We start from the raw sequence: 56,782 nt of genomic DNA on the forward strand, positions 1-56,782 counted from the left end.
GCAACTCCACCAGCGTGTCGACCAGGGACAGCACCACCGCCCGGGTCCGCTCCGGGCCCAGCGGGGCCAGCTGCTCCACGGTCCGGTACGGGGTGCCCGCCACCAGCTCCATCACGTAGAACGGCGCGCCGATGACGGACTCGTCCGCGCACAGCAGCAGTGCCTCCGGCACCGGCACCGCGGTGTCGTGCAGTGCGCTGATCACCCGGTGCTCGCGCCGCATGTCGTGCGCGGTGGCCAGTACGTGGCCGAGCGGCGGGCGGCGGACGACCCAGGAGGCGGTGCCGTCGGTGACCCGGTAGGTGAGGTTGGACCGCCCGCCCTCGATCAGCTGTGCGCGCAGCGGCCCGGAGACCAGGCCCGGCCGCTCCCGGTCCAGATGCTCCCGCAGGCGCTCCGGATCGAGGCCGGGCGGTGCCTCCCCGGCGGCCGGCGGGGGCGGGGTGCCGTTGCTCATCGTGCTTCCTCCGTACGGAGTGGACGGTTGGACGGTCCAGGGCCGGCGGGCCCGTCCCGCCTGATCATGCCGACTAGTCGGTATGGAGTCCAGTGTCCGCCCGTGGGGCGTCGGTCACCCGATGCGTTTCCGCCACCCCGCCCACCCGGCCGGGGCGCCCGCTCAGGCGTGGCAGGCCGGCGGCACCCCGCCGTTCAGCTCCGCCATCGCCCCGAAACCGGCCACCGCGTCCAGCGGCGCACCCGGCGCCGCGCCGTCCAACTCGGCGTAGGCGCGCAGCAGGTTGGCCACCAGCCGCTCGCGCTCCTTCAGCTCCGCGAAGGCGCCCAGCTCCGCCTCCCGGGCCACCTCCAGCGGCGTCCGCCCGGCCGCCCGCCCCTCGCGGGCCAGCTCCCCGACGAACCGCAGATACCGCTCGACCTGGTCGTAGACCTCCGGCCCGGCCACCGGGCCGTGCCCGGGCACGACCGTCTCCGCGTCCAGCGACCGCAGTACCTCGATCGCCCGCAGCGACCCGGCCAGCGAGCCCATGAGGAGGAACGGGGTGCCCCCGTTGAAGATCAGGTCCCCGGTGAAGACCACCCGCTGCCGCGGCAGCCAGACGATGGTGTCGCCGGGCGTGTGCGCCACCCCCGGGTGGATCAGCTGCACCTCGATCTCCCCGGCGTACACCGTCAGGCGGTCCTCGAAGGTGATCTCCGGCGGGGTGAGGACGATGTCGCCGTACGGCACCTCGGGCCACACCGCGTGCAGTTGGTGGCCGGCGGCCAGCAACTCCCGGCGGCAGGCGGCGTGTCCGATGATCGTCGCCTCGGGGGCGAACACGCCGTTGCCGTAGGTGTGGTCGCCGTGGTGGTGGGTGTTGACGAGGGTGCGGGGCGTGGGGGCGCCGCTCTCCGCGATCCGGCGGCGCAGCAGCCGTGCCCGGCGCTCGGTGGCGGCGGTGTCCACGACCAGGGTGGCGGTGCCGTCGGTGACGAAGCCCGCGTTGTTCAGGCACCAGCCGCCGTCCGGCTGGATGAACGCCCGGACACCGGGGGCGAGTTCGGTGAGGTAGGGCTCGGGGACGGCGTTGTCGGTGCTGGTGCTGGTGCTGGTGCTGGTGTCGGCGCCGGGGGTGGTGGCGGTGTCGGCACCGGCCTCCGGAACGTGCTGATGATCCGTCATGCTCCGCTTTCGGGTGGGGGGTCGCTCGGTCCCGCGCGGACGCCGTGGCCGCCGGCCGGACCGGCGCCGGCCCGGTGCCGCGCGGTACCCGTAACCGTACCGCCGGGTTCGCCTCACCGCCCCGGCAGCAGCAGCGCCGCACCGCACACCGCCAGTCCGATCGTGCAGCCGGCCACCAGCAGCGCCAGCCACCCGGGCATCGCGGCAGGCCGTCCGCCCGTCAGCGCGCGCATCCGGCGGTCCGCGGCGACCGCGAACACCACCCACGCCAGCACCACCAGCACCATCAGTGCCGCCTCGACCTGGCCCGGGGCCCCGCCGTGCAGCACCTGCCGTCCGGCCAGCGCCGCCACCGCCACCGCCGACAGCACGGTCCGCCGCCAGGCCAGCCGGGTCCGCTCCGGTTGCAGCCCGGGGTCCCGGTCCGCGGCCGGCCGCGGTGCCCCGCCGGCCTCCTTGGGTGCGCCCATCTGTCCGGCCCCCGCTAGTTGGTCCAGCCGATCAGCACCAGCACGACCACCGCCACCGCCAGCAGCCCGACGCAGAGCGCCAGCACCGCCGGGAAACGGGAGATCGGCAGGTCCTCACCGCGCCGCATCGCGCGCTCGCAGCGCACCCAGTGGTTGACCGCCCGCAGTGCGCACAGCGCCCCGCCGACCAGCAGGACGACGGTGAAGGCGAACCGCAGGTTGCCGTGCAGCCGCGGCAGGAACTGGTCCACCGCGAAGCCCCCGCCGATCAGCGCCAGCCCGGTGCGCAGCCAGGCGAGGAAGGTCCGCTCGTTGGCGAGCGAGAAACGGTAGTCGGGGGTGGTGCCTTCTTCGCGCACCCGCCCCGGGGAGAACCACAGCCGGATCCCCGGACCCATCGGATCAGACCTCCCCGGCCGCCCGCCGGGCCAGCAGTTCCCGGTACGCGGCCAGCCCGTCCGGGGTCCACTGCCACGTCTCCAGCCGCCGGGCCAGCTCCTCCTCCGGCAGGAAGGCGTGCCAGTCGATCTCCGCCTCCTGGGGCGCCACCGGAAGGGTGCAGCGCACCTGGTAGACCGCCGACCACCAGGCGTGCTCGGGCGTCTCGTACAGGAAGCGGAACAGCGGCTCCGGACGGCTCAGCCCGGACACCCCCAGCTCCTCCTCGGCCTCCCGCAGCGCCGCCTCGTCGTATGTCTCGCCGGTGCCCACCACACCGCCCACGAACATGTCGTAATGCGAGGGGAAGACCAGCTTCCGGGGGGTCCGCCGGTGCACGAAAACCCGGTCCTCGGCGTCCCGGACCAGGACGAACGCGCACCGCGTGCGCAGCCGGCGGGCGTACGCCACCGCCCGCGGGGCCTGCCCCACGACCCGGTCCTGCTCGTCGACGACATCGAGGACTTCGTCCGCGTTGAGCGGCCCCTCCGCGTCGAGCGGCTCCTGCGAGTTGAGCAGTCGATCATCGGTCATGGGGCCATCGAACCACCCGTGGCGGCGTGCGCACCTGTCGGGGCACGCCGCCACGGGTCTCCGGCTCACTGCCCCATGACGTACTTCACGGTCGGGCCGGTGGTCCAGCCGCCGTCCACCGCCAGCTCGGCGCCGGTGATGTACGAGGCGGCGTCGGAGAGCAGGAAGACCACGGCCCCGGCGATCTCGTGCGCCTCGCCGACCCGGCCCATCGGGGTGTTGGGGTACTTGCCCTCGCCGACCTCGATGCCGACCTGCGCGGTCATCGGGGTGTAGGTCATCCCGGGGTGTACGGAGTTCACCCGGACCCGGGAGGTGCCCCACTCCACCGCGCCGATCTTGGTCAGGCCGCGGACGCCCCACTTGGACGCGCCGTAGCCGCCGGTCATGGCCAGGCCCATCAGCCCGGCCGCCGAGGAGATGTTCACGATCGACCCCGCACCGCGCTCCTTCATGGCCGGCAGCACGGTCTTCATGCCGATGAAGACGCCGGTGAGGTTGACGTCGAGGACCTTGCGGAAGAAGTCGGCGGAGACCGTCTCCAGGGGCGCGCCGGTCGATATCCCGGCGTTGTTCACCAGTCCGTCGACCCCGCCGAACTCCGCCACCGCGAAGTCCACGACCCGCTGCCAGTCCTCCTCGGAGGTCACGTCGTGGGCCAGGAACCGGGCTCGCTCGCCGAGCCGGGCCGCGGTCGCCGCGCCCTCCTCCTGGAGGACGTCGGTGAGGACGACGTCGGCGCCGGCCGCGACGGCCTGCTCGGCGGCCGCGGCACCCAGCCCGCGGGCCGCGCCGGTGAGGACGACGGTCTTGCCGCTCAGGTCCGCGGCGGAGGCCGCCTGGATGGGCTCACTCATGGGGAACTCCTTCGGTACGAGGGGCGGCGGCGAGCAGGAACGCGGTCGTCGTCCCGGTGAGATCGGCGAGGAACAGCTCCTCGCCCGTCAGGGGTGCGGCACCGTCCAGGTAGTGCCGTGCCCGGTCGGCCAGCGCCGCACCGATCAGCGTCAGCGCGAGGTCCAGCCGCTCCAGCCGCACCGCCTCGGGCAGTCCGGCCGCGGCCAGTGCCTCCTCGACCCGGCAGATCAGCCGCCAGTACGCGGTCCCGGCGAGGGTCGGGTGCGGGACCCGGGTGCGGACCCCGCTCTCGTGGCTGAGCTGGGCGGAGATCCGCAGGCAGCGCCGCCCCCGGTCGGTCCGCAACTCGGTGGCCTCCGCCGCGAGCAGCAGCCGGATCAGCTCCCGGGGCGCCGGTTCGCCGGCCTCCGCCGCGGCCAGCAGCGGTGCCAGGGCCGCCTCCGTACGGGCCAGCCGGCCGGCCATCACGGCGTCCAGCAGCCCGGCCCGGGAGCCGAAGTGGTACTGCACCGCCGACGGGTTGCTCTGGCCGGCCAGCGCGACGATGTCGCGTATCTGGGCACCGTCCACGCCTTGCGCCGCGAAGACTTCCTCGGCGGCGCGGATCAGCTTTTCCCGGGTCTCGGGGCCTGATGTCCTGGGCATGCCCCGATTCTAATGCCGGACATTAATAAACGGGTAAGGGGGCGGCGGCGGGTCTTTTCGCGGGTCTTCGCACGGGCCTTGCCGTGGGCCTCCTCGGCTCAGGCCCTTGGATCTCCCGGGACCTGCCCGGATCCCCGGATCCCCGGATCCCCGGCCCTCGGATCCCCAGGTCTCCGGTGGATCAGCGCGGCTGGAGCTCCCGCGCGTCGTCGGCCGCCCCGGCCCCCGGCGGCATCGCCGGATGGCTGCCGATCAGCACGATCCCCGCCACCACCGCGACGATCCCGGCCGCCTGGAAGGCCAGCGCCCCGCTCGTCACCCGGAGCTGGTCGCCCAGGAAGCCCACCCCGCAGAGGATCCCGGCCAGCGGCTGCGCGGCGGTCAGTGCGGGCAGCGACATCCGCAGCGGCGCCGACTCGAAGGCGCTCTGCACCATCACCAGCGCCAGCACCCCCAGCACCACGATCGCGTACGGCTGCCAGCTCGTCAGCAGTTCGTGCCAGCCGCCCGCCGAGAACCGCAGGCCGCTGATCCGGGTCAGCGCGTCCTGGAGGCCGTAGAGCAGCCCGGCCGCCACGCCCAGCAGCGCGGCCTCCAGGCTGACGTGCACCCGCTCCCGTTTGGCGACCGCCGCCAGCACCAGGGCGGTGGACAGCACCCCGCCCATGATCAGCCACTGCGCGAGCTGCCCCACCTCGCTGTTGCGCCCGCCGTGCGGCTGCCCGGCCACGATGAACGCGGTCACTCCGCCCGCCAGCAGCCACAGGCCGGCCCAGCCGCTGCGGCCCAGTCGCTGCCGGGAGATCCGCCGCGCCAGCGCCATCGCGAACAGCAGGTTCGTCGCCATCAGCGGTTCGACGAGGGTGATGTCCCCCATCCCCAGCGCCACCGCGCCCAGCGCCATCCCCGTCACCATCAGCGCGATCCCGGCCACCCATCGGGGCATCCGGACCAGGTCGAGCAGCAGCCGGAAGGAGAGGAAGTCCTGCGGCGGAGCGTGCTGCGCCGCGATCTGCTGGAGGACGAACCCGGTGCCCAGACAGCATGCCGCGGCAAGGGCGAGCAGGATCACCGTCACGTCGCACACCTCGTATCGCGCGGGGCGGGGGATGCGCCCGAGGATAGTCAGCCACGGTGGCCGAAACGTGGCCCTCGACTCCGCCATTCTCGCGCGTACCCGTCTGCACTACCGGCCGCCCGGCCGTTACGGGCACCGCCCAACCTCCGGAAAGATGCAGAGACTTCTTTGCAGAGAAACCTGTGCAGAGAAACCTATGCAGAGAACTCTCTGCATCCCTAGAGTGCTCCTCATGACCCACGACGACGCTCCTCATGACGATGGACCTCAAGGCGATGCGCCCCACGACGATGCGCCCCCCGGAGATGCGCCTGACCGCGGCGCGCCTCAAGGCGACGCTGCCGACGCCGCCGCGTTCCCCGCGCCGCGCCCTATCCGCCGGATGGACGCCCGCAGCCTGCGCGGCCTCGCCCATCCGCTGCGGATGCGCATCCTGGAGCTGCTGACCCTCGACGGTCCGGACACCGCCACCGGCCTCGCCCACCGGCTCGGCGAGAACACCGGCACGGTCAGCTGGCATCTGCGTCAGCTCGCCGACCACGCGTTCATCGAGGAGGAGATCGGCCGCGGCACCAAGCGCGAACGCTGGTGGCGGGCGGTGGCGGCCTCCCGCCGGCTCAACACCACCGACTTCCGCGACGATCCGGACGCCCGCGGCCCGCTCTCGGTCTACGTCCACGAGCTCGTCCAGCAGCACTTCCACCAGGTCGCCGGCTACCTCGCCGAGGACTGGGGGCCGCAGTGGCGGGACGCCGGCACGATCGCGCAGTGGCACGACCTGACCATGACGCCCGATCAACTGGCGGCGATGAACTGGGAGTTGGAACAGGTGGTCAACCGGCACCGAACCGCCGCCGGGCAGTCCGGTCCGGCCGCCGGGGCGCCCGCGGCCCCCGATGCGGCCGCCGCGCGGCCCGTCATCGTCCAGCTCCAGTCCTTCCCCCGCAAGCCCCGACCGGACCGCGCCGCGCCCTCGGACGCCACCGCCGAGCGGACCGGGTCGTGAGCGGTCTGCTCCGTCGCCACCGCGACTTCCGGCTGCTCTGGTGCGGGGAGACCACGGGAAAGTTCGGCGCCGCGGTCACCGGGGTGGCGATGCCGCTGACCGCCGTCGCCACCCTGCACGCCGACACCTTCGCGGTCGGCGTGCTGAGCGCCTGCGCCTGGCTGCCCTGGCTGCTGATCGGGCTGCCGGTCGGCGTCTGGGTGGACCGGACGCGCCGCCGGCCCCTGATGCTGGGCGCCGCCGCGCTCTCGATGGCGGTGTTCACGGCGGTCCCCGTGATCGCCTGGTACGGCGGGCTGAGCCTCGGCCTGCTGACCGGCGCGGCCCTGCTGAGCGGCGCCGCCGCGGTCGTCTTCCAGACCGCGTACAGCGCCTACCTCCCCGGCCTCCTCGCCCCCGCCGACCAGCCCGAGGGCAACGCCAAGCTGCACGGCAGCGCCTCGGCGGCGCAGCTCGCCGGGCAGGGTGCGGGCGGCTTCCTGGTCCAACTCGCCGGCGCCGTCAACGGGTTGCTGGCCAACGCGGCCACCTTCCTGGTCTCCCTGCTCTGCCTGCTCGGTATCCGCCACCGCGAACCGCGCCCGGCCGGCGCCGGCGAGCGCGCCCCGCGGTCCCTGCGCGCCGAGGTCGCCGAGGGGCTGCGGCTGGTGTCCGGCGACGTCTGGCTGCGCACGCTGACGCTGTTCGGCGCCGCCTCCAACCTGGCGCTGATGGGGTACCAGTCGATCCTGCCGGTCTTCCTGGTCCGCGAGGCCGGGCTGCCGCCGGGCGCGGTCGGCACCCTGCTGGCGGCGGCCGGCACCGGCGGCATCGCGGGCGCCTTCGCGGTCCGCCGGGTCGCCGCCCGGATCGGCACCGCCCGCGCCACCCTGCTCTTCGAACTCGGCCTGCCCACCCTGGCGTTGCTCATCCCGCTCACCACCGCCGGGCCCGGCGCCGCCCTGTTCGTCGTCGGCAGCTTCGGGGTCTGCGCGGGAGTGGTCGGCGGCAACGTCCTCAAGTCGGGCTTCCAGCAGGCGTACTGCCCGCCCGCGCTGCTCGGCCGGGTCACCGCCAGCGCCGCCTTCCTCAACTACGGCACGCTGCCGCTGGGTGCCCTGCTCGGCGGTGCGCTCGGCGCCGCACTGGGCGTCCGCACGGCCATGTGGATCGCCACCGCCGGCGTCCCGCTCGCCGCCCTGATCCTCCTCGCCTCCCCGGTCCGCACCACCCGCGACCTACCGACCCGCCGCACGGCGACCGAAGCCGATCCGCACACCGACGATCCGCACGCCGGCGATCCGCACACCGACGACTCCGACGGCGACCTGCTCGCACGCCCCTGAACCGCACGCCCCTGAACCGCGCTGCCCCACCACACCCTCCCCAGGCCCCATGTCCATCGCCCACAGCCTGGTCGGAGCGCCGTCACGCGTCCTGCGGCCGCCCCCGCGGCACCTCCGACGGCGAGCCGACCGCCCCGCCTGCCGGGACCGCCCCGCCCATCGGGGCCACCCCGCCCACCGGGACCATCTCCTCGGCCGGCGCTACAGCCCCCACCACCGCGCCGCCCCCGGGGTCGAAGCGGTAGCCGGCGCCCCACACCTCCGTCAGCAGCCGCGGTGCGGCCGGATCCCGTTCCACCTCCGCCCGCAGCCGGGCCAACCGCGCCGCCACCGCCGACAGATCGCCGAAGTCCCGCCCCCAGACCCGTCTGAGCAGCTGCTCCCGCGAGAAGACCCGCCCGGGATGCCGCATCAGGAACACCAGCAGCGCGAACTCGTCCTCGGCGAGGTCGAGTTCCCGGCCGGCACGGAGCGCCCGTCCGGTCCCGGGATCGGCGGTCAGGTCCCCGCCCCGCAGGACCGGCGCGGACCCGGCGGCGCGGTCCGCACCCGCGGCCCGTCGCAGCGCCGCGGTCACCCGCGCCACCAGCTCCCGCGTCCCCCCGGGCTCCGCCCCCGTACGCTCCGCCGCTCCCGCCGTCCCGCCGCGCCCGGTCAACGACACCACGGGGACCGCCGCCCGGCCGCCGCTCCGCCGCAACCGGCGGCGCAGCGCCAGACCGTCGATGCCCGGCAGCGCCGGATCGAGCACCACGGCGTGCGGCTGGAAGTCCGCGGCCAGTTCGAGGGCGGTGAAGCCGTCGGTGGCGTACGCGGTGGTGTGGCCGGCGCGGGCGAGCCCGGCGGTGACGGCCGTGGCGACGGCCGGGTCGACCGCGACGACCAGGACGCGGTGCGGCGGTCCCGCCGCGGGCCCCGGGGAGCCGGGCGGGGGAGCGGGCGGCGCGGTGCGGCGCACGGCTCAGCCCGCCGCAGTCGGGAGGCGCCTTCGCGGGCGCGCCCTCGGTCCGGAGGTCATACCTCCAGCCAACACCCGCCCCGGCGCCTTCGCGCGCCGAGGCCGGGACCCCCTGCCCCGCGCCGCCCGCTACGTTTCCAGCTGTTCCCGCACCCGCCGGGACACCGTCAGCGCGTACAGGTCCAGGACGCCGGGCGGCTCCGCGAGGCCCGGCCCGCCGGCCCGTATCCAGGCGGCGATGTCGGCCAGCGCGTCATCGTCGTTGACCAGCCCCAGCCACACCGGGCGGCCCCCCGCGGCCCGCCCGGCCGGCGACGGCTGCACCACGACCACGTTCGCCTGGTCGCAGACGTCCAGGCAGTCCGAGGCCCGGACCGGTGCCGCCCCGTCCAGCGCCGCCCGCAGCCGGGGTATCTGCCCGGCGTGGTCGACCCCCGGGATCTTCGCCGCGTTCCCGCAGCAGCAGCCGCGGCAGACGGTGACCCGGCACTGCTGTGCGGTGGCGCGCCCCGCCCGTCCGGCCTGCTTTCCGATCATCCGGACATGCTACGTGGCCCCGCCGCGCCGACCGGCCGTCCCCGGCCACCCGCCGGACGCCGCCCGGTCCGTTGCCCACACCACACCACACCGTGCCGCGCCGCGACATTCCCCGGCCTGTTCGTGGATAGGAATCGGAGCATGTCCCTGACCAACCCCTCGCCCCGTTCCGGCGCCGGCGCCGGGCAGGCGCCCCGGCCCACCGCCGGCGGCGGCGCCCCGACCGCGATTCCCGGTCCCGCCGGCCTCCCCGTGATCGGCTCGCTGCTCGACCTCCGCCGCGACTCCCTCGGTGCCTTCTTGAGAGCCCAGCGCGAACACGGCGACGTGGTCCGGCTGGAGGCCGGCCCACCCGGACTCCGCAGCGTCTTCTACGCCGTCTTCGCGCCCGAGGGCGTCCAGCAGATCCTCGGCACCCAGGCCGCCAACTTCCGCAAGGACCACCCGCTCTACGAGGAGGTCCGCCAGGCGTTCGGCAACGGCCTGCTCACCAGCCAGGACGACGACTACCTCCGCCAACGCCGGCTGGTGCAACCGCTGTTCACCAAGCGCCGGGTCGACGGCTACGCCGCGGCCGTGACCACCGAGGCCGACGCGGTCACCGCCCGCTGGCGGTCCGCCGCCGACGGCGTGGTCGACCTCGTCCCCGAGATGAACCGGCTCGCCCTGCGCACCGTCGCCCGGATCCTCTTCGGCCTCGACGTGGAGGCCGCGGTGGCCGCCATCCACCGCTGCGCCCCCGTCATCAACGACTACGTCGTCCGCCGCGCCTACGCGCCCCTGAAGGTGCCCCGCGACTGGCCCACCCCCAGGAACCTCCGCACCCGCCGGGTCACCGCCGAACTCAACGCGCTGTGCGACCGGATCATCGCCGAACGCCGCGGCGCCACCGGCGACGGCGCCACCGGGGCCCCGGACCACAACGACCTGCTCTCGCTGCTCGCCGCGGCCGGCAACGAGGAGGACGGCACCCTCGATGCCACCGAGGTCCGCGAACAGGTCCTGATCTTCCTGCTGGCCGGCCACGAGACCACCGCCACCTCCATGGCCTTCACCCTCCACCTGCTCGCCCGGCACCCCGGCGAGCAGGCCCGGATCCGCGCCGAACTCACCCGCGTCCTCGGCGACCGCACCCCCACCGCCGCCGACCTGGACCGGCTGCCCCGGCTCACCCGGGCGTTCAAGGAGTCCATGCGGCTCTACCCGGCGGCCCCGGTCGTCAGCCGCCGGGCCGTGGAGGCCACCGAGATCGCCGGCTTCCGCCTCCCGGCCGGTGCCGACGTGGTCGTCGCCCCCTGGGTCACCCACCGCCACCCGGACCTCTGGGAGGACCCCGAGCGGTTCGACCCGGACCGCTTCGCCCCCGAACGCGAGGCGGATCGGCACCGCTACGCCTGGTTCCCGTTCGGTGGCGGCCCGCGCGCCTGCATCGGCCAGCACTTCTCGATGCTGGAATCCGTCCTGGCCCTGGCGATCCTGCTGCGCTCCCACGAGCTGGAGGCCATCGACCAGGACGTGCCGGTAGCGGCCGGCATCACCCTCCAGGCGACCGGCCCGGCCCGGGTGCGCCTGCGCGCCCTCTAGGCCCCGTCGGCCACGGACGGGAACGCAAACGCAACAGAAATAGCGTTTGCATTCCCGTCCCGCACCCTCTACGGTCGTAGACGTCCAACCCGCCCGGGCGCCGTCCCGGCGGGTTTCCCTCCCGACAGGAGAAGGCCGTTGCTCGTCTGAGGTCCGGAAGACACCGCGCCCGCGATCGGCGATCCGCTCCGCGATCCCCGCCCCGCGTGGCCCGTCCGCGACCTCGGCGTACGCACGGCGTACCCGAACCCCGGCACTGCCGCGGTGTCTCCCTGCGCAGCTCGTTCCCCACCCCGCGCACACCTCTCCGGAGACCCGTATGTCAAAGCCCCCCGCCGCCCCCTCCGCGGCCGTCGTCTGCGCCCACACCTCCTTCAGCTGGCCCGACGGCACCCCCGTCCTCGACGGCTTCCAGTTCTCCGTCGGCCCCGGCCGCACCGGCCTGATCGGCCTCAACGGGTCGGGGAAGTCCACCCTGCTGAAGCTGATCGCCGGTGAACTGACCCCCACCGACGGCAGCGTCAAGGCCGTCGGCGAGGTCGGCTACCTCCCGCAGTACGCCTCCCTCGACACCCACCTCCGGGTCGACGAGGCGCTCGGCATCGCCGCCGCCCGCGCCGCCCTGCACGCCATCGAGGACGGCGACGCGAGCGAGGAGCACTTCACCGCCATCGGCGACGACTGGGACGTGGAGGAGCGCGCCCGCGCCACCCTCGACCAACTCGGCCTGCCCGACCTCGACCTCGACCGCACCATCGGCGAGGTCTCCGGCGGCGAGTCCGTCCTGCTCCGCCTGGCCGCCCTCCTGCTCCGCCGCCCGGACGTGCTCCTGCTCGACGAGCCCACCAACAACCTCGACCTGGCCGCCCGCAGCCGCCTCTACGACGCGGTCACCGCCTGGTCCGGGGTGCTCCTCGTGGTCAGCCACGACCGCGAACTCCTCGACCGCGTCGACCGGATCGCCGACCTCCGCGGCGGCGAGGTGCACTGGTACGGCGGCAACTTCACCGCCTACGAACAGGCCCTGGCCGTCGAGCAGGACGCGGCCGAGCGGATGGTCCGGGCCGCCGAGTCCGACGTCGCCCGCCAGAAGCGCGAACTGTCCGACGCCCGGGTCAAACTCGCCCGCCGGGTCCGCTACGGCAACAAGATGTACGCCCAGAAGCGCGAACCCAAGATCGTCATGAACACCCGCAAGCAGGAGGCCCAGGTCTCCGCGGGCAAACACCGCGCCCTGCACACCGAACGCCTCCAAGAGGCCAAGGACCGCCTCGACGAGGCCGCCGAAGCCGTCCGCGACGACGACGAGATCCGCATCGACCTCCCGTACACCGCGGTCCCGCCGGGCCGCACCGTCCTCACCGCCGGCGGCCTGCGCACCCGCCACGGCACCCGCGCCGACCTGGAGGTGCGCGGCCCCGAACGGATCGCCCTCACCGGCCGCAACGGCTCCGGCAAGACCACCCTGCTCCGCACCCTCACCGGCGAACTCCCGCCGGCCACCGGCACCGCGGAGCTCCACGTCCCGCACCGCTTCCTCCCGCAGCGCCTCGACGAGGTCCTGGACAACGACCGCACCGTCGTCGAGAACGTCGCCCGCTACGCCCCGGACGCCACCAACAACCGCATCCGCGCCCGCCTCGCCCGCTTCCTCTTCAAGGGCGCCCGCGCCGACCAGCAGGCCGGCACCCTCTCCGGCGGCGAACGCTTCCGGGCCGCCCTGGCCGCCCTGATGCTCGCCGAACCGGCCCCCCAGCTCCTCCTCCTCGACGAACCGACCAACAACCTCGACATGTCCTCCGTCCGCAGCCTGGTCACCGCCCTCCACTCCTACGAGGGCGCCCTCCTCGTGGTCAGCCACGACCCCCGCTTCCTCCGCGAGCTCGCGATCACCCGCTGGCTGACCCTCGCCTCCGGCGAACTCGCCCCCACCGACCCGCTCTGACCCCCGACCGCCCCGACACGAGCCCGCGGCCGACCCCACCAGGGGCCGTCCGCGGGCTTCCAGCACCCCTCCCTCAGAAGTGGTGCACCAACTCCCCGAACGCCGCCAGCCGCAGCACCTTCGCGTCCCCCGGATCCAACTCCTCGTGCTCCAGCACCCACGTGTGGACGTGCGGGATGAACACCGCGTTCAGCCCCGCCGACCGGGCCGGCAGGATGTCCGACTTCGGGGAGTTCCCGACCATCCACGTCCGCTCCGGCACAAGCCCGTAGGCCCGCGTCAGCTCCTCGTACGCGGCCACGTTCTTCTCCGGCACGATGTGCACCCCGCGGAAGTGCCCGGTCAGCCCCGACGCGACCACCTTCCGCCGCTGCTCCTCCTCGTCCCCCTTGGTCAGCAGCAGCAACTCGTGCCGCCCCGCCAGCTCCGCCAGCGTCTCGGCCACCCCCGGGATCAGCTCCACCCGATCCCCCGCGAAGGCCGCCCCCCACCCGGAGATCCGCTCCCGTTCCGCCGCGGTGGCCGCCCGCCCCCGCACCCGCTCCACACACTCCCCGAGGCTCCGCAGGAACACCTTGCTCCCGTACCCCAGCGTCACCGCGTTCGCCGCCTCGATCCCGTCGAGCACGGCCCGCACCGCCGCCCGGTCCCACCTCGGCCCCGCCAGCCACCCCGTGAACTCGTCGATCACCCGCTCGAAGATCACGTTGTTCTCCCACAACGTGTCGTCCGCATCAAAGATCAACACCGCCCGCACCCCTCTCCGCGACCATGAACGGGGGCACCCTACGCAGGGGACCGCACCCCCGCACCGCAAATTCCGAGCCGCCCCCGCCCGCCACGACGCACACCCGGAAGCGCCACGGGAGCGGCCTGGGAACAGCCCGGGAACAGCCCGGGAACAGCAAAAGGCCCCAGATCTTCCGATCTGGGGCCTTGATTGCCTCATGGTGTCCGAGGGGGGACTTGAACCCCCACGCCCGATAAAGGGCACTAGCACCTCAAGCTAGCGCGTCTGCCATTCCGCCACCCGGACAAGGTGTCTGTCGTTTCGGCCTCCGGGCCGTTCCGACGAGGAAAACAATAGCAAACGTTCGGGGGTGGTCGATCACCCCCGGTCCGGGGCCGCCGCGCGGCTGTGACCAGGGCATGTCGGGGGTATTGCGGCCTTGGGCGGAGCGGGTGCGGGGTGGAGGATGGCGGTGGACCCCGCCGTGGAGCGCTCTCGGGTGTTGCCGCGGCCGTGAACCAAGAGGAGGCAGTGTGAGCGAGCTGCGCGAGCGAGCCATGGAAAGGTGCGAGCCCCGCGAATGCGGGGCCGAGCGAAGCGAGGTTTCGGCATGAGCGAGTCGCAGCCGGCCCGTACGGTCACCGGTGAGGACGAGGTGGTCGACCTGTGCCGGGATCTGATCAGGATGGACACCAGTAATTACGGCGACCACTCGGGGCCGGGGGAGCGCGTCGCCGCCGAGTACGTCGCGGAGAAGCTCGCCGAGGTCGGTCTGCAGCCGCAGATCTTCGAGTCCCACAAGGGGCGGGCGTCGACCGTCGCACGGATCGAGGGGGAGGACCGGTCGCGGCCGGCCCTGCTGATCCACGGGCACACCGACGTGGTACCGGCCAACGCCGACGACTGGACCCACCACCCGTTCTCCGGAGAGATCGCGGACGGGTGCGTGTGGGGCCGCGGCGCGGTCGACATGAAGGACATGGACGCGATGACGCTGGCCGTGGTGCGCGACCGGCTGCGCACGGGGCGTAAGCCGCCGCGGGACATCGTGCTGGCGTTCCTGGCGGACGAGGAGGCCGGTGGCACCTACGGCGCGCGGTATCTCGTCGACAACCACCCGGAGCTGTTCGAGGGGGTGACCGAGGCGATCAGCGAGGTCGGCGGGTTCTCGTTCACCGTCAACGAGAACCTGCGGCTGTATCTGGTGGAGACGGCCCAGAAGGGCATGCACTGGATGAAGCTGACCGTGGCCGGGTCGGCCGGGCACGGATCGATGATCCACCGGGACAACGCCATCACCGAACTGTCCGAGGCGGTCGGGCGGTTGGGGCGGCACGACTTCCCGGTGCGGGTGACCAAGACGCTGCGGGCCTTCCTGGACGAGCTCGGGGACGCGCTGGGCACCGAACTGGACCCGGAGAACATGGACGCGACGCTGGCCAAGCTCGGCGGCATCGCCAAGCTGATCGGCGCGTCGCTGCGGAACACCGCCAACCCCACGCAGCTGGGCGCCGGTTACAAGATCAACGTGATTCCGGGCGAGGCCACCGCCCACGTCGACGGCCGCTTCCTGCCCGGGTACGAGGAGGAGTTCCTGGCGGACCTGGACCGGATCCTGGGGCCGCGGGTCAAGCGCGAGGACGTCCACGCGGACAAGGCGCTGGAGACCACCTTCGACGGCGCCCTGGTGGACGCGATGCAGTCGGCGCTGCAGGCCGAGGACCCGATCGCACGGGCCGTGCCGTACATGCTCTCCGCAGGGACGGACGCCAAGTCCTTCGACGATCTGGGGATCCGCGGGTTCGGGTTCGCGCCCCTGAAGCTGCCGCCGGAGCTGGACTTCGCCGGGATGTTCCACGGCGTCGACGAGCGGGTGCCGGTGGACGGCCTGAAGTTCGGGGTGCGGGTGCTTGACCGATTCATCGACCAGAGCTGAGCCGAGCCGAACGGGGCTGATCCGGCCTGGGCCGACCTGAGCCGGCCTGGGCCGAACTGGCCTGGAAGGGGCTTCGGTTGGTGGAGGCGAGGGTCGGGAAACCGGGGGCCTCAAGAGGAAAGGCGAAGGTGAAACGGTTCTTTCGTCGGCGGGGGGCGGGGTTCCGGCACGCGGCCGGAGCGGGTGGGTGCCTTTCCTGCGACCTTGCGGGCGGCGGGTGTTGGCCTGTGAGGCGGCGTGTGGAGAGGGCGGAGTCGGCGTGAACTTCCTGCCTTTCGCGTTGACTTCGCTGGAAAGAGTGAATGCCGCGATGTGTTCGTAGCTTCAACGGCACGGTCTTCGTTGATCTGATTGCGGTCCGCGGCTGGGACCGCATTGCCTACAAGGAGGAACCATGATCAAGAAGGTCGTCGCCGCTGCTGCGATTGCCGGTGGTGTCGTTATGGCCGGCGCCGGGCTGGCCGTTGCCGACTCCGGTGCCCAGGGTGCCGCGGTGCACTCCCCGGGTGTGCTTTCCGGCAACGTCGTGCAGGCCCCGATCCACGTTCCGGTGAACGTCTGCGGCAACACGATCTCGGTGATCGGCCTGCTGAACCCGACCTTCGGCAACACCTGCGTGAACCGCTGACGTCTCCGGCCCGTTGAGGGCCGGCCCGTCCCGGCTCCGGAATGTCCTTCCGACATTCCGGAGCCTCTGGGCATTTTCGCGGGCGGGTGATTCCTCCCCATGAGGCAGTCCGCGGAGCGTGACGTTCACCTCCGCCGGCAGTCACCCGCCCGTATTCCCGTTAGGCACAAGGCAGAGGAAGACTCATGAGGCAGGTCGCACGAAAAGGCCTGATCACCATGGCGGCCGCCGGTGGCGTACTCGCCATGGCCGCCGGATACGCGCACGCGGACGCCAACGCCGCGGGCGGGACGGCGAATTCGCCGGGCATCGGATCGGGCAACACGATCCAGGCGCCGATCGACGTTCCGGTCAACGTGTGCGGTAACACCGTCGACGTGGTCGGTCTGCTCAACCCGGCGTTCGGCAACCACTGCGCGAACGGATCCGGCGGGCGGCACGGAGACGGCCGCGACACCGGGCACGGCCAGGGGGGCAAGCACCGGCGGACGTCCGGGGAACACGGCGGGGCCACCGCCGTGGGCGGGGCGAAGGGCTCGCCGGGCGTCGCGTCCGGCAACACCATCCAGGCACCCGTCGACGTGCCGATCAACGTCTGCGGCAACAGCGTTGACGTGGTCGGCGCGCTGAACCCGTCGTTCGGGAACGACTGCGACAACGCCTCGCCGACGGGCCCCGGCCGCCCGCACCACCCCGGCCACCCGTCGCAGCCCGGCCAACCGCCGGAGCATGGCCACCCCGGCCATCCCGGCAGCCCGCACCACCCGGGCACTCCGCACCAGCCGGGGCACCCGGGGAGCCCCGGCAACCCGCACGGGCCGGGGTCCGGCACCCCGCAGACGCCGGGCACCCCGGGTGTGCGGACGCAGACCGCGGGCGCACCGCACACCGGGGAGCGGCAGCTGGCGCACACCGGTGCCGGAGCGCTGGGCTACGCGATCCCGGGCAGCGCCGGACTGCTGCTCGGGGGAGCCGTCCTCTACCGGCGGGCGCGTACCGTCCGTAGCTGATCGGCAGCACCTGGTGTGACCGTACGACGGAGCGGGCCCCGGTCCTGGACCGGGGCCCGCTCTGCTGCGATCACGCCCTCCCGGCGCTCACCACGTCGCGCGGAGCTGTCGGATGATCCGACGGCGCAGCCGGACCCGGCGGCTACCGTCGGGATTGAGACGAAGTCGGTCCAACTCCCAGTGTCCGTACTCGGCATGGTCGGTCAGCAGGCGTGTGGTGGCCTTGCGGGACACGCCCCGAGGCACATACACATCGCAGAATTCGTATTCCGGCATCGCATCTATTGTGCGGGACCGGCCCCGGTACGGATAGCGTCTGCACTATGTCTGATGCTGCGCAGCCTTCCGCTGCCGAGGTACGTGCCGCCGCTGAGGCGGTCAAAGCCGCGCTGGACCGTCACCTCGACGCGGTCGAGCGCCGCTCGGGGCCGGACGACCCGGCCGTCTACGCCGCGTTCGACGAAGTCGCCGCGGCTGCTGAGGCCTATGACGAGCTGCTCTACGACGCCTACGACGAGGTCACCCCCTTCGAGATCCCGGGGAACGACACCCTGCCCGCCTACGCGGGGCCCGAGGAGCCGAGTGCGCTGAGCGTGCTCATCCGGCGCGACTACACCGTCGCCAAGCCGCAGCGCCTGCTGCATCAGGCACAGCGCATCGCGTCCCTGGACCCGGACGCCGCCGACGACGCGGCGGGCAGTGCCACCGATGCGGCCGCGGTGGTCGGCAGCAGCGTCTACGCCGCGCTCGGGGTGCTCTTCGGGGAGTACGAACCGGACGAGATCGCCTCCCGGCACAAGGAGTTCGGCCTGGAGGAGGGCGATTCCGCACTGTGGGTGGCGGCCGTCGACGAGCCGGCCGAGCCGGGCGAGTGGCTCGCCGCGCCGTTCGACCAGGTGGATCCGCAGCGGGTGGTGTGCCGCTTCGACGTCAGTTCGGTCTTCGACGAGGAACTCGACGACGACGATGACGACGAGCTGCTGGAGCCGGCCGACCGGAGGCGGTGAGGCGCGGCGCGACGGGCCCGCGGGACGGACGGCCGGTGTGCCGTCGTCCCGCGGGCCCACCGCTTCGGGCGGGGGCGGTCAGTCCGCCGCCGGGTCCGCCGACTGCTCCTCAGCCTGCAGGCGCAGCAGCGTCCGCAGCCGGGTGGTGCGCTCCTTGGCGGGCAGCTCGGCGACCGCGCGGGAGAGTGCCTGGTCCACGCCCTGGACCACCGACAGATGCCGTTCGCCGCGGCTGAAGGCGGTGTAGACCCAGGCGCGGGTCAGGCCGCCGGCGGCGTCGCCGGGGAGCACCACGACCACGGCGGGCCAGCGCGACCCGGCCGCCTGCTGGGCGGTGAGCGCCCAGCCGTGCCGGACGGCGCCGGAGTCGACCTGCTCGCGGGGGACGACCACGGCGGTGCCGTCGCAGTCGAGGTGCAGGCCGTCGGCGCCGGCACCGGTGACCGTGCCGGGAACGGTCCGGCCCGGCGCCGGGGCGTACGCCACGCGGTCGCCGGGGTCGAAGCCGCCGAACCGGCCGGGGCCGGGGTTGAGGCGCTCCTTGAGCGCGGAGTTCAGCGCGCGGGTGCCGGCGGCGCCGCCGTGGCCGACGGTGATGACCTGTGCCTGGTCGGCGGGGATGCCCAGCGCCCGGGGCACCGAGTCGGCGACCAGCTGGACCGTGCGGTGCACCGCCTCGCCGGCGTCCCGCACCGGGACGGTCACCACCTCCTTGCCGGGCGCCTCGACCGCGTCGAGTTCGCCGATGCCGATACCCGACACCAGCTCGCCGATCGGCCCGAAGTCCGGGGTGCGGGAGGCGACCTGGGGGCAGAACCGGGACTGCAGGACGTCCTGGAAGAGGCGTCCGGGGCCGGCGGACCACAGGACGCCGGGGTCGCCGCTGAGCACCAGGCGCGTCCCGTCGGACAGCGATTCGACGAGCAGGGCGGCGGTGTCCAGGTCCAGCTGCGGGGCGTCCAGCACGACGAGCAGGTCGAGGGCGAGCGCGCCGTCCGCGTCACGGCCCGGGCCCTCCTGCCCGGACAGCAGGCCGGCGACCGTCACCGCGGCGTCCGCCGAGGCCGGGCCGGCGGGCTCCCCGGCGGCACCGTCCGGTGCGGCCTCGGCGAGGTGCGCGGCCAGCCGTCGGCGGCCGTCCGCGGTGTGGGTGGCGCCGAACGCCCGCAGCCCGAGGGCGCGGGCCGCGGCGATCAGCGCGGCGGGTTCGGCGCGGGCCGCCTCGCCGCCGGTGTGGGCCGTCAGACCGCTGTCCGCCACGGTCCGGATGAGCTCGGCGGCGGAGGGCGAGGGGGCGGCCGTCGCGGCGGCGGCCCAGGCGTCGGGGGAGGGGCGGACCGGGGCGGCTTCGGCCCCGGGGGCCGGCGGGGCGTCCGGGCCGTCGGCGTCCGGGGACGCGTCCGCCGGGCCGTCCGGGGCGGCGGAGTCCCCGGCGGCGGAGTCCTCGCCGGTCGGTGCCTCGGCGTCCGATCCGGTGTCGTCGGCCGGTGCGTCGGCGGGCGGTTCGAAGGTGTTCAGCAGGCGGGCCAGTCCGTCGGCGACGCTCTCCTCGGCCATGGCGAGCCGGTCCAGGCCGAGCAGGACGCGGACCGGCTGCTCCTCGTCGTCCTCCGTGGCGGCCCGTGGGCGGCCCGGGGTGTCCAGCGCGTCCTGGAAGACCAGTACCGCGCCGTCCGCGATGGCGCTCTGGAGGGCCTCGTCCGGGTCGGGTACGGCGCGCTGGGCGAGGGCGGCGCGCAGTGCGGACGCCTCCAGGGCGGAGTGGCCGGCGACCGCGGCCTGCTCCAGCAGCCAGCCGATCAGTGCCTGGGCGCGCCGTTCGTCGCCCGGACCGCAGGCGGGGCCGAGCAGTGCCCGGGCGAAGCCGTCGGCCTGCTCGGGGCGGACGCCGGGCACCGCGAGCAGCTGCCAGGGGTCCTCGGTCAGCGTCTCGGCGGCCTGCTGGCCGAGCGCCTCCGCGGCCCGCTCCGCGAGCGCCTCGGGGGCGCCGCCGGCGGCGAGCACCTGTCGTACGCCCTCGATGCCGGGGGCCGGGGCGACGGCGGGGCGGGCCGCGGGGACCGCGGGGCCGGGCGCGGTGCCCTGGGCGGCGGGGGCCGGTGCGGTCGGCCGGGCCGGGGCGGGCTGCGGTCCGGCGGGGTGCGGGGCGGCCGCCTCGGGAGCCGGGCCCGCCGCTGCCGGCTGACCGGTCCGGTCCGGTCCGGCCGCGCCGTCGCGTGCGGGGCGGGCGGCGGGTGCGGTGGCCTTGCCGGCCCGCGGGGCCTCGGCGAAGAACGACGCGGCGGAGCGCTGACCGCTCTCCACGGCCCGCACCGCGGCCGCCAGCGCCGCCACGGACGCGGCGGGGGCGGGCTGTGGTGTGCCGCCGGCGTCGCCGCCGGCTCCGGCGCCGGCCTGGCCGACCGCCTCGTCACCGGGCGCGACAGCCTCCTGCTCGGGCGGGTTGTCGCCGGCGCGGTCGGTACTCACAGCGTGCTCCAGTTGTGGTCGGGATAGTGGTGCACCGGAGCCGACACATCGTCCAGCGCCCGGCGGATCTCGTCAGGAAGACTAAGCGCCTCCACTGACAACGAGGCTCTGAGCTGCTGCGCGGTGCGGGCGCCGAGGATCGGGGCGGTGACGCCGGGGCGGTCGCGGACCCAGGAGAGCGCGACCTGCAGGGGGGTGACGGCCAGTCCGTCGGCGGCGGTGGCGACCGCGTCGACGACCCGGCTCGCGGTGTCGTCCAGATAGGGCGCGACGAATGCCGCGAGGTGGTCCGAGGCGCCGCGGGAGTCGGCCGGGGTGGCGTGGCGGTACTTGCCGGTGAGCACCCCGCGGCCCAGGGGGGACGACGGGAGCAGCCCGACCCCCAGGTCCCGGGCGGCGGGCAGCACCTCCCGTTCGACGCCGCGCTGGAGGAGGGAGTACTCCATCTGCGTGCTCGCGAGGCGGTTGCGCACGTCGGGGGCGGCCAACTGCCAGGTGGCGGCCTTGGCGAGCTGCCAGCCGGAGAAGCCCGACAGGCCGACATAGCGCGCTCGGCCGGTCGCCACCGCCAGGTCGAGTGCCTGGAGGGTCTCCTCCAGCGGGGTGTGCGGGTCGAAGGCGTGCAGCTGCCAGAGGTCCACGTAGTCGGTGCGCAGGCGGGTGAGGGAGGCGTCCAGGGCGGTGAGCAGGTGGCGGCGCGAGCCGTCGACCCGACGGTCCGGTGCGAGGACGCTGCCGGCCTTGGTGGCGATGACCAGGTCGGAGCGGGGCACCAGCCCTTCGAGCAGCCGGCCGAGGAGGTATTCGGCGCCGCCGTCGGCGTAGATGTCGGCGGTGTCGACGAGCGTGCCGCCGGCCTCCCAGAACGTCTTGAGCTGCTCGGCGGCGTCCTGTTCGCCGGTGTCGCGTGCCCAGTTCAGGGTGCCCAGCCCGAGGCGGGACACGCGCAGGCCCGTGCGGCCGAGGTGCCTTTGCTCCATGGGCCCAGACACTACGCGCCGGGCCTTGCGATCAGGGGACCTGTGGACAACGGCCGGGCCGCCGCCGCGGACCGGGTCCGGCCCACCGATGACGACCGCCGCACCCGCACGCTAGAGTCCCCGGAACAGCGACGTTACTGATGGGTAAGGGGAGCGGCATGAGGCTTGGCATCAACCTCGGCTACTGGGGCGCCGGGATGGACTCCGACAATCTCGCGGTGGCCCAGGAGGCCGATCGCCTCGGCTACGCGGTCTGCTGGGCGGCCGAGGCGTACGGGTCCGACGCCCCCACGGTGCTCTCCTGGGTGGCCGCGCAGACCGAGCGGATCGACGTCGGCTCGGCGATCTTCCAGATCCCGGCCCGTACGCCCGCGATGACCGCGATGACCGCGGCGACCCTGGACTCGCTCTCCGGCGGCCGGTTCCGGCTCGGCCTGGGCGTCTCCGGGCCGCAGGTCTCCGAGGGCTGGTACGGCGTGAAGTTCGACAAGCCGCTGGCCCGCACCCGGGAGTACGTGGAGATCGTCCGCAAGGCGATGACCCGCGAGCGGCTGTCCTACGAGGGCGCGCACTGGACGCTGCCGCTGCCCGGCGGCCCCGGCAAGCCGCTGAAGCTCACCGTGCACCCGGAGCGCGAGCACATCCCGCTCTACATCGCGGCGATCGGCCCGAAGAACCTGCACCAGACCGGCGAGATCGCCGACGGCGCGCTGCTCATCTTCCCGTCCGCCGACCACCTGGAGGAGACCGCGGTCTCCCACCTCCGGGCGGGGCGCGAAGCGGCCGGCAAGACCATGGACGGGTTCGACGTCTGCCCCACCCTCCCGCTGTCCGTCGGTGAGGACAAGGACGTCAGCGCGCTCGCCGACCAGTTCCGCCCGTACACCGCGCTGTACGTCGGCGGCATGGGCAGCCGGAAGCAGAACTTCTACAACCAGCTGGCGCAGCGGATGGGGTACGAGAAGGAGGCCGCCGAGATCCAGGACAAGTACCTGGCCGGGGACAAGGCCGGCGCCGCCGCGGCGATCCCCGAGCGGCTGATCGACCAGACCACCCTCCTCGGCTCGGTCGACCGGATCGCCGAGCGGATGCAGGCGTACGCGGCGGCCGGCGTGACCACGCTGACGCTGGCGCCGGCCGGCTTCACCCTGGACGAGCGGGTGGCCTCGCTCCGTGCGGGCGTCGAGGCGCTGGAGCGCGCCGGGCTGGCGTAACCCCCGGCGGACCCCGGACGCGCGAAGGCCCGGCGCCTGGGCGCCGGGCCTTCGGAGGAGCGCTGCGGCCGTGGTGGGGGCTCGGGGGTCTTCCCCGCCACGGCCGTCACGGAACTCAACGCCTCAGCGGCGGGCGGGTTACGGGGCGCGCCCCGGGCCCCGTCACGCGAACGGGCGCACGGGTTCCGCCCCCGGTTGCCGGCGGCGGAAGACGGCGTTTGGCTTTCCCTTCACGGGCGTGTCCGTTCGGAGGTGACGCTGATGTTCTCGGCCAGGAGCCTGTTCCAGGAGATCGTCGACAACGACGCCTCCTACCGCCTCTTCTGCTCCATCGCGGCCAGCGGGGAGGCCCAGGGCGGCTGGGAGAACGGCCGGATCGCCGCGCTGCTCCCGACGTCCCAGCGCGACCTGGCGCCCAAGGTCGCCCGGCACGGCGCCGACGAGGACAAGCACGGCCGGATCTTCCACGCCCTGCTCCGCAAGCGCGGCCTGACGCCCGTCGACGTCCCCGCGGCCACCGACTACACCATGCTGCTGGAGCGGCGGGGCATCGGGCTGGCCCACGACCAGCTCCGCCGCGCGGAGCCGCTCGGCGAGCGGGACGTCATCACCTACCTCGCGCACAGCCGGGTCACCGAGCAGCGCGCGGCCGAGCAGATGCTGCTGCTGCGCACGTACTTCGGCGACCACCCCGAGGTCGGCAAGGCGGTCAGGATGATCTGCCGCGACGAGGAGAACCACCTCGCGTACTGCCACGAGGAACTGCTGCGGCTGGCCCGGGCCGGCCACGGGCGGACCATCCAGCGGATCCTGCGGGAGTGCGCGCTCGCCGAGATCGCCGTCCACCGGGACGTCAGCCTGGCCGTGATGGCGCACATGGGCCGCATCCTGCGGTGGCCGACGCTCAAGTCCGCGCTGCTCAAGGCCGGGATCATGGCGTTCTACGGCTACGAGCGGCTGGTCGGCTGGCGGCGGATGGTCAGCCTCACCATGCCCGAGCGGCGGAACGCGCTGGGTGGCCCGGCCCCCGCCGCGCCGGACTTCGCCTGACCGGCCCGCCGCTCCGGGCGCCTCACAGCCAGCCGCGGCGCTTGAACAGCCGGTAGAGCGAGACCTCGATGACGGCCATCACCACCAGGATCATCGGATACCCCAGCGACCACTTCAGCTCCGGCATGTCGCTGAAGTTCATGCCGTAGATGCCCGCGATCAGCGTCGGTACCGCGGCCAGCGCCGCCCACGCCGAGATCTTGCGCATGTCGTCGTTCTGGCGGACCCCCATCTGCGCCAGATGGGCGGCGAGGATGTCCGACAGCAGCCGGTCCAGGCCCTCCACCGACTCGTTGACGCGGGCGAGGTGATCGCCGACGTCCCGGAAGAACGGCCGGGCGTGGTCGTGGATGAACGGCACCCCGGTGCTGTGCAGACGGGTCACCGGATCGACCAACGGCACGGTGGCCCGGCGGAATTCGAGGACCTCGCGCTTGAACGCGTAGATCTGGGCGGCGGTGCTCCTGGTCTCCCGGCGGATCGGCGCGAACACCTCCGCCTCCAACTCCTCCATGTCCACCTGGAGTTCGCCGGCGACCTCCAGGTAGTGGTCCACCACCGCGTCACTGATCGCGTACAGCGCCGCCCCGGGGCCGTGCCGCAGGATCTCCGGGTGGCGCTCCAGCCGCCGCCGGACCGCCGCCAGCGGGCCGGCCGTACCGTGCCGGACGGTGACCACGAACGAGTCGCCGACGAAGACCATCAGCTCCGAGGCGGTCACGGTGTCGGCCGCGACGTCGTAGGTGATCGGCTTCAGCACCATGAACAGCGAGTCGTCGTAGACCTCCAGCTTGGGCCGCTGATGCGCCTTGAGGGCGTCCTCCACGGCCAGCGGGTGCAGCCCGAAATCGCTGCTGACCTGGTCGAACTCGTGCTGGGTCGGTTCGTACATGCCCAGCCACAGGAACGAGCGGCCCTCCGCCCGGGCCGTGTCCAGCGCGCGGGAGAAATCCGTCGCGCACTCATGGCGGCGGCCCTCGCGGTAGATGGCGCAGTCCACGATCACATCAGGCATTCTCGCCCGTCGCCGGGGCCCCTGCCAGGGAAGCGGGCCGGGTGCCCGCACCGGCCGCCGCCCGGCCCGCTCCACGGGCGGCGGCGGGCATTTGACGACAGGCTCTAGGGTTGCAGTCATGCCCACGCTGATCCTGGTGCGGCACGGCCGCTCCACCGCCAACACCTCCGGGGTGCTCGCCGGCCGGACCGCCGGAGTCGCCCTCGACGAGCGGGGCGCCGCCCAGGCCGCGGCGCTGCCCGCCCGGCTCGCGGGGATCCCGCTCGCCGCCGCCGTTACCAGCCCGTTGCAGCGCTGCCGGGAGACCCTGGCGCCGCTGCTGGCGGCCCGCCCCGGGCTGCGCCTCACGACCGACGAGCGGATCACCGAGTGCGACTACGGCGACTGGTCGGGCCGCAAGCTCGCCGAGCTGATCGACGAACCGCTGATGGAGATCGTCCAGCAGCACCCCTCAGCGGCCGCCTTCCCTGGCGGCGAGTCGATGCGCGACATGCAGGCCCGCGCGGTGGCCGCGGTCCGGGACTGGAACGCCCGGGTCGAGGAGACCTCCGGCGCCGAGGCGACCTACCTGATGTGCTCGCACGGTGACATCATCAAATCCCTGGTCGCCGACGCCCTCGGCATGCACCTGGACCTCTTCCAGCGGATCTCCGTGGAGCCGTGCTCGGTGACCGTGGTCCGCTACACCCGGCTGCGCCCCTACGTGGTGCGGCTCGGCGACACCGGCGACCTCGCCTCACTGGTGCCCCGTGAGGACGGCGGCGGGGCCGGGAGCGAGCGGGACGCGGCCATCGGAGGCGGTGCGGGCGCAGCGTGATCAGCGGGCGCAGTAGGGTGGTGCGACGGCGCTGCCCGCGACGCCCCTGTGATCCGCGCAGTACTCCCGCCGGGACACCGCGATCGCAGCGACCGCACTGACCCAGCAGTCGAGACAAACGGAGCAGGACGTTGTCCCGTCAGGTGTTCTTCTACGACCAACCGGACCGCTTCGTGGCCGGTACGGTCGGGCTGCCTGGTCGCCGTAGCTTCTTCCTCCAGGCCACCGCGGGCGGCCGGACCACCAGCGTCGCCCTGGAGAAGACCCAGGTGGCGGCCCTCGCCGAGCGGATCGACGAGCTCCTGGACGAGGTGGTGCGGCGCAGCGGCGGCAGTGCCCCGGTGCCCGCCGTCTCCCCGACCGAGATGTCCGACACCGCGCCCTTGGAGACGCCGGTGGAGGAGGAGTTCCGGGTCGGCACCATGGCGCTGGCCTGGGACGGCGAGGACGAGCGGATGATCGTCGAGGCCCAGGCGCTGGTCGAGCTGGAGGCCGACAGCGACGAGGACCTCGCCGACGCCGAGGAGCGGCTGCTCCAGGACGACGAGAACGGCCCGCCGATGCTGCGGGTGCGGCTGACCGGCACCATGGCCCGGGCGTTCGCCAAGCGGGCGCTGGACGTCGTCAACGCGGGCCGCCCGCCGTGCCCGCTGTGCAGCCTGCCGCTCGACCCGGAGGGACACGTATGCCCGCGCCAGAACGGATACCGGCGGGACGCCTGAGCGCCATGGAGCCCACCGCCGAACCGGCCGGCCCCCAGGCCGCCTCGCAGGCCCCGCCGGAGCCCGTCCGGGAGCCCGTCGGCAGTCTGGCGCCGGAGCTGCTCGCCGAGGGCGAGCTGACCGTCCGCGGCCAGATCCAGGACGCCTCCAACGCCGTGCTCTACTGCACCGTCGCGCTCGACGGGCGCAGCGCCGACTGCGTGTACAAGCCGGTCCGCGGCGAGCGCCCGCTGTGGGACTTCCCCGACGGCACGCTCGCCGAGCGCGAGGTCGCCGCGTACGAGGTCTCCCGGGCCTGCGGCTGGGACCTGATCCCCACCACGGTGCTGCGGGACGGCCCGTACGGGACCGGCATGGTCCAGGAGTGGATAGCCCCGCCCGGGGACGGCGACGAGGTGCCGGAGCTGCTGGCGCTGGTCGCCGAGGACGAGCCGGCGCCGGGCTGGAAGGCGGTCGGCCGGGCGGAGATCGGCGCGGGGCGCACCGCGCTGCTGGTCCACGCCGACCACCCGCGGCTGCGCCGGCTGGCCGTCCTGGACGCGGTGATCAACAACGGGGACCGCAAGGGCGGCCATCTGCTGCCCGGGGCCGGTGGCGCGTTCTTCGCGATCGATCACGGTGTGACGTTCAACTCGGCCGACAAGTTGCGCACGCTCCTGTGGGGCTGGGCGGGGGAGCCGCTGACCGACGAGGCGCTGAGGGTGCTGCGCGACCTGCGGGCGGCGCTGGCGGACGGTGCGCCGCTCGCCGTCCGGCTGGCCGAACTGATCACGAAAGCCGAGCTGGCGGCGGTGCGGGCGCGGGTGGAGGGGCTGCTGAGCAGTGGGCGGCACCCGGAGCCGAGCGGGGAGTGGCCGGCGATTCCCTGGCCGCCGGTCTGATCCCGGGCGCCGTCGTACGACTCAACCGGCCCTGGCCCCTGACACATCCGGCCGTGGAACACAAGACCGCCTTTCCGGCCAGAGAAGCCCCTCCGGTTCGTATGCGGAACATCCGTCCGGTTACGCTCAAGGCATGCATGCATGGCCCGCTTCTGAGGTCCCCGCCCTGCCTGGTCAGGGCCGCGACCTGAGGATCCACGACACCGCGACCGGCGGACGGGTAACCCTCGATCCCGGTCCCGTCGCCCGTATCTACGTCTGCGGCATCACGCCGTACGACGCCACCCACATGGGGCACGCGGCGACCTACAACGCGTTCGACCTCGTTCAGCGCGTGTGGCTCGACACGAAGCGTCAGGTGCACTACGTGCAGAACGTCACCGACGTCGACGACCCGCTGCTGGAACGGGCGGTGGCGACCGGTGACGACTGGACCGCGCTCGCCGAGCGCGAGACCGCCCTGTTCCGCGAGGACATGACGGCGCTGCGGATGCTGCCGCCGCGCCACTACATAGGCGCCGTCGAGGCGATACCCGGCATCGTCCCCCTGGTGGAGCGGCTGCGCGACGCCGGCGCCGCCTACGAGCTGGACGGCGACGTCTACTTCTCGGTCGCCTCCGACGCCCACTTCGGCGAGGTCTCCGGCCTCGACGCCGAGGCGATGCGGCTGCTGTCCGCGGAGCGCGGCGGCGACCCGGAGCGGGAGGGCAAGAAGAACCCGCTCGACCCGATGCTGTGGATGGCCGCCCGCGACGGCGAGCCGAGCTGGGACGGCGGCTCGCTGGGCCGCGGCCGGCCCGGCTGGCACATCGAGTGCGTGGCCATCGCCCTGGAGCACCTGGGCATGGGCTTCGACGTCCAGGGCGGCGGCTCCGACCTCGCCTTCCCGCACCACGAGATGGGCGCCTCGCACGCCCAGGCACTGACCGGCGAACACCCCTTCGCCAAGGCGTACGTGCACGCCGGCATGGTCGCCCTGGACGGCGCGAAGATGTCCAAGTCCAAGGGCAACCTGGTCTTCGTCTCCAAGCTGCGGCGGGACGGCATCGACCCGGCCGCGATCCGCCTGACGCTGCTGGCCCACCACTACCGCAGCGACTGGGAGTGGACCGACGAGGTGGTCCCGGAGGCCGAGGCCCGGCTGGCCCGCTGGCGGTCCGCGGTCTCCCGTCCCGACGGTCCGCCCGCCGAGGCCCTCCTGGCCGAGATCCGCGCCGCGCTCGCCGACGACCTGGACACGCCGGTCGCGCTGGCGGCGGTGGACCGTTGGGCCGCCGCGCAGGAGAACGGCGGCGGCACGGACGAGGGCGCGCCCGGGCTCGTCTCGCGTGCGGTGGACGCGCTGCTGGGCGTGGCGCTGTGAGGCGCGCCCGCGGCTGAGGCCGGATGTGTGAGGGGCGCCCCTGCCGGATGGCGGGGGCGCCCCTTCGTCGTTGCCCGGGTCCTTCCCGGCGCGGTGCGGTGCCGGGGCCGGGCGGCCGGTCAGCTTCCGGTGCCGGGGTCCTCCGGGCCGTCGCCGTCGGTGCGGCCGGCGTCCGGGCCGTCGTCCGGACCGCCCGCGCCCTCGGCTTCCGGGGCGCCGGGCGGCTTCGGGGGCCCGGACTCCTCCGGCGGCCGGGGCTCGCGCGGCTCCTTGGGCGTGGCGCGGGGGTGCCGGGTGCGGCCGCCGGCGGTGTCGCGGAGGTACGAGCCGTCCCGGCCGTCGGCGAGGCCGCCCTCGGTCGCCACGCCGGGGCCGGCCTGCGGGTCGCGGCGGCGCAGATAGCGTTCGAACTCGCGGGCGATGGCCTCGCCGGACGCCTCCGGGAGCTCGGCGGTGTCCCGGGCCTCCTCCAGCGACTGGACGTACTCGGCGACCTCGCTGTCCTCCGCGGCGAGTTGGTCCACGCCCAGCTGCCAGGCGCGGGCGTCCTCGGTCAGTTCGCCGAGCGGGATCCGCAGGTCGAGCAGGTCCTCCAGGCGGTTGAGGAGGGCGAGGGTGGCCTTGGGGTTGGGAGGCTGGGAGACGTAGTGCGGCACCGCGGCCCACAGGCTGACCGCCGGGACGCCGGCGTGCGTGCACGCCTCCTGGAGGATGCCGACGATGCCCGTCGGGCCCTCGTACCGGGACTCCTCCAGGTCCAGTCGGCGCGCCACGTCCGCGTCGGAGGTGACACCGCTGACCGGGACCGGCCGGGTGTGCGGGGTGTCGCCCAGCAGGGAGCCCAGCACCACGACCATCTCGACGCCCAATTCGTGGGCGAAGCCGAGGAGTTCGTTGCAGAACGAGCGCCAGCGCATGCTCGGCTCGATGCCGCGGACCAGGACCAGGTCGCGGGGGTTCCCCTTGCCGTCCGCGTCGCCGATCCGGACGACGGAGAGCCGCGTCGTGGGCCAGGTGACCTTGCGGACGCCGTTCTCCAGGAAGACCGTCGGGCGGTTGACCTGGAAGTCGTAGTAGTCCTCCGCGTCGAGCGCGGCGAAGACCTCGCCCTTCCATTCCCGGTCCAGGTGGGCGACCGCGGCGGAGGCGGCATCGCCGGCGTCGTTCCAGCCCTCGAACGCGGCCACCATGACCGGGTCGATCAGCTCGGGCACCCCCTCCAGCTCGATCACCCAGCCCCTCCTTCCGGCCGGCCCGGCCGCCTGGGGCGGCCCGCCGGCTGCAGTTCCGTTGCGTGCGCTCCCAAGACTACGGCTTCCGAGGTGCCGATCCGCAGCCCCTTTGCGAGCGCGTGTACGGATAGATCCGATCTGTAGTCGGCGAGGGGGTGGGTCGACCGGTCAACAACTCTGGCATTACCAGGGGATTCGGGTGCGCGGTCCGGGCGCGGTCTTCCAGGCGGGGCTATACATCGGAGGACCGAAAAAGGTCCGATGTTCTCCCGTGACATCCGCGCGACACGACATCCCAGGGGCGTGCCCACGGCCGCAACCGACACCGTCGCCGGGCCGGAGGTCCGGGCCCTGGCCCCGTACGTCGTCGGCCGCCCCGCCCTAGACGTCCGGATTCCGCCAGCGCCGCCCGCCGCGCTGCCGGAGGATCGAACCGTACCGCGGAGGAAGCGCCCGGAAGCATGGAAACCCTTCCGGATCCCCGCAACTCGGTACGTACGGCTCGAAGATGAACATGAGACAAAGGTGATGACGATGACGACGGCCATGGCGACCGCTACCCCCGCGCCCGGCGCCCGCCCGCTGACCGGCAAGGCGGCCCTGGTGACCGGCGGCAGCCGGGGCATCGGTGCGGCGATCGCGGTGCGGCTGGCGGCCGACGGGGCGGCGGTGGCGCTGACCTACCAGAACCGGGACGACCTGGCCGCCGAGGTCGTCCGGCGGATCGAGCGGACCGGCGGACGGGCCTGGGCGATCCGGGCCGACGGCGCGGACCCGGACGCGGTACGGTCCTCGGTCGCCGCCGCGGCCGACCGGTTCGGGCGGCTGGACATCCTGGTCAACAACGCGGGCGCGGGCGTCATTGGCCCCTTCGAGGGCATCGGGCTCGACGACGTGGACCGGGTGCTGGCGATCAATGTCCGGGCCCCGTTCCTGGCCGCCCAGGCCGCGGCCGCCCACCTCCCCGAGGGCGGCCGGATCATCTCGATCGGCAGCTGCATGGCCGAACGGGTGGCCTTCCCCGGCGGTTCCCTCTACGCCACCAGCAAGGCCGCGCTGGGCGGCCTGACCAAGGCGCTGGCCCGGGAGCTCGGCCCGCGCGGCATCACCGTCAACCTCGTCCACCCGGGTCCCATCGACACCGACATGAACCCGGCGGACGGCGAGAGCGCCGCGTTCCAGGCCCAGTTGACCTCGCTCGGCAGCTACGGGCAGCCGGCGGACGTGGCGGCGACGGTGGCCCATCTGGCGGGCGACGGCGGCCGCTACATCACCGGTGCCGCGCTCGCGGTCGACGGCGGCTTCGCGGCCTGACCGCCGGCCGCGGGCGGCCTCACAGCGATGCCCGCAGCCACTGCTCCACGCTGGCGATGTGCACCGTCGCCCACGCCCGCGCCGCCTCGGCGTCCCCGTCGCGCAGTGCGCCGAGGATCGCCCGGTGCTCGGCGAGGGTGCGGGCGACCGCGTCCTTCTGGGTCAGCCCGCGCCAGATCCTGGCGCGGGTGGTCGGCCCGGACAGGCCGTCCAGCAGCGAGCAGAGGACGGAGTTGCCCGACGCGGCGACGATCCGGCGGTGGAACTCCAGGTCGCCGGCGATCAGGTCCTCCACCGCCGGCGCGGGGCCCAATGCGTCCAACTGGGCCTGAAGAGCGTCCAGTTCGGCCGTGGAGAGCCGGCCGGCAGCCATCCCGGTGGCGGCCGGCTCCAGGATCCGGCGGACCGCGAGGAACTCCAGCACCGTGTCGTCGCGGTGGAAGTCCACCACGAAACTCATCGCATCCAGCAGGAGTTGCGGGTCCAGGCTGGTGACGTAGGTGCCGTCGCCCTGCCGGACGTCGAGGATCCGGATCAGCGACAGCGCCCGCACCGCCTCCCGCAGCGAGTTGCGCGACAGCCCCAGTTCGGTGGCGAGTTCGCTCTCCTTGGGCAGCCGGTCGCCCGGCCGCAGCGCACCGGAGACGATCATCCCCTTGATCTTCTCGATGGCCTCGTCGGTGACCGCCATGGCCGCCCTCCCCGTCCGGACCCGCCCGGACTCCGCGGGCACCGCCCGCAGACATCCGATGTCTGGGGCATTATGACCCGAGGGGCCCGCTCAGCGCCCGTCCCCGCCCGCCGGGTCCTCCCACAGCGTGCTGGGCGCCTCGCGGCGGACCACCGGGGCGATCTCCTCGGCGAACCGCTGGAGGGTCTCCACCTGTTCGCCGTGCTCCAGGCCGAAGCCGTCGACGGTGATCGACTGGAGGTCGTGCCCGTACACCGCGTGGTAGCCGAGGATCTTGTCGATGATCTGCTGCGGCGAACCGATCAGCTGCGGGCCGTCCGCGATGGCGTCCTCGATGGTGCGGAACGGGGTGTTGTAGCCGGCCTTGCCCGCCAGATGCGGTCGGAAGGTCTGCGCGACCTTCGCCTCGTAGAGGTCCTTGTAGCGGGCGATCGCCGCCCGTTCGGTGTCGGCGATCAGCAGCCCGCCGGAGCCGGCGGCCACCCGGGCCCGCGCCGGATCATGGCCGTGGGCGGCGAACCGCTCGCGGTAGTGCGCGATCAACTCGGCGTAGGCGGCCCGCGGTTGGATGGCGTTGGCGGTGAACAGCGGGTCGCCGTGCTTCGCGGCGAGCTCGGGGGAGTTGCGGCTGGTGGCCGAGCCGTGCCAGATCCGCGGCGGACCGCCGTACGGGCGCGGCAGGGTCGTCACGTCCTTCAGCGGCGGCCGGAACTCGCCCGCCCAGTCGACGTTCTCCTCGCTCCACAGCCGGCGCAGCAGCTCGTACTTCTCGGCCTGGAGGTCCCACTGCCGCTCCTCGTCGAGCCCGAACAGGTCGAAGTGCCCGGCCTCCGCGCCCTTGCCGATGACGAGTTCCAGCCGGCCGCGGGCGAGCTGGGTGAGGGTCGCGTAGTCCTCGGCGACCCGCACCGGGTCGAGGACCGCCACGACGGTCACCCCGGTCAGCAGCCGGATCCGGGACGTCCGGGCGGCCAGGGCCCCCAGCACCACCGACGGGCTGGAGGAGAGGAACGGCCCGGCGTGCCGCTCGCCGACGGCGTACGCGTCGAAGCCGAGCCGCTCGGCCGCCACGGCGGTCTCGACGACCTCCGCGAACCGGTCGGCGGGTGCGGGCAGACGGCCGGTCAGCGGGTGCGGGGCATGGCCGATCAGGGAGAGCACGGAGAATTTCATGGTGTCCTTCCGGCGTGGGGTGCCGCCCGGTCGGGTGGGCGCGCGGCCGGCCTCCGACGGTGGCTCACCTCACTGTGCGCGCCGGACGTTGCCGCCGTATGTCGGCCGCGTGGCGGGGGTACGGGAACGACCGCGGCGCGCGCCCCGTTCGGGGACGCGCGCCGTGCGGTGCTCGGGAAAAGGGGGGTGGGGCGGCCCTTCGGACCGCCCCACCCCCGTTCACCGATCGGCCTGCCGGCCGTGCGTCAGCGCTCCAGCATGCCCTTGACCCGGGCGCGCACGTCCTCGGTGTCCAGGCCGCGGATGGTCAGCGTGGTCCGGCGGCGCAGCACGTCGTCGACGGTCTCGGCCCACTCGTGGTCCCGGGCGTAGGCGACCTGCGCCCAGATCTCCGGCGCGTCCGGGTGGATCCGCTCGGCCAGCGCCGAGTCCTCGTTCGCCAGCCGGGCGATGTCGAAGGAGAGCGAGCCGTAGTGGGTGGCGAGGTGCCGCGCGGTGTCGGCGGCCATCCGCGGGCCGGGGGTGCCGCCGTCGATCAGCAGGCGGTGGGCGACCGCGTTGGGGTTGGCGATACCGGGCAGCGGGAGCTTCTTCGGCAGCTGCGAGATCGGCTCCATGTCCTCGGCCAGCGGGTGGCCGGGCAGCGCGGCGAGCTTGTTCATCACCGTGCGGCCGATGTGCCGGAAGGTCGTCCACTTGCCGCCGGCCACCGACAGCATCCCCGCGCGGCCCTCGGTGACCACCGTCTCGCGCTTGGCCTTGGAGGTGTCGCCGGGACCGCCGGGCAGCACCCGCAGACCGGCGAAGGAGTAGGTGATCAGGTCGCGGGAGAGCTGCTGGTCGCGGACGGAGAAGGCGGCCTCGTCCAGGATCTGGGCGGTGTCCTTCTCGTTGACCGAGACGTCCGCCGGGTCGCCCTCGTACTCCTCGTCGGTGGTACCGAGCAGCAGCATGTCCTCCCAGGGGAGGGCGAAGGTGATGCGGTACTTGTCGATCGGGGTGGCCAGCGCGGCCTTCCAGGGGGAGGTGCGCTTGAGGACCAGGTGGGCGCCCTTGGACAGGCGGATGGAGGGGGCCGCGTTGGGGTCCTCCATCTTGCGCAGGTGGTCGACCCAGGGGCCGGTGGCGTTGAGGACCAGGCGGGCGTTGACGCCGAACTCGGTGCCGTCCAGGCGGTCCTTGAGCTCCGCGCCGGTGACCCGGCCCTGGGTGAAGCGCAGGCCGGTGACCTCGGAGTGGTTGAGGACCGTGGCGCCGGCGTCGACCGCCGCGCGGACGGTCATCAGCGCCATCCGGGAGTCGTTCATCTGGTCGTCGCCGTACACGGCCACGGCCTTGAGGTTCTCCGTGCGCAGCTCCGGCACGTCGCGCTGGGCCTTGGCCGGGCTTATGACGTGGCCGACGCCGTCGCCGAACGCGGAGAGCGCGGAGTAGGCGAAGACGCCCGCGCCGAGCTTGGCCGCGCCGTGCGGGCCGCCCTTGTAGACCGGCAGGTAGAAGGTGAGCGGGTTGGCCAGGTGCGGGGCCACCTGGCGGGAGACCGCGCGCCGCTCGAAGTGGTTCTCCGCGACCAGCTTCACCGCGCCGGTCTGCAGGTAGCGCAGACCGCCGTGCAGCAGCTTGGAGGACGCGGAGGAGGTGGCGCCGGCGAAGTCGCCGGCGTCCACCAGGGCAACCCGCAGTCCGGCCTGCGCGGCATGCCAGGCGGTGGAGATGCCCAGGATGCCGCCGCCGATCACCAGGAGGTCGTACGTCGCCTTGGACAGCTGCTCCCGGGTTTCGGCGCGGCTCGGCAGGGAACCGGCGGCCGGGTGCGTCCCGAGGGCCGGGACGCTCTGCAGGGTGCTCATGATGTGCTCCTCGTCAGCTCTCGTCGTCGAGCCAGCCCATGGTCCGCTCAACGGCCTTGAGCCAGTTCTTGTACTCGCGGTCACGGATGGCCGCGTCCATGCGGGGGGTCCACTCGGCGGCCCGGCGCCAGTTGGCGCGCAGTTCGTCGGTGCTGGACCAGAAGCCGACGGCCAGACCGGCCGCGTAGGCAGCGCCGAGGCAGGTGGTCTCGGCGACCATCGGGCGCACCACGGGGGCGTCCAGGAAGTCCGAGATGGTCTGCATCAGCAGGTTGTTGGAGGTCATACCGCCGTCGACCTTGAGCGCGGTCAGTTCGACGCCGGAGTCCTTGGTCATGGCGTCGGTGATCTCGCGGGTCTGCCAGGCGGTGGCCTCGAGGACGGCACGGGCGATGTGCGCCTTGGTGACGTACCGGGTCAGGCCGGCGATGACGCCGCGGGCGTCCGAGCGCCAGTAGGGGGCGAACAGGCCGGAGAAGGCTGGCACGAAGTACGCGCCGCCGTTGTCCTCGACGGTGCTGGCCAGCGTCTCGATCTCGGCCGCGCTGTTGATGAGCCCCATCTGGTCGCGCATCCACTGGACGAGCGAGCCGGTGACGGCGATGGAGCCCTCCAGGGCGTAGACCGGCTGCTCGTCGCCGATCCGGTAGCCGACCGTGGTCAGCAGCCCGTTGTAGGAGTTCACCGGCTGGTGGCCGGTGTTCATCAGCATGAAGGTGCCGGTGCCGTACGTGGACTTGGCCTCGCCCTCGGCGAAGCAGGTCTGGCCGAAGAGCGCGGCCTGCTGGTCGCCGAGCGCGGAGGCGACCGGGACGCCTTCGAGCACACCGGCGGCGGTGGTGCCGTAGACCTCGGCGGAGGAGCGGATCTCCGGCAGCAGGGCCGCCGGGATGTCCATCGACGTGAGGATCTTCTCGTCCCACTGCAGGGTGTGCAGGTTCATCAGGAGGGTGCGCGAGGCGTTGGTGACATCGGTGACGTGCCGGCCGCCGTTGACCCCGCCGGTGAGGTTCCAGATGACCCAGGAGTCCATGGTGCCGAAGAGGATCTCGCCGCGCTCGGCGCGCTCGCGCAGGCCCTCGACGTTGTCCAGCAGCCAGCGGATCTTCGGGCCGGCGAAGTAGGACGCCAGCGGCAGGCCGGTCTCCCGGCGGAAGCGGTCCTGGCCGACGTTGCGGCCCAGCTCCTTGCAGAGCCCGTCGGTGCGGGTGTCCTGCCAGACGATGGCGTTGTGGACCGGCTCACCGGTGTTCTTGTCCCAGAGCAGGGTGGTCTCGCGCTGGTTGGTGATGCCGATCGCCTTGACGTCGGCCGAGGTGAAGCCGGGGTTGCTCTGCGCGGCCTTGTCGATGGCGCCCTCGACGACCTGCTGGACGTTGGTCCAGATCTCGGTCGCATCGTGTTCGACCCAGCCCGGCTTGGGGAAGATCTGCTCGTGTTCCTTCTGGTCGACCGAGACGATCCGGCCGTCGCGGTCGAAGACGATGCAGCGGCTGGACGTGGTGCCCTGGTCGATCGCCGCGATGAACGGGCCGTGGCCGTGCGAGGAGGTGCTGGGGGTGTCGCTCATGGTGTGCTCCAGGATTCGGTGCGGGCGGAGGCGGGGTGGGCGGGGCGGCTCAGGCGAACGCCAACTGGTAGATGCCCCCGGCGATGGCTCCGCCGATCAGCGGGCCGACGACCGGGATCCAGGCGTAGCCCCAGTCGGACCCGCCCTTGTTCGGCAGCGGCAGCAGCGCGTGCACGATGCGCGGACCGAGGTCGCGGACCGGGTTGATGGCGTATCCGGTCGGACCGCCCAGGGAGAGGCCGATACCGGTGACGACCAGGGCGACCAGCAGAGTGCCGATCGCGCCCACGCCCTTGCCGTTGTCGCTCAGCCCGAGGGTGAGGATCGCCAGCACGAGCACGATGGTGGCGATGATCTCGGTGACGAGGTTCTGCACCACGTTCCGGATCTCCGGGCCGGTGGAGAAGATGCCCAGCACCGGGCCGGCCTTCGGAGCGGCGGCCGGGTCGACCATGCCCTCCTCGCCGTTGTGGCCGGCGAGCACCTCCGGGTCGCTCAGGTGCGCCCGGAACTGTCCGTAGTACGTGAGCCACACCAGGACCGCACCGATCATGGCGCCGAGGAACTCACCGGCGAAGTACACCGGCACCTGGTTCCACTCGATGCCGCCCTTGATCGCGAGGCCGATGGTGACGGCCGGGTTGAGGTGAGCGCCGGACTTGGCGGCGATGTAGGCACCCGTGAGGACGGCGAAGCCCCACCCGAAGGCGATGGCGACCCATCCGGCGTTGAACGCCTTGGAGCGCTTGAAGGTGACGGCGGCGCACACGCCACCGCCCATCAAGATCAGAACAGCGGTACCGATGGTCTCGCTGATGAAGATGTCGGAGCTGGACACCCGCGACTCCTTTGTCCTTCGTCCAGGGGAAGGCGAACCCCGGGTCCCTCCGGTGGTCCGCACCCTCCGAGAGGGCGTTGGTCGGCCCGCGGCAGTCCACACCATAACGCTTATTGCCGTTAGGTGTTCGGCAATGCCGACCGACGAACGGCAGTTTTATTTACCTCCCAGACCTCGTCAAGGGTTCTATGGCGAAAAACTTAGGTGAACATTTAGGGCATAAGCGGTCAGAATCGCCCTGCTCCCAGGTCACGGGAGACCGCACGTGCGCAATCCCTCACCGCAGCGACGATTTCCGGCCGCAGTTCACCGTCCCGACAGACCCGTTCGACGGCCCCGGTGACCCCCACCGCACCCACCGGCATCCGCCGCCGGTCGTGGATCGGCGCGGCGATCGAGGCCACGCCCTCCCAGGTCTCCTCCACGTCCGCGGCCCAGCCGCGCGCCCGCGTCAGGTCCAGGACCGCCTCGAAGTCCGTCAGGCCGGTCGTGGTCCGCGGCGTGAACGCCTCCCGCTCGACCTCCACGGCCTCGCTGTGCGCCACCGGGTCGTAGGCCGACAGCACCTTCCCCAGCGCCGTGCTGTGCAGCGGCTGCATCGCGCCGACCTCCAGCACCTGCCGGCTGTCGTCGGGGCGGAAGACGTGGTGCACGATCAGTACGCCCCGCTGGTGCAGGACGCCCAGGTAGACGCTCTCCCCGCTGGAGCGGGCCAGGTCGTCGGTCCACACCAGGGCGCGCGCCCGCAGCTCGTGGACGTCCAGGTAGCTGTTGCCGAGCCGCAGCAGCTCGGCGCCGAGCTGGTAGCGGCCCGACGCCTGGTCCTGCTCCACGAAGCCCTCCTGCTGGAGCGTGCGCAGGATGCCGTGGGCGGTGCCCTTGGCCAGTCCCAGGGAGGAGGAGATGTCGGAGAGGCCCAGTCGCCGTTCTCCCCCTGCGAGCAGCCGCAGCATCGCGGCTGCCCGCTCCAGCGACTGGATCGTGCGTGCCATCGGGCGACCTCCGAAATAGCTGGTTCGACAATGCTGAACGATATCGGCCCATGCCGACCATGAGGAGAGGGCCGGGCCATCGACGATCATGGATAACGGACGGAGCCGCGCTCGGGAACCGCTGTCCACGCCGTGGAATGGGGAACACTCGTTCCGGCCCGGAAGCTACGCTGGCCGGGTGCGCCCTCTTCAGGGAGGGGTGCAAAGCCGACAGCCGTCGCAACCACGGGAGCATCACCATGGCCTCGAAAACGCCATCGTCCACCAGCTCGTCCCGCGTCACCTCGTTCCGCGAAGCGCTCGCTTCACGGGTCGTGGTCGCCGATGGAGCGATGGGCACGATGCTCCAGGCGCAGGATCCGACCCTGGAGGACTTCCAGCAGCTGGAGGGCTGCAACGAGATCCTCAACCTCACCCGGCCCGACATCGTGCGCTCGGTGCACGAGGAGTACTTCGCCGTGGGTGTGGACTGCGTGGAGACCAACACCTTCGGCGCGAATTTCGCCGCACTGGCCGAATACGACATCGCGGACCGGGTCCACCAGCTGTCGCAGGCCGGTGCCGCGATCGCCCGTGAGGTCGCCGACGAGTTCACCGCCTCCACCGGGCAGCAGCGCTACGTCCTGGGCTCCATGGGTCCGGGCACCAAGCTCCCCACCCTCGGGCACGTCGACTACGCCACGCTGCGGGACGCCTACCAGAGCAACGCCGAGGGCATGATCGCCGGCGGCGCGGACGCGCTGCTGGTGGAGACCACCCAGGACCTGCTGCAGACCAAGGCCGCCGTGCTGGGCGCCCGCCGGGCCCTGGAGGCCACCGGCACGGACCTGCCGATCATCTGCTCGGTGACGGTGGAGACCACCGGGACGATGCTGCTGGGCTCGGAGATCGGGGCGGCGCTGACGGCGCTGGAGCCGTTGGGCATCGACATGATCGGTCTGAACTGCGCGACCGGCCCGGCCGAGATGAGCGAGCACCTGCGCTATCTGGCGCGTCACTCCCGCATCCCGCTGTCCTGCATGCCCAACGCCGGCCTGCCGGTCCTGGGCAAGGACGGTGCGCACTACCCGCTGTCGGCGTCCGAGCTGGCCGACGCCCAGGAGACGTTCGTCGGCGAGTACGGGCTGTCCTTGGTGGGCGGCTGCTGCGGCACCACGCCCGAGCACCTGCGGCAGGTCGTCGAACGGGTCCGGGGCCTTGCTCCCACGGCCCGCGAGGCGCGTCCCGAGCCCGGCGCGGCGTCGCTGTACCAGACGGTCCCGTTCCGCCAGGACACCTCCTACCTGGCGATCGGTGAGCGGACCAACGCCAACGGGTCGAAGAAGTTCCGTGAGGCCATGCTGGAGGGCCGCTGGGACGACTGCGTGGAGATCGCCCGCGACCAGATCCGCGAGGGCGCCCACATGCTCGACCTGTGCGTGGACTACGTGGGCCGCGACGGTGTGGCGGACATGGCGGAGCTGGCCGGCCGGTTCGCCACCGCCTCCACCCTGCCGATCGTGCTGGACTCCACCGAGCTCGATGTGATCGAGGCGGGGTTGGAGAAGCTCGGCGGCCGCGCGGTGATCAACTCCGTCAACTACGAGGACGGCGACGGTCCGGAGTCGCGCTTCGCGAAGGTGACGCGGTTGGCGACCGAGCACGGTGCGGCGCTGATCGCGTTGACCATCGACGAGGAGGGCCAGGCGCGCACGGCGGAGAAGAAGGTGGAGATCGCCGAGCGGCTGATCGCGGACCTGACCGGCAACTGGGGGGTGCGCGAGTCGGACATCCTCATCGACTGCCTGACGTTCACCATCTGCACCGGTCAGGAGGAGTCCCGCAAGGACGGCATCGCCACCATCGAGGGCATCCGGGAGCTGAAGCGGCGTCATCCGGACGTGCAGACGACGCTGGGCCTGTCGAACATCTCCTTCGGTCTGAATCCGGCCGCCCGCATCGTGCTGAACTCGGTGTTCCTGGACGAGTGCGTCAAGGCCGGCCTGGACTCGGCGATCGTGCACGCCTCGAAGATCCTGCCGATCGCACGTTTCGACGAGGAGCAGGTCACCGTGGCGCGGGACCTGGTCTACGACCGGCGTGCCGAGGGCTACGACCCGCTGCAGAAGCTGATGGAGCTGTTCGAGGGCGCGACCGCGAAGTCGTTGAAGGCGGGCAAGGCCGAGGAGCTGGCGGCGCTGCCGTTGGAGGAGCGGCTCAAGCGGCGCATCATCGACGGCGAGAAGAACGGCCTGGAGGCCGACCTCGAAACGGCGCTCCAGGACCGTCCGGCGCTGGACATCGTCAACGAGACGCTGCTCGACGGCATGAAGGTGGTCGGCGAGCTGTTCGGCTCCGGCCAGATGCAGCTGCCGTTCGTGCTCCAGTCCGCCGAGGTCATGAAGGGCGCGGTGGCCTACCTGGAGCCGCACATGGAGAAGTCCGACGACGAGGGCAAGGGCACGATCGTGCTGGCCACCGTCCGCGGCGACGTCCACGACATCGGCAAGAACCTCGTCGACATCATCCTGTCCAACAACGGCTACAACGTCGTCAACCTGGGCATCAAGCAGCCCGTCTCCGCGATCCTGGAGGCTGCCGAGGAGCACCGGGCCGACGTCATCGGCATGTCCGGACTCCTGGTCAAGTCCACCGTGATCATGAAGGAGAACCTGGAGGAGCTCAACCAGCGCAAGATGGCGGCCGACTACCCCGTCATCCTCGGCGGCGCCGCCCTGACCCGCGCCTACGTCGAGCAGGACCTCCACGAGATCTACGAGGGCGAAGTCCGCTACGCCCGGGACGCGTTCGAGGGCCTGCGGCTGATGGACGCGCTCATCGCCGTCAAGCGCGGCGTCCCCGGCGCGACCCTGCCCGAGCTGAAGCAGCGCCGGGTGCCGCAGCGGGCCGCGCAGGCCGCCGAGCCGGAGCCGGAGCAGGGCGCGGTCCGCTCCGACGTCGCCGTCGACAACCCAGTGCCGACCCCGCCGTTCTGGGGCACCCGGGTCATCAAGGGCATCCAGCTCGCCGACTACGCCTCCTGGCTCGACGAGGGCGCCCTGTTCAAGGGGCAGTGGGGACTCAAGCAGGCCCGCACCGGCGAGGGCCCCACCTACGAGGAGCTCGTGGAGACCGAGGGCCGGCCGCGGCTGCGCGGCTGGCTGGACAAGCTCCAGACCGAGAACCTGCTGGAGGCGGCCGTCGTCTACGGCTACTTCCCGTGCGTGTCCAAGGGCGACGACCTGATCCTGCTGGGCGAGGACGGCACCGAGCGCACCCGCTTCACCTTCCCCCGGCAGCGCCGCGGCCGCCGCCTGTGCCTGGCCGACTTCTTCCGCCCCGAGGAGTCCGGCGAGACCGACGTCGTCGGCCTCCAGGTCGTCACCGTCGGCTCGAAGATCGGCGAGGCCACCGCCGAGCTGTTCGAGGCCAACTCCTACCGCGACTACCTCGAACTGCACGGCCTGTCCGTCCAGTTGGCCGAGGCGCTGGCCGAGTACTGGCACGCCCGGGTCCGCGCCGAGCTGGGCTTCGCCGGGGAGGACCCGGCGGACGTCGAGGACATGTTCGCGCTGAAGTACCGCGGCGCGCGCTTCTCCCTCGGCTACGGCGCCTGCCCGGACCTGGAGGACCGCGCCAAGATCGCCGACCTCCTCCAGCCCGATCGGATCGGCGTCCAGCTCTCCGAGGAGTTCCAGCTCCACCCGGAGCAGTCCACCGACGCCATCGTCATCCACCACCCCGAGGCCAAGTACTTCAACGCGCGGTGACGCGGTACCGCCCGGGGCCAGGGGGACGTTCCCCGGGCCCCGGGTGGTGACGCACCGTAGCGCAGGGTGCCCGGCGGAGCGCCCGGGAAGCGGATCCTTCGCACTCCCCGGGCGTTCCGCCGGGCACGGTCGTACACTGGTCGGTCCGGTAGTGGCCGGTTGTTTCCCCCCGCCGGGGGAGGCGGCCGGCCTTTTCGTCCCTCCGGGGACGTCCCAACGGAGGTGGATGGATGACCAGCAGCATCCCCGCAGTCGGCACCCGCACGGCCGAAGCCGCGACCCTCCAGGCCGTGTTCCTCGATCTGGACGGCACGCTCGTCGACACCGAGGGCTTCTGGTGGGAGGCCGAGGCGGAGGTCTTCGCCGGGCTCGGCCACACCCTCGACGAATGCCACCGGGAGGTCGTGGTCGGCGGTCCGATGTCCCGCAGCGCCGGCTACCTGCTCCGGGCGACCGGCGCCGACATCGGCCTGGCCGAGCTGAGCACCCTGCTCAACGAGGCGTTCGCGGCCCGGATCAGCCGCGGCGTCCCGCTGATGCCGGGCGCCCGCCGGCTGCTGTCCGAGCTGGCCGCGCACCGGGTGCCCACCGCGCTGGTCTCCGCCTCGCACCGGACCATCATCGATCAGGTGCTGCACTCCCTCGGCCCGGAGAACTTCGAGCTCACCGTCGCCGGCGACGACCTGATGCGGACCAAGCCGTACCCGGACCCGTATCTGACGGCCGCCGCGCGGCTGGGCGTCGACCCGGCCCGGTGCGCCGTCGTCGAGGACACCCTGACCGGGGTGCGGGCGGGGGAGGCGGCCGGCTGCCGGGTGGTCGCGGTGCCGTCCGTGACACCCATTCCGCCTGCTCCGGGGCGGACCGTGGTGCGCTCCCTCGAAGAAGTCGATCTCCCTTTTCTGCGGGCGCTCATCACGGAAAGCCAGGGAACCGTGCACTGAGCGTACTGCGGGGAATGCTCCGGAACTCACGGCAGCGAACCGCTTATTTTCCGTGACGAATACCCGGGGGAATTCGCATGGCGGACCGGCCGCTAGGATGCGTGACGTTTCTCACGCGCCAGGCCGTCGACAGAGGGCCCGGCCGGTGTTCCAGGGGGTCTCATCGATGGTTTCTACGGGGGCAAGTGTCCGGATTGATGGGGCAACGTGCGATACGTTCCACCGTCCGGTTATCGATCACCGAGTCTCCGTTATCCGACCGCCATATCGATGTAACTTCCTTGCGTCGATGACCCGCTGGCGGCGCCTACTAATCTCGACGCGAGCAACACCTCTGCGCTGATAAGGAACCTGCCGACGATGAATCGCAAGACCTTGGTGCTGCCGGCGCTGGCCGGTCTCCTCGCCCCGGCTCTCGCTGCTTGCGGCAACACCGACGGTGCGGGCTCGGGCGGCTCGCCGATCGTCGTCGGCGTCGCCTCGCAGATCGAGGCCACCAAGGCGGCGCCGGCGCCGCTCGATCCGGCTCAGGCGTACGACGTCGACGCCTGGAACGTGTTGCGCAGCACCTTCCAGACGCTGATGCGGCAGCCCCGGACCGGCACCGCCGTGGTGCCCGAGGCCGCCGAGTCGTGCGGCTTCCGGGACACCCAGAACGAGCAGTACCGATGTACGTTGCGCAGCGGCCTGAAGTTCTCCAACGGCCATGCGCTGACGGCGCAGGACGTGAAGTTCTCCATCGACCGGCTGCGGACCATCAACTACACCAACGGTCCGGTGTCGCTGCTCGACGACATCGACCGGGTCGAGACGCCCAGCGACAGCGAGGTGGTCTTCCACCTCACCAAGCCGGACGCGACCTTCCCGCAGAAGCTCGCCACCCCCGCCGCGGCCATCGTCGACAGCCAGGTCTACCCGAAGAACAGCCTCTACAAGGGCTGGGAGACCGTCGGTTCGGGCCCGTACGAGCTCAAGACCGAGCACAGCGGCGACCGCCTCACCAAGGCCGTCTTCACCAAGAACCCCGAGTACAAGGGCGGGCTGCAGGTGAAGAACGACAAGGTCGAGATGCGGTTCTTCGACGACTCCGCGGACATGGAGGCGGCGCTCCGCAAGGGCGACATCGACCTGCTGAGCCGCGGTCTGACGCCCGACCAGGTCAAGAGCCTGCAGAACTCCCACGACAAGCACCTCATGCTCCAGGAGATGCCCGGCCAGGAGATCCGCTACATCGCCTTCAACACCAAGGACCCGGCCGTCTCCAACAAGGCCGTCCGGCAGGCGATAGCCCAGGTCGTCAACCGCTCCCAGCTGGTGCGCGACGTCTACGCGTACACCGGCGACCCGCTCTACTCGCTCGTCCCCAGCGGCCTCAACGGGCACATCAACGCCTTCTTCAACAAGTACGGCGACCCCGACGTCGCCGCCGCCCGGCAGACCCTCCAGCAGGCGAACATCACCACCCCGGTGAAGTTCACCCTGACGTACAGCAAGAACCACTACGGCCCCAACACGGCCAAGGAGTTCGCCGCCCTCCAGCAGCAGCTCAACAGCACCAAGCTGTTCGACGTCAGCATCAAGGGCATCGACCGCTGGCAGCAGTTCCGCACCGACGAGTCGAACGGCAAGTACGCCGCGTTCGGCATGGGGTGGTTCGCGGACATCCCGGATGCGGACAACTACATCGCGCCGTTCGTGGGCAAGGGGAACTTCCTCAACTCCCCGTACCACAACGACACGATCGAGTCCCAGCTGATCCCCACCACCCGCCAGCAGACCGACCGCAACGCCGCCGGGGCCGGCTTCAAGCAGGCCCAGGACATCCTCGCCGAGGACGTCCCGTACCTCCCGCTGTGGCAGGGCAAGCAGTACGTCGCCGCCCGCGACAGCGTCACCGGCGTCGAATGGGCCCTCAACTCCTCCTCGGCGCTGCAGATCTGGGAGCTGGGCCGCGGCGTCTCCAACTGACCGTCGCCCGCTCCGCACCGTCCTCGCCGCGGCGGCCCGCCGCGGCCCGACCGGCATCACCAGAACGTGAGGAACCACCGAGTGAAGCGTGACCAGTGGCTGGCCGCCCCGATCCGAGCGGGGCTGGCGACAGCCCTGCTCGCGGTCGCCGGGTGCGGCACGGACACTTCGGAGTCGTCCGGCCACGGCGAACCCGTCGTCATGGGCATGACCGACAAGGTCGTGTCCACCGACCCAGCCTCGGGCTATGACCCCGGCTCCTGGCTGCTGTTCAACAACGTCTTCCAGTCGCTGCTCAGCTTCCCCAAGGGCGGGACGACCCCGGAACCGGAGGCCGCCGAGAGCTGCGGCTTCACCGGCTCCGACAGCAAGGTCTACCGCTGCACCCTGAAGGACGGACTGACCTTCAGCAACGGGGACAAGCTCACGTCACAGGACGTCAAGTTCTCCTTCGACCGCATCCGGAGCATCAAGGACAAGAACGGCCCCGCCGTGATGTTCGCCGCCCTGGACAACGTCGAGACCCCGGACGCCCGGACCGTGGTCTTCCACCTCAAGACGCCCGACGCGACCTTCCCCATGAAGATCGCCTCCGGCGCCGGCTCCATCGTCGACCACACGGCCTACCCCGCCGACCGGCTGCGCACCGACGGCAAGGCCGTCGGATCCGGCGTCTACGCCCTCGACTCCTACAGCCCCCAACAGGCCAAGTTCTCCGTCAACACGTCCTACAAGGGCCCCGCCAAGGCCAAGAACTCCGGGATGACCCTGAAGTTCTACGGCAACCGCGACCAGCTCAAGCAGGCCGTCCAGAGCGGCGGCGTCGACGTCGCCTACCGCGGCCTGGCCATGAAGGACATCGCCGCGCTGGACCGCGCCTCGCTGAACCAGCAGCACGGCACCCAGGTCGTGGAGGGCGGCAGCGCCGAGGTCATGCACCTGGTCTTCAACCTCAAGGACCCGGTAGCCGGCAAACTCGGCGTCCGCAAGGCCGTCGCCTACCTCCTGGACCGCTCCACCCTCGTCCGGGACGTCTACCAGCGCACCGCCGAACCGCTCTACTCGGTCGTCCCGGCCGGCATCACCGGCCACAACACCGCCTTCTTCAGCACCTACGGGGACCGCCCGCAGCCCGACAAGGCCACCGCCGCGGTGCGCGACGCCGGCATCCCGGGCAAGGTCCCGCTCACCCTGTGGGCCACCCCCGACCGGTTCGGCCCCGGCACCGTCGCCGCCGTCCAGGAGATCGCCACCCAGCTCAACGCCAGCGGCCTCTTCGACGCCAAGGTCCGCAGCGTGCCCACCAAGGAGTACGACGAGGGCATGGCCGCCGGCCGGTTCGGCGTCTACGTCAAGGGCTGGATCCCCGACTACCCGGATCCGGACAACTTCACCCAGCCGTTCTTCGGCAAGGACAGCGTGCTGGCCAACCACTACAGCTCACCGGAGATCACCGGCCGACTGCTGCCCGCGACGTCCGACCAGCCCAACCGCGGCGCCACCAAGGCCGCCTTCCGCGAGCTCCAGGACATCGTCGCCAAGGACCTGCCGGTCATCCCGATCTGGCAGGGCAAGCAGTACGCGGTCGCCCGCCAGGGCGTCTCCGGCCTGGAATGGACCCTGGACTCCTCGACCGTCTTCCGCTTCTGGGAGATCAGCAAGTCGGCCGACGCCTGAGCCGGCCCGGCGGCACGCCGGAACACCACGGCGGCGGGGCCGGACCGGGACACCCCGGTCCGGCCCCGCCGCCGTCCGCGCCGCGGCTACTGCGCGCCGGGCCGCACCAGCCCGCTCTCGTACGCGTACACCGCCGCCTGCACCCGGTCCCGCAGCCCCAGCTTCGTCAGCACGTGCCCCACGTGCGTCTTGACCGTCGTCTCGCTGACGAACAGATCGGCGGCGATCTCCGCGTTCGACAACCCGCGGGCCACCAGCTTCAGCACCTCCACCTCCCGGTCGGTGAGCGTGTGGAGGGTGCCAGGCACCGGCTCCTCACCCGACGGCAGATGCTCGGCGTACTTGTCCAGCAGCCGGCGGGTGATGCTCGGCGCGAGCATCGCCTCGCCCGCCGCCACCACCCGGATCGCCTGCACCAGTTCGTTGGCCGGGGCGTCCTTGAGCAGGAAGCCGCTGGCCCCGGCCCGCAGCGCCTCGACGACGTACTCGTCCAGGTCGAACGTGGTCAGCACCAGCACCTTCGCCGGACCGTCCTTCGCCGGGCCGGTGATCTGCCGGGTCGCCTCCACACCGTCCATCCGCGGCATCCGGATGTCCATCAGCACCACATCGGGCTGCAACGCCCGCACCTGGTCCAGCGCCTGAAGCCCGTCGCCCGCCTCACCGACGACCGCCAGATCCTGCTCGGCCTCCAGAATCATCCGGAAACCCGTACGCAGCAGGGGCTGGTCGTCGACCAGCAGGACGCGGATGGCCACAAGCTCTCCTTCGACGAGGCTCGATCTACTCGATCCGCTCCATTCTGCCCTGCGGCCCACTCCGGCCCTCCGCCGGGCGCACCGGCAACGACCACGCCGTCCGGAGAGCGCCCCCGGACCCCGGCCGGATCAGTCGCTGCCGCCTCCCGCCACCGGCAACGACTGCGTCTCCCGGGGGCAACCCCCGGACCCCCGGCCGAATCAGTCGCCGCCGCCGCCCACCACCGGCAACGACTGCGTCTCCCGGGGGCAACCCCCGGACCCCCGGCCGAATCAGTCGCCGCCGCCTCCCACCACCGGCAACGGATACACCGGGGGAGTGCCGCCGAATTCCGGACAGTGCGCCTGGTGGTCGCACCAGCCGCACAGCTTCGTCGGCCGCGGCCGCCAGTCGCCGGTCTCCGTCGCCAGCCGGATCGCCTCCCACAGCGCCAGCAACTTCCGCTCCACGGCCCGCAGATCGGCCTCACCCGGGTCGTACGTCACCACCTCGCCGCTGCCCAGGTAGACCAGCTGGAGCCGGCGCGGCACCACACCCCGCAGCCGCCACATCACCAGCGCGTAGAACTTCATCTGGAACAGCGCGCCCTCGGCGAACTGCGGCCGCGGCGCCTTGCCGGTCTTGTAGTCGACCAGCCGCACCTCGCCCGTCGGCGCCACGTCGACCCGGTCGATGAACCCCCGCAGCCGCAGCCCGGAATCCAGCACCGTCTCCACGTACAGCTCGCGGTCGGCCGGCTCCAGCCGCGTCGGATCCTCCAGCGTGAACCAGCGGTCCACCAGCCCCTCGGCCTCCGCCAGCCACTGGCCCAGCCGCGCCCCGTCCACATCATCCGGAAACAGCGCGGCCAACTCCGGGCGCTTGGCCAGCAGCTTCTCCCACTCCACCGGCACCAGCGCGCGGGCCTCGCCCGCCGTGCGCTCCCCCGCGGGCACGTCGAAGAGCCGCTCCAGCACCGCATGCACCACCGTGCCGCGGGTCGCCGCCGCACTCGGCTTCTCCGGCAGCTTGTCGATCACGCGGAAGCGGTAGAGCAGCGGGCACTGCATGAAGTCGCTCGCCCGCGACGGCGACAGCGCCACCGGCGGCTGCGCCCCACCCCGCGCCGGCACCGCGGCCTCCGCCGGCGCCGGCCCCTGTGCGGGCACCGCCGCCGACTCCGGCCCGCCACCCGGCGCGTCCACCTCGGTCTTCTCCGTGCTCGATCCCATGCCACAGAACCCTACGGCCCGCCACTGACAATCGCGGCAGGGTCACCGACCGTGAGCACGCGCTACGGCCCGCCCCGAAGCGGATCACGGCCGGAAGCTCCGCATACCATCGACGTCGGGCACCTTTGCCCTGCATGATCGAGTTGTCAGGCAGCGCAGGTGCCGAAGCCGTATTCGACGAGGGGACGCCGTGGACGAGAGCGGGAAGCCGCAGGACCCCCAGGAGTCCGGGCAGGACCGGCCGCCCCAGCCGCCCGTGCAGACACCCGACGGGCCCCCGGCGGCACCACCGGGCCCGGACGGACCGCAGGGCGCCGACCGGGCGAACACCGGCCAGAAGGCCCCGGGCGGCGGCATCCTCATGGGCCGCCCCTTCGGCGTGCCCGTCTACGTCGCGCCCAGTTGGTTCCTGGTCGCGGCCCTGATCACCTGGGTCTTCGGCGGCCAACTGGAGCGGGTCCTGCCCGAGCTGGGCGCCGCCCGCTACCTGGTCTCCCTGTTCTTCGCGGTCGCCTTCTACGCCTCCGTGCTCGTCCACGAACTCGCGCACACCGTCGCGGCGCTCCGCTTCAAGCTCCCCGTCCGCCGGATCCAGCTCCAGTTCTTCGGCGGCGTCTCCGAGATAGAGAAGGAGACCGAGACCCCCGGGCGGGAGTTCGTCCTCGCCTTCGTCGGCCCGCTCCTCTCCCTGGTCCTCGCCGGCGTCTTCTACGTCGGCATGCAGATGGTCGAACCGGGCACCGTCCCCGGCGTCCTGCTCGCCGGCCTGATGATCTCCAACCTCATCGTCGCGATCTTCAACCTGCTCCCCGGCCTCCCCCTGGACGGCGGCCGGATGCTGCGCGCCGTCGTCTGGAAGATCACCGGCAAGCCGATGAGCGGCACCGTCGCCGCCGCCTGGGTCGGCCGCGCGCTGGCCGTCACCGTCCTCATCGGCCTCCCGCTGCTCACCCACACCGGCGCCCTCGGCCGGGCCCCCGAGGAGATCGGCGGCGCCGACTCGCTCACCGACGCCCTGCTCGCCGCGATCCTCGCCGCCATCATCTGGACCGGCGCCGGCAACAGCCTCCGCATGGCCCGGCTGCGCGAACGCCTCCCCGACCTCACCGCCCGTACGCTCACCCGGCGCGCCATCCCCGTCGAGACCGACACCCCGCTGTCCGAGGCGCTGCGCCGCGCCAACGACGCCGGCGCCCGCGCCCTGGTCGTCGTCGACCGCCAGGGATTCCCCACCGCCCTGGTCCGCGAGGCCGCCCTCGTGGGCATCCCCGAACACCGCCGCCCGTGGGTCGCCGCCGGCTCCCTCGCCCAGGACCTCAAGGACGGCATGCGGGTCGACGCCGACCTCGCCGGTGAGGACCTCCTGGACCACCTGCGCGCCACCCCCGCCACCGAGTACCTCGTCGTCGAACCGTCCGGCGCGATCTACGGCGTCCTCTCCACCGCCGACGTGGAACGCGCCTTCGTCGCCGCCATGGCCCGCCCCTCCTGATCGCCTGTCCGGCGCGGTTCCCCGCCGCCACCCCTGGGTAGCCCCCAGCCGGGGGGCCTGTCGCGTTCGACCGGCCTGTAGGAAGGGCCGGTCGGAGGGGCCGGTCCGGTGCCCCTGGTACGGCGGACGCCGAACGGCCGGTAGGCTGGTCACATGTCCGAACCGACCGGTGCCGCCCGCCGTCGCGGGCCCTTCAAGGTCGGGGACCAGGTCCAGCTCACCGACCCCAAGGGACGCCACTACACCTTCACGCTCGAAGAGGGCAAGAGCTTCCACACCCACAAGGGAGCCTTCCCCCACGACGAGCTGATCGGCGCGCCCGAGGGCAGTGTTGTCCGTACCACCGGAAACGTCGCTTACCTCGCGCTGCGTCCCCTGCTCCCCGACTACGTCCTGTCCATGCCCCGCGGTGCCGCCGTGGTCTACCCCAAGGACGCGGGGCAGATCCTGGCGATGGCCGACATCTTCCCCGGCGCCCGCGTCGTCGAGGCGGGGGTGGGGTCCGGCTCGCTGAGCAGCTTCCTGCTGCGCGCCATCGGCGACGACGGCATGCTGCACTCCTACGAGCGCCGCGCCGACTTCGCCGAGATCGCCACCCAGAACGTGGAGCGCTACTTCGGCGGTCCGCACCCCGCCTGGACGCTCACCGTGGGCGACCTCCAGGACAACCTCTCCGACACCGATGTCGACCGGGTCATCCTGGACATGCTCGCCCCCTGGGAGTGCCTGGAGGCCGTCTCCAAGGCCCTGGTGCCCGGCGGCATCCTCTGCGCCTACGTGGCCACGACCACGCAGCTGGCCCGCACCGTGGAGGCGATCCGCGAACACGGCACCTTCAACGAGCCGTCGGCCTGGGAAACCATGGTCCGCACCTGGCACGTGGAGGGCCTCGCGGTCCGTCCCGACCACCGGATGATCGGTCACACCGGCTTCCTGCTGACCGCCCGCCGGCTGGCCGACGGCGTCGAGCCCCCGCTGCGCCGCCGCCGTCCCGCGAAGGGCGCCTACGGCGAGGACTACACCGGGCCCGGACGGGAGAAGGCCGCCGCCGAGGGCCGGGAGAAGAGCGCCGCCGGCAAGCCCGACGGGGCCGCCGCGGCCGACCTCACCGCGGACCTCACCGACGGCTCGCCCGAGCGCGACTGACGCCGCCCGGCAGGCCACCGAACCGACCGGCGCCGCCGACGAGTTCCCCCCGAGCGGGAGCCGTCGGCGGCGCCGTCTCGTTCTCCCTCCGGGCCGGTACGGAAAACTCCGCAAACTCCGCCCCCGCCGGTTCCTTGCCGCCCCCCGCTGTGGAACGATGCTGGGCACTCCCACCGCCACAGCACCTCACAGGAGTTACCCCGCGTGCAGCCCTTGGCAGGCCAGGACCTGTTGCACACCCAGCCCCACCCCATGCACTGGCTCGCCACCGCCACCGCCCTCTCGGCGGTGATCGCGGTCTCGTCCCTCTTCCAGCCTTCCGGGGCCACCGCCACGGCCGCCGGCACCACCAAGGCCGCCGCGGTCGCGCCGGCACCCGATCCGGGCCGTGTGGCCTTCCCCGTCAACTGCGGACCCAACCGCCTCGACGTGGTCCAGAAGGTCTCCGGGGACCTCGACGGCGCCGGCGGCACCCAGACCGTCGCCGTGGTCCGCTGCCACACCGAGGCCGGCACCCCGCCCAGCGGCGTCTACGTCCTCGCCCAGCCCTCCGACCCGAAGGCCCCACCGCGCATCGTGGCGACCCTCCTGGCGCCCGCCCAGCGGCTCTCCGTCCAGGACATCGCCCTCCAGGGCCGGGTCGTCTCCGCGGCCGTCCAGGGCTACTCCTCACCCGACGTGCCGAGCTACATGCCGGACGTGCACAAGACCGTCAAGTGGCAATGGCAAGGCGGGAAGTTCGTCCAGGACGAACTCCCCGCCTCGTCGACCACCGCAGGTGCCTGATCCGTCACACGGCGCACGTGTCTGCGGTGTTCTGCTGTGTCATGCCTACGCCGCGTACGCACGGCGTCCACGGCGCGTACGCGCCGCCGGTCACTCCGCGTCCGGCCCGTAGACCTCGGCGTGGTCGGAGACCCGGCGCACGTGGATGCAGTCGCCGGGGCACTCGTTGGCGGAGTCCCGCACGTCGTTGAGCAGCGGCAACGGGACGGGCGTTGTGGCGCCCTTCTCCTGCAGCAGTTCGTCGTCGGCGCTCTTCACATAGGCCAGGCCGTCGATGTCCAGCTCGAAGACCTCCGGCGCGTACTGCGCGCAGATCCCGTCCCCGGTGCACAGGTCCTGGTCGATCCAGACTTCCAGCTCCGGTGCTTCGTCCTGCGGGGTCATCTCGCCTGCCGTTCCTGCTTACGTGAACCGTTTTTGTCTAAGTGGCGCCAGCCCTGACGGGTGTTGACCGACTCGACGATACAACCGCTCGCTTTCCGATGTTGATGGGTGGGTATTCCCCTGGCGTGAGGACGTGCGCAAGGGTGAAGATCGGACACACCCCGACAGTCTTTTCGATCTAGGGGTTTCAACCTGCACCGGCCCAGGTAGGGTCTGGAAGCGTCCAGCTCCTTGGAGGAGGTGAGGACCGTGGCAGCCCACGACGACGACATCAACCGCGGCATCCGGCCGGGGCGCGGGTCTGAAGATCCAGCCGGTCAGGTTGCCTATCTTGAGCAGGAGATCGCCGTCCTGCGACGTAAGCTCGCCGACTCTCCGCGGCACACGAGGATTCTCGAAGAGCGGATCGTCGAGCTGCAGACCAACCTGGCCGGTGTTTCCGCCCAGAATGAACGCCTCGCCAATACGCTCCGCGAGGCCCGCGACCAGATTGTCGCTCTCAAGGAGGAGGTCGACCGGCTCGCTCAGCCGCCGGCCGGCTTCGGTGTCTTCCTGCAGGTGAATGAGGACGGCACCGTCGACATCTTCACCGGGGGCCGCAAGCTCCGGGTGAACGTCAGCCCCAGCGTCGAGGCCGAAGAGCTCCGGCGCGGCCAAGAGGTGATGCTCAACGAAGCGCTCAACGTGGTCGCGGCCATGGAGTTCGAGAGCGCCGGCGACATCGTCACCCTCAAGGAAGTCCTTGAGGACGGCGAGCGCGCGCTGGTCATCGGGCACACCGACGAGGAGCGGGTGGTGCGGCTCGCCGAGCCGCTGCTGGACGTCACCATCCGCCCCGGCGACGCCCTGCTGCTCGACACCCGCTCCGGCTACGTCTACGAGGTCATCCCCAAGAGCGAGGTCGAGGAGCTGGTCCTCGAAGAGGTCCCGGACATCGACTACACCAAGATCGGTGGTCTGAGCGGCCAGATCGAGCAGATCCGGGACGCGGTCGAGCTCCCCTACCTCTACCCGGACCTCTTCAAGGAGCACGAACTCCGCCCGCCCAAGGGCGTCTTGCTCTACGGCCCGCCCGGCTGCGGCAAGACGCTCATCGCCAAGGCGGTCGCCAACTCCCTTGCCAAGAAGGTCGCCGAGGTGACCGGGCAGCCCGCCGGGAAGAGCTTCTTCCTGAACATCAAGGGCCCCGAGCTGCTCAACAAGTACGTCGGCGAAACCGAGCGGCACATCCGCCTGGTCTTCCAGCGCGCCAGGGAGAAGGCGAGCGAGGGGACGCCCGTCATCGTCTTCTTCGACGAGATGGACTCCCTCTTCCGGACCCGTGGATCCGGGGTCAGCTCGGACGTGGAGAACACCATCGTCCCGCAGCTGCTCTCCGAGATCGACGGCGTCGAGGGCCTGGAGAACGTCATCGTCATCGGTGCCTCGAACCGCGAGGACATGATCGACCCGGCGATCCTGCGCCCCGGCCGCCTCGACGTGAAGATCAAGATCGAGCGTCCGGACGCGGAGGCCGCCAAGGACATCTTCTCGAAGTACCTCACGGAAAGGCTCCCGCTGCACTCCGACGATCTCGCCGAGCACGGGAATTCCCGTAAGGCGGCGGTCAGCGGAATGATCCAGTCGGTCGTCGAGCAGATGTACGCGGAATCCGAGGAAAACCGCTTCCTGGAGGTCACCTACGCCAATGGTGACAAGGAAGTCCTTTACTTCAAGGACTTCAACTCCGGCGCAATGATCGAGAACATCGTCGGACGTGCGAAGAAGATGGCCATCAAGGCTTTCCTCGAGCACAACCAGAAGGGTCTGCGGGTCTCCCACCTCCTCCAGGCGTGCGTGGACGAGTTCAAGGAGAACGAGGACCTGCCCAACACCACCAACCCGGACGACTGGGCCCGGATCTCCGGAAAGAAGGGCGAGCGGATCGTCTACATCCGCACCCTGGTCACCGGAAAGCAGGGCGCGGACACCGGTCGCTCCATCGACACGGTGGCGAATACCGGCCAATACCTGTAACACCGCTCTCCGGCTGCGGATGTCCTGCACGGGGCGTCCGCAGCCGGACGCTTTTCCGGGGGCGCCCGGACCGCCCCGGCGGCCCGGCGACGGACCAGGGAAAACCGGACTGGAGCAATGACTGTAATGATCTCCCCAGCGCCGCAAAGGCGTTCTAGGCTCTTCGGTACCGCTGCGTGTCGCTGTGCGGACGCGGGGAACGTACGGGGACCGGAAGTGCAGCGGTTTTTGAGCGCCTGCCCCATCCGGGGGCGCCGCCGGGCAAGGAGGGCCGCATGACCGTACGGCGAGTAATGGGAATCGAGACGGAGTACGGGATCTCCGTCCCCGGCCACCCGAACGCCAATGCCATGCTCACCTCGTCCCAGGTCGTCAACGCCTACGCGGCCGCGATGCACCGGGCACGACGTGCTCGCTGGGACTTCGAGGAGGAGAACCCGCTGCGGGACGCCCGCGGCTTCGACCTCGCCCGCGAGGCCGCCGACTCCAGCCAGCTCACGGACGAGGACATCGGCCTGGCCAATGTGATCCTCACCAACGGGGCCAGGCTCTACGTCGACCATGCGCACCCCGAGTACAGCGCTCCCGAGGTCACCAATCCGAGGGACGCGGTCCTGTGGGACAAGGCCGGCGAGCGGATCATGGCCGAGGCCGCCGAGCGCGCGGCGCAGGTCCCCGGCGCCCAGCCCATCCACCTCTACAAGAACAACACCGACAACAAGGGCGCCTCCTACGGGACGCACGAGAACTACCTGATGAAGCGGGAGACCCCGTTCTCGGACATCGTGCGCCACCTGACGCCGTTCTTCGTCTCCCGGCAGGTGGTCACCGGCGCCGGACGGGTCGGCATCGGCCAGGACGGGCACGAGCACGGTTTCCAGATCAGCCAGCGCGCCGACTACTTCGAGGTGGAGGTGGGCCTGGAGACGACCCTCAAGCGGCCCATCATCAACACCCGGGACGAACCGCACGCGGACGCCGAGAAGTACCGCCGGCTGCACGTGATCATCGGCGACGCCAACCTCTCCGAGATCTCGACGTACCTGAAGCTGGGCACCACCGCGCTGGTGCTGTCCATGATCGAGGACGGCTTCATCGCCGTCGATCTCGCCGTCGACCAGCCGGTCCGCACCCTGCACCAGGTCTCGCACGACCCGTCGCTGGGTCATCTGATCACGCTCCGCAGCGGGCGCACGCTGACCGCGGTGCAGCTCCAGATGGAGTACTTCGAGCTGGCCCGCAAGTACGTCGAGGACCGCTACGGCGCGGACGCGGACGAGCAGACCCGGGACGTGCTGTCCCGGTGGGAGGACGTGCTGGGCCGTCTGGAGAACGACCCGATGAGCCTGTCGGGGGAGCTGGACTGGGTCGCCAAGCGGGAGCTGATGGAGGGCTACCGCCGCCGGGACGGCCTGGACTGGGACGCCGCCCGGCTGCACCTCATCGACCTCCAGTACGCCGACGTGCGCGCCGAGAAGGGCCTGTACAACCGTCTGGCGGCGCGCGGCAAGATGAAGCGGCTGCTGGACGAGTCCGCGGTGGAGCAGGCCGAGCTGAAGCCTCCGGAGGACACCAGGGCCTACTTCCGCGGCCGCTGCCTGGAGCAGTACGCGGACGACGTGGCCGCCGCCTCGTGGGATTCGGTCATCTTCGACCTGCCCGGTCGTGACTCTCTGCAACGGGTGCCCACGCTGGAACCGCTGCGCGGGACCCGTAAGCACGTGAAGGAGCTCCTGGACCGTTGCCGCACGGCAGAAGAGCTGGTCAGGACGTTGTCCGGACGCTGAGGCGAGGCAGGTTCATGGCAAATACACCGTGATCCGTGGCTGATCGACGGCTGAATCGGCCCCGGTGCGGGAATCATTCAGGTGACTCCCGGGCGTTGCAGCAAGTGCAGGGCCGATGTCGGACCCTGCTTGTAGGGTCGGATCTTGAAGGTCACATCGAGCGGGGCGAACCGAGCGGGGTGAGGGATATGGCGACCAAGGACAGCGGCGGCGGACAGCAGCGGGCCACCCGGTCCACCGAAGAGGTCGAGGAGCAGGCCCAGGACGCGGAGGCGTCGGGGGACCTCAAGGAGCGCCAGGAGAAATTGTCCGACGACGTGGATTCCGTCCTGGACGAGATCGACGACGTGCTCGAAGAAAATGCCGAGGATTTCGTGCG

At 72.2% G+C, this 56,782-nt stretch carries 50 protein-coding genes and 1 tRNA gene (2 of these 51 only partly in view); 25 read left to right on the forward strand and 26 right to left on the reverse strand.

All coding sequences use genetic code 11. The features are described from left to right. The 8 genes from CG747_RS33395 to CG747_RS33430 all read right to left on the reverse strand — a co-directional run. Positions 1 to 457: the beginning of a phosphotransferase family protein gene (locus tag CG747_RS33395; RefSeq protein ID WP_100605612.1), read on the reverse strand. Its footprint begins 593 nt before the window's first position; only the first 457 of its 1,050 coding nucleotides appear in the window; it begins with the start codon at positions 455 to 457; the stop codon falls past the left edge of the window. A 162-nt stretch (positions 458 to 619) separates the two neighbouring features. After that, positions 620 to 1,624 (reverse strand): MBL fold metallo-hydrolase, encoded by a 1,005-nt coding sequence (locus CG747_RS33400; protein WP_100605613.1) that lies wholly within the window; start codon positions 1,622 to 1,624, stop codon positions 620 to 622. A gap of 113 nt (positions 1,625 to 1,737) precedes the next feature. Next, positions 1,738 to 2,094 (reverse strand): DUF202 domain-containing protein, encoded by a 357-nt coding sequence (locus CG747_RS33405; protein WP_100605614.1) that lies wholly within the window; start codon positions 2,092 to 2,094, stop codon positions 1,738 to 1,740. 14 nt (positions 2,095 to 2,108) lie between these two features. Further along, the gene (locus CG747_RS33410) at positions 2,109 to 2,492 is read right to left on the reverse strand and encodes a YidH family protein (protein WP_100605615.1); all 384 of its coding nucleotides are present in this window, start codon (positions 2,490 to 2,492) and stop codon (positions 2,109 to 2,111) included. Between the two features lie 4 nt (positions 2,493 to 2,496). Then, entirely contained in the window at positions 2,497 to 3,066 is a 570-nt protein-coding gene (locus CG747_RS33415) for an NUDIX domain-containing protein (RefSeq protein ID WP_100605616.1), read from the reverse strand. 65 nt (positions 3,067 to 3,131) lie between these two features. Then, on the reverse strand, positions 3,132 to 3,923 hold the full coding sequence (locus CG747_RS33420) for a glucose 1-dehydrogenase (protein ID WP_100605617.1): 792 nt from the start codon (positions 3,921 to 3,923) through the stop codon (positions 3,132 to 3,134). Further along, positions 3,916 to 4,569, reverse strand: coding sequence for a TetR/AcrR family transcriptional regulator (locus CG747_RS33425; RefSeq protein ID WP_100605618.1), 654 nt, complete (start codon positions 4,567 to 4,569; stop codon positions 3,916 to 3,918). The genes CG747_RS33420 and CG747_RS33425 overlap by 8 nt, the downstream gene beginning before the upstream one ends. Positions 4,570 to 4,750: 181 nt before the next feature. Next, on the reverse strand, positions 4,751 to 5,647 hold the full coding sequence (locus CG747_RS33430; RefSeq protein WP_100605619.1) for a DMT family transporter: 897 nt from the start codon (positions 5,645 to 5,647) through the stop codon (positions 4,751 to 4,753). 382 nt (positions 5,648 to 6,029) lie between these two features. Between CG747_RS33430 and CG747_RS33435 the strand changes: the two genes are divergently transcribed. Together CG747_RS33435 and CG747_RS33440 are read left to right on the forward strand one after the other, a co-directional pair. Continuing rightward, positions 6,030 to 6,653, forward strand: a complete 624-nt coding sequence (locus tag CG747_RS33435) for a winged helix-turn-helix domain-containing protein (RefSeq protein WP_100605620.1) — start codon at positions 6,030 to 6,032, stop codon at positions 6,651 to 6,653. After that, positions 6,650 to 7,978 (forward strand): MFS transporter, encoded by a 1,329-nt coding sequence (locus CG747_RS33440; RefSeq protein WP_257980915.1) that lies wholly within the window; start codon positions 6,650 to 6,652, stop codon positions 7,976 to 7,978. Before CG747_RS33435 ends, CG747_RS33440 begins: the two co-directional genes overlap by 4 nt. An 82-nt stretch (positions 7,979 to 8,060) precedes the next feature. Here the strand turns inward: CG747_RS33440 and CG747_RS33445 are convergent, their stop codons facing one another. Together CG747_RS33445 and CG747_RS33450 are read right to left on the reverse strand one after the other, a co-directional pair. Then, positions 8,061 to 8,936 (reverse strand): response regulator transcription factor, encoded by an 876-nt coding sequence (locus CG747_RS33445; protein ID WP_100605621.1) that lies wholly within the window; start codon positions 8,934 to 8,936, stop codon positions 8,061 to 8,063. Positions 8,937 to 9,065: 129 nt separating this feature from the next. Then, positions 9,066 to 9,473, reverse strand: coding sequence for a hypothetical protein (locus CG747_RS33450; protein WP_100605622.1), 408 nt, complete (start codon positions 9,471 to 9,473; stop codon positions 9,066 to 9,068). Positions 9,474 to 9,614: 141 nt separating this feature from the next. Here CG747_RS33450 and CG747_RS33455 point away from each other — a divergent pair, with 141 nt between their 5' ends. Together CG747_RS33455 and CG747_RS33460 are read left to right on the forward strand one after the other, a co-directional pair. After that, complete coding sequence (locus CG747_RS33455; RefSeq protein WP_100605623.1) at positions 9,615 to 11,057, forward strand: cytochrome P450; 1,443 nt, start codon at positions 9,615 to 9,617, stop codon at positions 11,055 to 11,057. A 319-nt stretch (positions 11,058 to 11,376) separates the two neighbouring features. Continuing rightward, positions 11,377 to 13,002 carry an ABC-F family ATP-binding cassette domain-containing protein gene (locus CG747_RS33460; protein WP_100605624.1) on the forward strand — a complete coding sequence of 542 codons (1,626 nt, stop codon included), beginning with the start codon at positions 11,377 to 11,379 and terminating at the stop codon, positions 13,000 to 13,002. A 73-nt stretch (positions 13,003 to 13,075) separates the two neighbouring features. Here the strand turns inward: CG747_RS33460 and CG747_RS33465 are convergent, their stop codons facing one another. Next, positions 13,076 to 13,759, reverse strand: a complete 684-nt coding sequence (locus tag CG747_RS33465) for an HAD family hydrolase (RefSeq protein ID WP_100605625.1) — start codon at positions 13,757 to 13,759, stop codon at positions 13,076 to 13,078. Positions 13,760 to 13,950: 191 nt separating this feature from the next. Then, positions 13,951 to 14,038 (reverse strand) — tRNA-Leu (locus CG747_RS33470). 304 nt (positions 14,039 to 14,342) lie between these two features. On the opposite strand from CG747_RS33470, the gene CG747_RS33475 reads away from it, so the two are divergent. The 3 genes from CG747_RS33475 (at position 14,343) to CG747_RS50780 (ending at position 17,306) form a co-directional block, all read left to right on the forward strand. Next, positions 14,343 to 15,668: a M20/M25/M40 family metallo-hydrolase gene (locus CG747_RS33475; protein WP_100605626.1), complete on the forward strand. Its 1,326-nt coding sequence runs from the start codon at positions 14,343 to 14,345 to the stop codon at positions 15,666 to 15,668. A 394-nt stretch (positions 15,669 to 16,062) separates the two neighbouring features. Further along, positions 16,063 to 16,296, forward strand: coding sequence for a chaplin (locus tag CG747_RS33480; protein ID WP_100605627.1), 234 nt, complete (start codon positions 16,063 to 16,065; stop codon positions 16,294 to 16,296). Between the two features lie 185 nt (positions 16,297 to 16,481). Beyond that, positions 16,482 to 17,306 carry a chaplin gene (locus CG747_RS50780; protein WP_100605628.1) on the forward strand — a complete coding sequence of 275 codons (825 nt, stop codon included), beginning with the start codon at positions 16,482 to 16,484 and terminating at the stop codon, positions 17,304 to 17,306. Between the two features lie 87 nt (positions 17,307 to 17,393). Here CG747_RS50780 and CG747_RS33490 read toward each other — a convergent pair whose 3' ends face one another. Then, on the reverse strand, positions 17,394 to 17,582 hold the full coding sequence (locus CG747_RS33490) for a DUF5703 family protein (RefSeq protein ID WP_014059547.1): 189 nt from the start codon (positions 17,580 to 17,582) through the stop codon (positions 17,394 to 17,396). Between the two features lie 47 nt (positions 17,583 to 17,629). Between CG747_RS33490 and CG747_RS33495 the strand changes: the two genes are divergently transcribed. After that, the gene (locus CG747_RS33495) at positions 17,630 to 18,313 is read left to right on the forward strand and encodes a hypothetical protein (protein ID WP_100605629.1); all 684 of its coding nucleotides are present in this window, start codon (positions 17,630 to 17,632) and stop codon (positions 18,311 to 18,313) included. Between the two features lie 78 nt (positions 18,314 to 18,391). Here CG747_RS33495 and CG747_RS33500 read toward each other — a convergent pair whose 3' ends face one another. Both CG747_RS33500 and CG747_RS33505 read right to left on the reverse strand, forming a co-directional pair. Beyond that, on the reverse strand, positions 18,392 to 20,782 hold the full coding sequence (locus tag CG747_RS33500) for a helix-hairpin-helix domain-containing protein (RefSeq protein ID WP_100605630.1): 2,391 nt from the start codon (positions 20,780 to 20,782) through the stop codon (positions 18,392 to 18,394). Continuing rightward, positions 20,779 to 21,762, reverse strand: coding sequence for an aldo/keto reductase (locus CG747_RS33505; protein ID WP_100605631.1), 984 nt, complete (start codon positions 21,760 to 21,762; stop codon positions 20,779 to 20,781). The genes CG747_RS33500 and CG747_RS33505 overlap by 4 nt, the downstream gene beginning before the upstream one ends. Before the next feature lie 158 nt (positions 21,763 to 21,920). On the opposite strand from CG747_RS33505, the gene CG747_RS33510 reads away from it, so the two are divergent. After that, the gene (locus tag CG747_RS33510) at positions 21,921 to 22,976 is read left to right on the forward strand and encodes an LLM class F420-dependent oxidoreductase (protein WP_100605632.1); all 1,056 of its coding nucleotides are present in this window, start codon (positions 21,921 to 21,923) and stop codon (positions 22,974 to 22,976) included. Positions 22,977 to 23,237: 261 nt separating this feature from the next. Beyond that, positions 23,238 to 24,026: a hypothetical protein gene (locus CG747_RS33515; protein ID WP_100605633.1), complete on the forward strand. Its 789-nt coding sequence runs from the start codon at positions 23,238 to 23,240 to the stop codon at positions 24,024 to 24,026. Between the two features lie 22 nt (positions 24,027 to 24,048). Here CG747_RS33515 and corA read toward each other — a convergent pair whose 3' ends face one another. Beyond that, positions 24,049 to 25,041 carry a magnesium/cobalt transporter CorA gene (corA, locus tag CG747_RS33520; protein ID WP_100605634.1) on the reverse strand — a complete coding sequence of 331 codons (993 nt, stop codon included), beginning with the start codon at positions 25,039 to 25,041 and terminating at the stop codon, positions 24,049 to 24,051. A 118-nt stretch (positions 25,042 to 25,159) separates the two neighbouring features. On the opposite strand from corA, the gene CG747_RS33530 reads away from it, so the two are divergent. From CG747_RS33530 to mshC, 4 genes are all read left to right on the forward strand, one after another. Beyond that, a complete protein-coding gene (locus CG747_RS33530) occupies positions 25,160 to 25,858 on the forward strand; it encodes a histidine phosphatase family protein (protein ID WP_100605635.1) in 699 nt (232 codons plus the stop codon). A gap of 131 nt (positions 25,859 to 25,989) precedes the next feature. Further along, the gene (locus tag CG747_RS33535) at positions 25,990 to 26,580 is read left to right on the forward strand and encodes a DUF3090 domain-containing protein (RefSeq protein ID WP_100605636.1); all 591 of its coding nucleotides are present in this window, start codon (positions 25,990 to 25,992) and stop codon (positions 26,578 to 26,580) included. Continuing rightward, positions 26,544 to 27,461 (forward strand): SCO1664 family protein, encoded by a 918-nt coding sequence (locus CG747_RS33540; RefSeq protein ID WP_180985807.1) that lies wholly within the window; start codon positions 26,544 to 26,546, stop codon positions 27,459 to 27,461. Before CG747_RS33535 ends, CG747_RS33540 begins: the two co-directional genes overlap by 37 nt. Positions 27,462 to 27,594: 133 nt before the next feature. Next, positions 27,595 to 28,824, forward strand: a complete 1,230-nt coding sequence (gene mshC, locus CG747_RS33545) for a cysteine--1-D-myo-inosityl 2-amino-2-deoxy-alpha-D-glucopyranoside ligase (RefSeq protein WP_100605638.1) — start codon at positions 27,595 to 27,597, stop codon at positions 28,822 to 28,824. Positions 28,825 to 28,943: 119 nt separating this feature from the next. Here mshC and CG747_RS33550 read toward each other — a convergent pair whose 3' ends face one another. Then, on the reverse strand, positions 28,944 to 30,056 hold the full coding sequence (locus CG747_RS33550; RefSeq protein WP_100605639.1) for a PAC2 family protein: 1,113 nt from the start codon (positions 30,054 to 30,056) through the stop codon (positions 28,944 to 28,946). 528 nt (positions 30,057 to 30,584) lie between these two features. Here CG747_RS33550 and CG747_RS33560 point away from each other — a divergent pair. Beyond that, entirely contained in the window at positions 30,585 to 31,370 is a 786-nt protein-coding gene (locus CG747_RS33560; RefSeq protein ID WP_100605641.1) for an SDR family NAD(P)-dependent oxidoreductase, read from the forward strand. A gap of 19 nt (positions 31,371 to 31,389) precedes the next feature. Here the strand turns inward: CG747_RS33560 and CG747_RS33565 are convergent, their stop codons facing one another. From CG747_RS33565 to CG747_RS33590, 6 genes are all read right to left on the reverse strand, one after another. Continuing rightward, positions 31,390 to 32,061, reverse strand: a complete 672-nt coding sequence (locus tag CG747_RS33565) for a FadR/GntR family transcriptional regulator (protein ID WP_100605642.1) — start codon at positions 32,059 to 32,061, stop codon at positions 31,390 to 31,392. A gap of 90 nt (positions 32,062 to 32,151) precedes the next feature. Further along, the gene (locus CG747_RS33570; RefSeq protein ID WP_100605643.1) at positions 32,152 to 33,234 is read right to left on the reverse strand and encodes an LLM class flavin-dependent oxidoreductase; all 1,083 of its coding nucleotides are present in this window, start codon (positions 33,232 to 33,234) and stop codon (positions 32,152 to 32,154) included. 245 nt (positions 33,235 to 33,479) lie between these two features. Next, positions 33,480 to 35,084: a glycerol-3-phosphate dehydrogenase/oxidase gene (locus CG747_RS33575; RefSeq protein ID WP_100605644.1), complete on the reverse strand. Its 1,605-nt coding sequence runs from the start codon at positions 35,082 to 35,084 to the stop codon at positions 33,480 to 33,482. 13 nt (positions 35,085 to 35,097) lie between these two features. Next, on the reverse strand, positions 35,098 to 36,654 hold the full coding sequence (glpK, locus tag CG747_RS33580) for a glycerol kinase GlpK (protein WP_100605645.1): 1,557 nt from the start codon (positions 36,652 to 36,654) through the stop codon (positions 35,098 to 35,100). Between the two features lie 49 nt (positions 36,655 to 36,703). After that, on the reverse strand, positions 36,704 to 37,492 hold the full coding sequence (locus CG747_RS33585) for an MIP/aquaporin family protein (protein WP_100605646.1): 789 nt from the start codon (positions 37,490 to 37,492) through the stop codon (positions 36,704 to 36,706). 227 nt (positions 37,493 to 37,719) lie between these two features. Beyond that, positions 37,720 to 38,484 carry an IclR family transcriptional regulator gene (locus CG747_RS33590; RefSeq protein ID WP_100605647.1) on the reverse strand — a complete coding sequence of 255 codons (765 nt, stop codon included), beginning with the start codon at positions 38,482 to 38,484 and terminating at the stop codon, positions 37,720 to 37,722. Between the two features lie 239 nt (positions 38,485 to 38,723). Between CG747_RS33590 and metH the strand changes: the two genes are divergently transcribed. The 4 genes from metH (at position 38,724) to CG747_RS33610 (ending at position 46,822) form a co-directional block, all read left to right on the forward strand. Further along, positions 38,724 to 42,233, forward strand: coding sequence for a methionine synthase (gene metH, locus CG747_RS33595; RefSeq protein WP_100605648.1), 3,510 nt, complete (start codon positions 38,724 to 38,726; stop codon positions 42,231 to 42,233). A gap of 230 nt (positions 42,234 to 42,463) precedes the next feature. Next, a complete protein-coding gene (locus CG747_RS33600) occupies positions 42,464 to 43,177 on the forward strand; it encodes an HAD family phosphatase (RefSeq protein ID WP_100605649.1) in 714 nt (237 codons plus the stop codon). A 360-nt stretch (positions 43,178 to 43,537) separates the two neighbouring features. Further along, the gene (locus tag CG747_RS33605; protein ID WP_100605650.1) at positions 43,538 to 45,145 is read left to right on the forward strand and encodes an ABC transporter substrate-binding protein; all 1,608 of its coding nucleotides are present in this window, start codon (positions 43,538 to 43,540) and stop codon (positions 45,143 to 45,145) included. Positions 45,146 to 45,226: 81 nt separating this feature from the next. Next, positions 45,227 to 46,822, forward strand: coding sequence for an ABC transporter substrate-binding protein (locus tag CG747_RS33610; protein WP_100605651.1), 1,596 nt, complete (start codon positions 45,227 to 45,229; stop codon positions 46,820 to 46,822). An 86-nt stretch (positions 46,823 to 46,908) separates the two neighbouring features. On the opposite strand, the gene CG747_RS33615 is transcribed toward CG747_RS33610, so the two are convergent. Further along, entirely contained in the window at positions 46,909 to 47,580 is a 672-nt protein-coding gene (locus CG747_RS33615) for a response regulator transcription factor (RefSeq protein WP_100605652.1), read from the reverse strand. A 273-nt stretch (positions 47,581 to 47,853) separates the two neighbouring features. Next, positions 47,854 to 48,792: a RecB family exonuclease gene (locus CG747_RS33620; protein ID WP_100605653.1), complete on the reverse strand. Its 939-nt coding sequence runs from the start codon at positions 48,790 to 48,792 to the stop codon at positions 47,854 to 47,856. 190 nt (positions 48,793 to 48,982) lie between these two features. Here CG747_RS33620 and CG747_RS33625 point away from each other — a divergent pair, with 190 nt between their 5' ends. The 3 genes from CG747_RS33625 (at position 48,983) to CG747_RS33635 (ending at position 52,216) form a co-directional block, all read left to right on the forward strand. Next, positions 48,983 to 50,284, forward strand: coding sequence for a site-2 protease family protein (locus CG747_RS33625; protein WP_100605654.1), 1,302 nt, complete (start codon positions 48,983 to 48,985; stop codon positions 50,282 to 50,284). A gap of 153 nt (positions 50,285 to 50,437) precedes the next feature. Then, complete coding sequence (locus CG747_RS33630) at positions 50,438 to 51,430, forward strand: tRNA (adenine-N1)-methyltransferase (protein ID WP_100605655.1); 993 nt, start codon at positions 50,438 to 50,440, stop codon at positions 51,428 to 51,430. A gap of 204 nt (positions 51,431 to 51,634) precedes the next feature. After that, a complete protein-coding gene (locus tag CG747_RS33635; protein ID WP_100605656.1) occupies positions 51,635 to 52,216 on the forward strand; it encodes a hypothetical protein in 582 nt (193 codons plus the stop codon). Between the two features lie 90 nt (positions 52,217 to 52,306). Here the strand turns inward: CG747_RS33635 and CG747_RS33640 are convergent, their stop codons facing one another. Then, entirely contained in the window at positions 52,307 to 52,600 is a 294-nt protein-coding gene (locus CG747_RS33640) for a ferredoxin (protein WP_100605657.1), read from the reverse strand. A 249-nt stretch (positions 52,601 to 52,849) separates the two neighbouring features. On the opposite strand from CG747_RS33640, the gene arc reads away from it, so the two are divergent. The 3 genes from arc to CG747_RS33660 form a co-directional block, all read left to right on the forward strand. After that, positions 52,850 to 54,616 carry a proteasome ATPase gene (gene arc, locus CG747_RS33650; protein WP_100605658.1) on the forward strand — a complete coding sequence of 589 codons (1,767 nt, stop codon included), beginning with the start codon at positions 52,850 to 52,852 and terminating at the stop codon, positions 54,614 to 54,616. 275 nt (positions 54,617 to 54,891) lie between these two features. Next, positions 54,892 to 56,403 (forward strand): depupylase/deamidase Dop, encoded by a 1,512-nt coding sequence (gene dop, locus CG747_RS33655; RefSeq protein ID WP_100605659.1) that lies wholly within the window; start codon positions 54,892 to 54,894, stop codon positions 56,401 to 56,403. Positions 56,404 to 56,591: 188 nt separating this feature from the next. Then, positions 56,592 to 56,782, forward strand: partial view of a ubiquitin-like protein Pup gene (locus tag CG747_RS33660; protein WP_016570828.1) — the 5' portion only. 28 nt of this gene lie beyond the right edge of the window; only the first 191 of its 219 coding nucleotides appear in the window; its start codon is at positions 56,592 to 56,594; the stop codon falls past the right edge of the window.

The sequence above is a fragment of the Streptomyces sp. CB02959 genome, from assembly GCF_002803155.1.
Lineage (GTDB): Bacteria > Actinomycetota > Actinomycetes > Streptomycetales > Streptomycetaceae > Streptomyces.

Bases quoted from the DNA above. Each gene is read 5' to 3' on its own strand.
- metH (WP_100605648.1), top strand. From the start codon at position 38,724: ATGGCCTCGAAAACGCCATCGTCCACCAGCTCGTCCCGCGTCACCTCG.
- CG747_RS33495 (WP_100605629.1), top strand. From the start codon at position 17,630: ATGTCTGATGCTGCGCAGCCTTCCGCTGCCGAGGTACGTGCCGCCGCT.
- CG747_RS33420 (WP_100605617.1), bottom strand. From the start codon at position 3,923: ATGAGTGAGCCCATCCAGGCGGCCTCCGCCGCGGACCTGAGCGGCAAG.
- CG747_RS33570 (WP_100605643.1), bottom strand. From the start codon at position 33,234: ATGAAATTCTCCGTGCTCTCCCTGATCGGCCATGCCCCGCACCCGCTG.
- CG747_RS33435 (WP_100605620.1), top strand. From the start codon at position 6,030: ATGGACGCCCGCAGCCTGCGCGGCCTCGCCCATCCGCTGCGGATGCGC.
- CG747_RS33505 (WP_100605631.1), bottom strand. From the start codon at position 21,762: ATGGAGCAAAGGCACCTCGGCCGCACGGGCCTGCGCGTGTCCCGCCTC.
- CG747_RS33400 (WP_100605613.1), bottom strand. From the start codon at position 1,624: ATGACGGATCATCAGCACGTTCCGGAGGCCGGTGCCGACACCGCCACC.
- CG747_RS50780 (WP_100605628.1), top strand. From the start codon at position 16,482: ATGAGGCAGGTCGCACGAAAAGGCCTGATCACCATGGCGGCCGCCGGT.
- CG747_RS33560 (WP_100605641.1), top strand. From the start codon at position 30,585: ATGACGATGACGACGGCCATGGCGACCGCTACCCCCGCGCCCGGCGCC.
- mshC (WP_100605638.1), top strand. From the start codon at position 27,595: ATGCATGCATGGCCCGCTTCTGAGGTCCCCGCCCTGCCTGGTCAGGGC.
- CG747_RS33605 (WP_100605650.1), top strand. From the start codon at position 43,538: ATGAATCGCAAGACCTTGGTGCTGCCGGCGCTGGCCGGTCTCCTCGCC.
- CG747_RS33565 (WP_100605642.1), bottom strand. From the start codon at position 32,061: ATGGCGGTCACCGACGAGGCCATCGAGAAGATCAAGGGGATGATCGTC.
- CG747_RS33480 (WP_100605627.1), top strand. From the start codon at position 16,063: ATGATCAAGAAGGTCGTCGCCGCTGCTGCGATTGCCGGTGGTGTCGTT.
- CG747_RS33425 (WP_100605618.1), bottom strand. From the start codon at position 4,569: ATGCCCAGGACATCAGGCCCCGAGACCCGGGAAAAGCTGATCCGCGCC.
- CG747_RS33475 (WP_100605626.1), top strand. From the start codon at position 14,343: ATGAGCGAGTCGCAGCCGGCCCGTACGGTCACCGGTGAGGACGAGGTG.
- CG747_RS33590 (WP_100605647.1), bottom strand. From the start codon at position 38,484: ATGGCACGCACGATCCAGTCGCTGGAGCGGGCAGCCGCGATGCTGCGG.
- CG747_RS33455 (WP_100605623.1), top strand. From the start codon at position 9,615: ATGTCCCTGACCAACCCCTCGCCCCGTTCCGGCGCCGGCGCCGGGCAG.
- CG747_RS33540 (WP_180985807.1), top strand. From the start codon at position 26,544: ATGCCCGCGCCAGAACGGATACCGGCGGGACGCCTGAGCGCCATGGAG.
- corA (WP_100605634.1), bottom strand. From the start codon at position 25,041: ATGCCTGATGTGATCGTGGACTGCGCCATCTACCGCGAGGGCCGCCGC.
- CG747_RS33490 (WP_014059547.1), bottom strand. From the start codon at position 17,582: ATGCCGGAATACGAATTCTGCGATGTGTATGTGCCTCGGGGCGTGTCC.
- CG747_RS33575 (WP_100605644.1), bottom strand. From the start codon at position 35,084: ATGAGCACCCTGCAGAGCGTCCCGGCCCTCGGGACGCACCCGGCCGCC.
- CG747_RS33510 (WP_100605632.1), top strand. From the start codon at position 21,921: ATGAGGCTTGGCATCAACCTCGGCTACTGGGGCGCCGGGATGGACTCC.
- CG747_RS33410 (WP_100605615.1), bottom strand. From the start codon at position 2,492: ATGGGTCCGGGGATCCGGCTGTGGTTCTCCCCGGGGCGGGTGCGCGAA.
- CG747_RS33600 (WP_100605649.1), top strand. From the start codon at position 42,464: ATGACCAGCAGCATCCCCGCAGTCGGCACCCGCACGGCCGAAGCCGCG.
- CG747_RS33415 (WP_100605616.1), bottom strand. From the start codon at position 3,066: ATGACCGATGATCGACTGCTCAACTCGCAGGAGCCGCTCGACGCGGAG.
- CG747_RS33405 (WP_100605614.1), bottom strand. From the start codon at position 2,094: ATGGGCGCACCCAAGGAGGCCGGCGGGGCACCGCGGCCGGCCGCGGAC.
- CG747_RS33530 (WP_100605635.1), top strand. From the start codon at position 25,160: ATGCCCACGCTGATCCTGGTGCGGCACGGCCGCTCCACCGCCAACACC.
- CG747_RS33630 (WP_100605655.1), top strand. From the start codon at position 50,438: ATGTCCGAACCGACCGGTGCCGCCCGCCGTCGCGGGCCCTTCAAGGTC.
- CG747_RS33640 (WP_100605657.1), bottom strand. From the start codon at position 52,600: ATGACCCCGCAGGACGAAGCACCGGAGCTGGAAGTCTGGATCGACCAG.
- CG747_RS33460 (WP_100605624.1), top strand. From the start codon at position 11,377: ATGTCAAAGCCCCCCGCCGCCCCCTCCGCGGCCGTCGTCTGCGCCCAC.
- CG747_RS33620 (WP_100605653.1), bottom strand. From the start codon at position 48,792: ATGGGATCGAGCACGGAGAAGACCGAGGTGGACGCGCCGGGTGGCGGG.
- dop (WP_100605659.1), top strand. From the start codon at position 54,892: ATGACCGTACGGCGAGTAATGGGAATCGAGACGGAGTACGGGATCTCC.
- CG747_RS33450 (WP_100605622.1), bottom strand. From the start codon at position 9,473: ATGATCGGAAAGCAGGCCGGACGGGCGGGGCGCGCCACCGCACAGCAG.
- CG747_RS33515 (WP_100605633.1), top strand. From the start codon at position 23,238: ATGTTCTCGGCCAGGAGCCTGTTCCAGGAGATCGTCGACAACGACGCC.
- glpK (WP_100605645.1), bottom strand. From the start codon at position 36,654: ATGAGCGACACCCCCAGCACCTCCTCGCACGGCCACGGCCCGTTCATC.